Raw genomic sequence first — 57671 nt, 5'->3', positions numbered from 1 at the left:
GATTATGGGATAAAACCAACAAAACTGTTCTCTTTGTCACTCACTCCATTCCTGAAGCCGTCTTTCTGTCATCCAAGATTGTTGTGATGTCACCGCGTCCGGGACGCATTTACGATGTGATTGACTGTAACCTACCACGTGATCGCAGCTTGGATATTCGTGAAACGCCAGAGTTTCTGGAAATTGCGCACCGTGTGCGTGAAGGATTAAAAGAGGGCCATAGCTATGACGATTGAGGCAATGGCATCGCCTCGCGCCTTAGGGGCATCAAGCCTATGGTCACGCCTGATGTCGGGCAAGGTTGGACCTGTGCTGGTGATTGTTTTAGCAATCATTGCAATTTGGTATTTTTCGGCTGTATTACTAAATACTCAGTTTCAAGAAGATATATACAAACGTGGTAATATTGAATGGTCAACTGGGCAATTGATCTCAGATACTTTGTCGCAAGAAAGACCTGTGTTACCAGCCCCACACCAAGTTATAATCGAATTATACAATACGACGGTATTGAAAAAAATTACATCTAAAAGGTCTCTGGTTTATCATAGTTGGGTTACCCTTTCGACGACCTTGTTGGGTTTTGGTATTGGTACTGTCCTTGGTATTCTTCTTGCTGTTGGTATTGTTCATAATAACAGCTTGGAAAAAAGTTTGATGCCGTGGATTATTTCATCTCAGACAATTCCCATTCTTGCCATTGCACCGATGATCATCGTGGTTCTAAACGCAATTGGTATTCAGGGTATTTTACCCAAGGCTTTTATTGCAACTTATCTTAGCTTCTTCCCAATCACCGTGGGAATCGTTAAGGGATTGCGTTCACCAGAGGTTATTCATCTCGATTTGATGCGAACCTATAATGCTTCCAATTGGGATATGTTTTGGAAACTACGTTGGCCTTCTTCAGTACCATATCTTTTTACAGGAATGAAGGTGGCGATTGCTACCAGCTTGGTGGGTGCAATTGTTGGTGAACTGCCAACTGGAGCAGTTGAAGGACTTGGTGCACGTTTGCTGGCTGGGTCATACTACGGTCAAACTGTTCAAATTTGGTCTGCACTGATTGCCGCGGCTCTTTTGGCTGCTGCACTGGTTTCAATTGTTGGGCTGACCAATAAAATTGTTCTTAAGAGAATGGGGATGGCGCAATGATAAACTTTCGTCAAACCTTAGCAATTATGGCTGGTGGCTTGGCTTTCTTAGGTATTATCTTGCCTTTGGGAGATGTCGGGGGCACGCCTCAATCCATTTGGGATGATAACGGATTGATAGTGTTTGCTATTGTTGGAGTACTCACGACAATAACGATTGTTTTGAACAAAATTAAGGGATTATTGTCAGATGTGATCATGGTGGTTCTCCCTCATGTTGGAGCATGGTATCTTCTTTCCAGGTTGGATATTCCAGAACAACAATTATCGTCTGGTTATTGGTGCCTTGTCATATCGGCTTGGCTGATGGCTTGGCTTCTTGTGGATCAACTCTCTGCCAAAACCTCACGGTCTATAAGCGTAAAACGAGTATACAATATTGTTGTACCAGTTCTTTTTGGGGTGTGGCTTCTGATCCTATGGGAAACGGTTGTCCGTGGTTTGAATGTTCCGACTGTTCTTCTTCCGCCCCCAAGTATGATTGGCGTACGGTTTATGGCTTCAACGTCGATTTTGTGGGCCGATTTTCAACAAACTTTTCTTAAGGCAGTATTGATTGGCTATGTACTTGGGTGTGGCAGTGCTTTTATTACAGCGATTTTGATTGATCGAAGCCCTTTCCTTCAACGCGGTTTGTTACCGATTGGTAACCTTGTCAGTGCGCTACCGATCATTGGTGTTGCTCCAATTATGGTGATGTGGTTTGGTTTCGACTGGCAATCCAAGGCTGCCGTTGTAATTATTATGACCTTTTTCCCCATGCTGGTGAACACTGTTGCTGGTTTATCCATCACGTCTTCCATTGAAAAGGATATGATGAAGACCTACGCTGCAAGTTATTGGCAAAGCTTGTTTAAGCTCCGTTTACCCTCTGCATTGCCTTTTATATTCAATGCCTTGAAAATTAATTCTACCCTTGCCATGATTGGTGCAATCGTTGCCGAGTTCTTTGGTACGCCGATTGTTGGTATGGGCTTTCGTATTTCAACCGAAGTGGGCCGTATGAACGTTGATATGGTCTGGGCTGAGATTGCAGTAGCTGCACTGGCGGGAACTGCTTTTTATGGAATCATGGTCGTCATAGAGCGGGCATGTACATTTTGGCATCCTTCATTCCGAAGTGAAAATTAATCGTTTAACGGTTGAGGTCATCGAGGAAAAGGAAACCATAAACAGGGAGATAATAATGAAAAAAATGTTATTAGGTGCTGTGGCTTTTGCTTTTGGGGCCGGAGCTTTTGGCGCTTCAGTACTTGCTGCTGATACTGTTAATCTACAGCTCAAATGGGTAACTCAAGCACAATTTGCGGGGTATTATGTCGCTCAGGATAAAGGTTTTTACGAAGATGCTGATCTTGATGTAAACATCAAACCGGGTGGCCCTGATATTGCGCCGCCACAGGTTATTGTCGGCGGTGGTGCTGATGTTGTGGTTGACTGGATGCCTTCTGCATTGGCTTCTCGCGAAAAAGGCGTGCCGTTGGTTAACATCGCGCAACCTTTCAAGACATCAGGCATGATGCTGACCTGCCTTAAAGAAACTGGTATTAAGTCATCTGATGATTTCAAGGGTAAAACACTTGGAGTTTGGTTCTTTGGTAACGAATACCCATTCCTAAGCTGGATGTCGAAGTTACAAATACCGACGACGGGTGGGGATGATGGTGTTTCCGTTTTAAAGCAGGGTTTTAATGTCGATCCACTTCTTCAAAAGCAAGCTGATTGTGTGTCCACAATGACATACAATGAATATTGGCAGGTGATTGATGCTGGTATTCCAGAAAGTGAACTCGTTATTTTTAAGTATGAAGAGCAAGGCGTTGCTACGTTAGAAGATGGCCTTTATGTTCTTGAAGATAACCTGAAAGATCCAGCTTTTGTAGACAAAATGGCAAGGTTTGTTTCTGCAAGTATGAAAGGTTGGGACTATGCTCGTACACACCCTGAAGAAGCGGCGAACATTGTTTTAGATAATGATGCCAGCGGTGCCCAGACTGAAAAGCACCAGGTGCGTATGATGAATGAAATCAACAAATTGACAGCTGGATCAGATGGTAGACTTAACCCTGAAGATTATGAGCGGACTGTAAATACTCTGCTTAGCGGTGGTTCTGATCCGGTCATTACAAAGAAGCCTGAAGGCGCTTGGACTCACGTTGTTATGGATGCTATTAAATAGCTTTGAATAACATTAATATCGTTATGATGTTATGAATTGTATGCGGGCAGATTTTTATAAATCTGCCCGCATTTTTTATTAGAAAAATAATAAGAGTTCACGTTAATCAATTTCAAAAAAATCAACTTTATAGTGTGTATTGTGCTTTGGGACAGTTGAGAGAAAATTAGAAGATGACGTCGTATAATTGGATAAATGACTTTGATATTTCCTGTGCAGTACCACACTTAGAATATCCTGTACTTGGAACACCGATCAACATGGCTGTGACTTCTGCACTCACTCAAATGGAGAACAGTCAGTGGTGGCCCGCTGAAAAGATTATAGAAACCCAGTTTCGTCAGCTTTTTCAACTTATGACCCATGCCATAAACACGGTTCCTCACTATAAAGAATTGAGGTTACCTTCTTCACCTGTAGAGCTTAGGAATATGTGGCAAGATATTCCAATCCTAGAGCGTGGTGACATTGCGGGGCAAGGAGACGGGCTTCAATCAAACAAAATACCACCGTCTCATGGACGTATCAATGTACAGTTTACTTCTGGATCCACGGGACAACCTATTGGTATTAAAAATACTGAGCTAAGTCGAATTTTTTGGCGCGCCATTACTACCCGTGATCATATTTGGCACAAACGAAATCCAAAATGGAAGCTGGGCCATATCAGGGTCGCTAAAAAAGGTCAGGCGTCATATCCAGGAACAAGGGGAATGGGATGGGGCGCGCTAAAGGGACGCGATGCTTTGATTAAAACCGGTCCGGTAGCGGGATTGAATATTAATGCATCTATAGAAGAGCAAGCTAAATGGTTGATGGAAACCAACCCGGAATTCTTGATTACCTATCCCAGTATCATCCAACGCCTTGCCGAATATTGTCTAAAAAAGGGACTTCGGCCTGAAAAATTACAACAGGTTGAAACTATCTCTGAAATTTTAACTGATAAAGTAAGGTCTCTTTGCCGCAAAGCCTTTAGTGTTGATATTGTTGACCTTTATTCGACACGCGAACTGGGTTACTTGGGCCTGCAGTGTCCGGATAATGAGCATTATCATGTCCAAAGCGAAGGTGTTTTTCTTGAAGTTGTTGATGAAGATGGTGTCGGATGCCCCCCTGGCGTGGCTGGCAAGGTTTTAGTTACGCCATTACATAACTTTGCAATGCCGTTGATCCGTTATGCAGTTGGTGATTATGGCGTTCTTGGTGAGCCTTGCTCGTGTGGTAGAGGGCTTCCTGTTTTGAAAAGTATTTTGGGTCGAAAGCGGAACCGTCTTCGCCATCCTGATGGCTCACATCAATGGATTGCGATCTCAGCCAAAGATTACGGCAAGTTATTAGAAATTGCACCTGTTAGAGAATATCAAATTGTTCAGATCTCTTTGGAGAAATTGGAATTTAATGTAGCCGTCGAGATTGAGCTAACGGAAGATCAAATTATAAAACTGCACGCCTGGGCTCGATCTGCTTTAAATTTCCCAAAAGAAGTTGTGGTGAAGTCCTATCCTGAGCTGGAGAGAAGCTCTAACGGTAAGCTAGAGCTTTTTAAAAATCTTATTGAATAAGATGAGTTAGAATAAAAACTGTTCTATAATTTTGATGCTGGGTCTGGACTGAAAAGTTAAAGACGCTTACTGTTTCTCCCTTAATACAAGAAAATATTTTACCTTCTATGGGAGTTCCAAATGAATAAACATATTTCCGGATTAGCAACACTTGTGGCAGGTGTTTGCCTCTTTACGGCTTCGGCACAGGCTGATTATTCGTTAAGCGTTCTTCATATCAACGATTTACACTCACGTATTCTTCCGGTGAATAAATATGATTCGACCTGCGGGGACGAAGATCTTGCGGAAGGAAAATGCTTTGGTGGATTTGCCCGGGTTTCTCAAGCTCTAAATGATCGTCGTAATACTCTGGAAAAAGAAGGTAAAAACGTACTGGTTCTGGATGCTGGAGATCAGTTTCAGGGTTCGCTTTTTTATACAAAATACAAAGGTCAGGCTACGGTTGAGTTGATGAACAAAACCGGTTTTGATGCCATGGCTATCGGAAATCATGAATTTGACGATGGTCCAGAAAACCTACTCGCTTTCCTCAAAAAGGCAAAGTTTCCGGTTATTGGTGCAAACACGGTTGCGTCTCCTAAATCCGTATTACGGGGGCAGTACGCTTCTTCTGTGGTGTTGGACAAAGGTGGTGAAAAGATTGGTATCATTGGTGCGCTAGCTGAGGACACAGGTGAGACTTCAAGCCCGGGCCAATATATTTCTTTCTTTGATACTGCTATTGCTGTGCAGCCGATCGTTGATCAAATGCAGGCGCAGGGCGTTAACAAGATTATTTTGCTAAGTCACTTGGGTGTTCCTCGTGACAAGCAAATCGCAAAACAATTGACGGGTGTTGATGTTATCGTTGGCGGCCATAGCCACACTTTGCTTTCCAATTCCAATGAGCGCGCCCAAGGGCCTTATCCTGTTGTTGAAACTGCCCCTGATGGCGCCAAAGTTCCGATTGTACAGGCTTATGCTTATTCAAAGTACATGGGGGAATTGAATCTTACTTTTGATGACGCGGGTGTTGTTACGGGGTGGAACGGGGACACGGTCCTACTTGATAATTCCTTCCCGGAAGATTTGGCAATGAAAACTCGGATTGCAGCGCTTTATGTTCCCTTGAAAGAGATTCAAAAGCGCATGGTTGGTGTGGCTGCTACAGCTATTGTAGGCAGTAGGGATGTTTGCCGGTCCGGAGAATGTGAAATGGGAAATTTGGTGGCGGATGCCATGCTGGCACGTGTAAATGCCAATGGTGGTGACGCTGTTATTGCACTTCAAAACGGTGGGGGTGTTCGTGCTTCAATTGATGCAGGACCAGTGACTATGGGAGAAGTTCTTTCAGTTCTTCCTTTTCAAAATTCTATTGCGACATTCAAATTAAAAGGCGTGGATTTTATTGCAGCTCTTGAAAGTGGACTTTCCAAGGTCGAAGAAGGTGCTGGCCGTTTCCCACAAGTATCTGGAGCACGTTATGTTTGGAACCCCGCAGCTGAAGCTGGTACGCGGGTGGTTTCTGTTGATGTTGGAAACGAAAAAGATGGTTACGTACCATTAGACCCAGATAAAATTTATAGCATGGTCACTAATAATTATCTTAGAGGCGGGGGGGATGGTTATAATATCTTAGCGACAAAGGCCATTGATGCTTACGATTACGGTCCAAATCTAGAAGATGCCTTGGCGGAATACATTGGTAAAAATGACCCGATCAAAGGCTCGATAACTGGGCGTATTACCGCACAAAAATAATCAGTACTGTTCGAACGGATAAAACGTAACAAAGGCTTTGCAATCGCAGAGCCTTTGTTACGTTTGATGGAGGCCGAGGTTTATTTTTTTGAATGATAGAGGTGTTCTTCAATTTGAATAAGGGCCGGTTTTTGGGATGCTACAGCTCGTTCTAAAGCATTGATTAAATCGTCTGCGGAACTCAAGTGTTCGGCCTGTAGCCCATAAGCTTGTGCAATGGCTGCGAAGTCTGGCGTGCTCAGATCAACACCTTCTGGAGTTATTTGATTATCTACCATAAAGCTTTTGATTTCGCGATAACCGTTATTATTCCATACGAGAATGATGATCGGGGTTTGTGCGTCCATGGCTGCACCAAGCTCGCCAAGTGTAAACTGGATGCCGCCATCTCCGACAAGGCAGATAACAGGGCGTTTCGGGGACGCCAATTTGGCTCCGATTGCAGCGGACAGGGCATAGCCTAGTGTGCCAAATCCGGTTGCCGAATTAATCCAGCCTTTAGATTGATCAGGTGAAAAATAAAGATTGCCAGTATAAATTACCTGAGTGGAATCACCAACGATAATGGCACCGGGTAAAGCTTTATTAAGTTGTTGTAAAAATTCAATCTGGCGGTTCATTTCCGGTGTGAGTTCAGATCGTGTTCTATCTTTCACGATAGCAGCTTTTTGAGCCCCTTTAGATGCAATATTTTGAGGTGATATCTTTGGCATGGAAAGCAAGAGAGCGCTGAGGGATAATTCTGCATCTCCAACAAGGGCAAGGTCAGCCGGGGCATTACGATGGATTTGTGTCGGGTCGATATCCAATCGTATCAAGGAGCCGGGGACAGCGAAATTACCGTCATAATACATATCAAAGTCCGTGGGGCCGAGCTCTGTTCCCACAGCAAGGACAACATCGGATTGTGCAATGAGTTCGCGTACTGTTGAAAGGGATGGACTGGCAGGAACTGCAAGAGGATGCTCTTCGGGGAGCAGACCGCGTGCATTAACCGTCATAACAACCGGACTATCGAGTGCTTCTGCCAATTCGCGTACAATCGCATGATCGCCTTTATAGCCACCACCAACAATAAGTAGGGGAGCTGATGCGTTTGAGCACAGCTCGGCAGCTTGTGCGATTGCTTGCGATGATGCCTGAGGTTTATCTAGAGGGAAAACATTATGAGAAAGTGGGAGGTGATCTGCACAGGCCGACATCAGATCAATCGGAATTTCAATATGAACGGGGCGTGGACGGCTGCTATTAAAGAGCGCAAAAGCACGGGCCATTGCTTGGGGTAAATCTGTGGGATCTGTTACAGAGTAACTAAAGGCAGAAATTTGCTCGGCAAAGGCGGTTTGGTTGGGTAGTTCATGAAGGTGGCCGTTGCCATGTCCCTGATCCTTGAGGCGGTTGACGCCAGATATCACGAGCATGGGGATGGAATCAGCATAAGCCTGGGCCATAGCGGTGGCGATGTTCGTCAATCCCGGCCCGGTAATGACGAGACATACTCCGGGCTTCCCACTAACACGGGCATAACCGTCCGCCATAAATCCGGCACCTTGTTCATGGCGCGGGGTATGGTGGATGATCTTTGATTGTGCCAGACCGCGATAAAGCTCTACGGTATGAACACCGGGTATGCCAAATACACGATCAACGTCATAACTCTCAAGGAGTTTGATAAGGTATTCACCAAGGGTCATTTTGTTATCTTCTTACACGTTGAATTTTAAGCGATTGCTCGATTGTCTATTCTTGAATTCACAAATTGGCACAGACGTTTACAGCCTTCGGTGAGCTGATCTTCGCCAAGGGTAAAAGAAAGCCTGATATGGCCATTTGCACTTTCCCCAAAAGGCATTGCATCGAGAACACAGACACCCGTTTGGGTATAGAGCTGTTCTGCGAAGTCTCGGCTGGTCATGCCAGTTGCTCTGATGTCAACGAGCAGGAACATACCTGCTTCTGGATTGTGTACGATTAGAGAAGGGGCATATTCCAAACATTTGAGCGTTAAATCTCTGCGGCGTTGATATATGGCTTTCATTTTTTTTGGCTCATTCGCCATATCTGTGAGTGCAACCATGGCCGCTTGCTGTGAAAATCCGGGTAGGCCATAGAGCATACACAAGGCTAGCTTTTCCATGGCCTGAACCAGATGTTCCGGTCCAATTGCCCAGCCAATGCGCCAACCTGTCATGGCGTGGGATTTAGACAAGCTGCTGATGGTGACGGTTCTTTCTGCCATGCCGGGGAGTGCGGCTATAGATAAGTGCTCACCGCTAAAGATCAGGTCCGCATAGACTTCGTCAGAAATAACCCAGAGATTGTGTTTGATGGCAATTTGAGAAATTCTAACCAACTCATCTCTACTTAAAACCACACCAGTCGGATTGTTGGGAGTGGTGATAAAAATGGCTTTGGTTTTCGGCGTAATGGCGGCTTCTATCGCTGATATATCTGGTCGAAATCTGTCCTCTGCGCGTTGTGCGACCCGAACGATTGTGGCCCCGGTTACCTGAATAGAAGCTTCGTAGGTAATGTACATGGGCTCAAGCGCAATAACTTCGTCTCCAGCAGTTGCAATACAGAGAGAAGAGGTGAAAAGGCCGCACTGTGCCCCGGCAAGAACGATCACGTTTTCAGGTGTTACAAGTTGCCCGGTTTGGGAAATATGACGCTTGGCAATGATTTCTCTGAGCGGCAGGCGTCCTCTGATTTCTGCGTAATGGGTATCACCAGAAGTCAGGGCATCACGGGCAGCTTGTGAAATTTTCTCTGGGGTCGCAAAATCTGGATCTCCAACGCTCATAATAATGACGTCGTGGCCTGAGGCATGATCGCTGAGGGCCTTCGCGTGAAGATCCCATGCCGATGCGCCTGTGCCAGTAACTCGTTCGGTGAGGGGAGAGAGCTTCATGTTTTTTGCCTGCAGCCAAAAGTACGATGACTGTCACCATTGGTATCATGGTGATCAGTTTTCCTATGATATAATTAACACAACTGAACGTTTGTTCAACTAGAAAAAATTTTGACCATTTTATCGTTACTTTTTCTATTATTTATCTTGTTACTCTTCTGGTTATTTACTTGGTTAATAACCAGGTTACTTTCTGGACTTTTCATTATGTACGATTAATGATTAGACTGTGCCTGACAATATTTCACTACGGATGATATGACTGATACACAGAAAATTTCCCCAAAATTCCGCAGGCATTCGCCCGATGAACGCAAAAGGGAATTGGTGGATGCGACCATAAAATGCCTAGAGAAAAAGGGCAGTGAGGGGCTTTCTGTACGGAGTATCAGTGCCGAAGCAGGCATTTCCATTGGGCTTATCAACCATCATTATCCAAGCAAAGATGATCTGATCGCGGATGCTTATGAAAAACTGGCCACAGATATTCTTCAGCACGTATTAGATCTGGTTCAGGAAAACGGCGGCAATCCCCGCGAGAGGATGAGCGCGTTTTTTAATGCCTATTTTTCTTCACACGTTCTTGATGAAAAAATCCTCCGGATCTGGATCGTGTTTTGGCACATGTCCGATAAGTCTGAAAAAGTGCGTCATTCCCATGACAAAACAAGCGAAGGGTTCCGTCAGCAGGTTGAAATAATGCTCCGTGATCTTGGGGCTCTTCCGGAAGTGCCGAATTTTAACTATCGTCTCGCCGCCATTGGCCTATCGGGTATGCTTGATGGCTTATGGCTGGAGTGGTGTTTGAACCCGACTTCGTTTGAGCCGAAAGAAGGTCTGCAAATTTGCGAAGCCTGGGTGGATTGCCTTATGTCTGGTTCTTTTAAACTATAGTTACATAAGTTAACACGTTGTCTGTAAATGATACTGTTGAATGTTGCAGAGGAGTGTTACAGAAAATTTGAATTTTCTAGTTGAACATGCGTTCAACTATGGTATCGTTCAAAACGCTGAGAAATACGACCTTAAAATACATCAGCAAAAAAGCAGATGAGCTTTAGGACCCAAGAAGCGGGATAACCCGTTCCGTCCTTATTCCTACAGGGAGGAAGTTATGAAACTACTTAAATATACATTGCTCGCAGGTGCCATGGTGATGGGCGCGACATCCGCGTTTGCAGGCGAAGCACTTGATCGTGTTATGAGCAAAGGCAAGCTTGTTGTCTCTACTGATGCTGAGTATCCACCGCAATCTTCCATTAATGCAGACAATGAACTGATTGGCTTTGATGTTGATGTTGGTCGCGCCATTGCTAAACAAATGGGTGTCGAAGCTGAATTTGTGACCCCGGGTTGGGATGTCATTACTTCAGGGCATTGGGCTGGCAGATGGGATATGTCTGTGGGGTCCATGACACCGACCAAGGAACGTGCAAAAGTCTTGGATTTTCCTGTTGTTTATTACTTCACACCTGCTGCTCTTGTTGTGCATGAAAAAAATACTTCAATTCATCAAACAAGTGATGCTTCTGGTAAGAAAGTCGGCGTTGGTGTTTCCACAACCTATGAAAGCTATCTAAACAAAAAGCTGGTCATTGATGCAGACGGCGTGCCTGAATTCTCATTTGTTATTAATGATGCGGATATTCGCACGTATGATTCAGATGTGCTTGCTCTTGATGATCTCCGTCTAGGGGATGGTGTCCGTCTCGATGCTGCCTTTACGGCTTTGCCAACCATACTCGAAGCTCAAAAAAATGGCTATCCGATCAAAGTTGTTGGTCCAGAGGCGCTGTTTATGGAACCTTTGGCAATTGCGACGGCAAAGGGCGATGCAGAACTCAATGCCAAGATTAAAGACGCTGTAACTGCCTTGCGCGCTGATGGCACTCTTTCGAAGATCTCGGAAAAGTGGTACGGCGGCGATCTTACGCAGTAACAACTGGATATCTGAACTGTGAACCAGATGTTTATGGAAATTTGGGAGCGGCCGTCAGCACGACGGTCGCTTTTCTTCATCCTGATCTACCTCTCTCTTTTGAGTATAGATTTTTCCAGTTTTTATGATGAGAGCACAAATTTTATCTTCGGAGTAACGGCCCAGATAGAGTTAACACGTAGTTTAATAGCTGCGGGGATTGTTCTTAATTTCGTCTTAATATCTCGACTTCCGAAACGTATACAGCTCTACGTTACTTGGGCAGAGCTTCTTATTCTGTTCTTGTATTTTTTCTATAGCTTCGACCTCTCGTATAAGTACATCTGGGAAAGACTTCCTCATCTGCTTGGGTTTGGCTTGAAAAATGGTTTTCTTATGGGAACCGCCCTTACTTTGTTTATGTGTGTTATTTCAATAGCAGCATCAACAATACTTGCTTTGGTGGCAGCATTGGCACGGTTATCAAATAATGGTATCGCACTGGGTATTGCCACGTTTTATATCTCGTTTTTTCGGGGCACACCTTTAATTCTACAGATATTGTTGATTTATATCGGTTTGCCGCAAATTGGGATTATTCTTAACCCAATACCAGCAGCGATTATCGCGCTGTCTCTTTGTTATGGCGCTTACATGGCAGAGATATTTCGAGCAGGCATTCAAGCAATCCCCGCCGGACAGGGCGAAGCGGCGAGGGCTCTTGGCCTAAAGGATGGCCAGATCATGCGCTTGGTCATCTTGCCACAGGCGATCAGGCTTATTATCCCGCCGACGGGTAACCAGTTTATCGCGATGCTCAAGGATAGTGCTTTGGTAGCGACACTTGGGGCTTGGGAATTGATGTACATGGCGCGTCTACACGGTCGTGCTGAGTTTAAAAACATGGAAATGATGATTACGGCAGCTTTGATCTATTGGATGCTGTCAATGAGTATGGAATATTTCCAAGCCAAGATCGAACGCAAGTTTGGTAAAGGCATTGACGTCAACAGCGTGTGAAAGCTGTTGACGTCAATGTTACTAAGTTTTGTTCCGCTTGATCATCCGGGTCAGGAAAATAGGCACGACAAACACGATAACCAGCAGGCGTAAAGCGTGATGGGTCGTGACAAAAGCTGGATCGATCCCCATGGATAGGGCTGCCAGGGTCATCTCGGCAAATCCTCCTGGGGAGAGAGCCAGAATGAGAGCTTCAAAGCTGGCATCTGTGACGAGTGACAGAAGCGCCGATACAATCAAGGTAACGCTGAGCATCAAGAGTGCCATGATAACTGCAAGCACCATGATCTTACCGACCTGTTTCAGGGAATACCCGGCAAACCGTGCGCCTAATGCAGATCCCAAAGTCAGCTGTAACAAGATCGTCACCAACTCTGGCGGTTTGCCTTCAACAAGCCCGGCGGTGTGAACGATCGCACTGATTAACAGAGGTCCCGTCAGATGATAGGCTGGAAATTTTGCAACCTTTCCCAAAAGCAATCCGCCCCCGGCAATGGCCACTAAAATCAGGATGTCCCAGTGAGACCAGAACAGAATTATTTCTGGGCGTTCGACAGGCTCCAATCCTGACCAATAGGTGAGAAAGAGCGGAATGGCGAGCAGGATGGAAGCCACACGACAGGCGTGGGTCAAGGTCAAAGCCCTGACGTCTGCGCCGGCTTCTTCCCCCAGGAGGGACATTTCCGATAACCCGCCAGGAAATCCAGAAAAAATGGCCGTGATCCTGTCCATCTTAAGGAACTTACGGCAATAAAACTGCGCGACAAAAGTGATCAATGCCAAATATACGACGGCCGCAATCAGGGTTGGGATCCACTCACCAGCTCTGGCAACGACTTCTGGAGAAAAGGTTCCACCAAGCATGACGCCAAGTATGACCATGATAACAAGGCGGATTGGTTTCGATGCCCCAACGGGGGCACCGGAAAGGGACGCGATAACACTGCCGCTCAAGCACCCGAGCATCCAAGGAAGAGGGAGACCAAGTGTCCAAAACACGAGGCCTCCCAAAAAACCACACAGCAGGGTTAATGCAAATTGTGGTGCCATTCCGGTGAAAGACACTTTCTATCCTTCACCATCGTTTACTTTAAGGGCCTTGTTCCTGCGTATGTCCAGAACACCTTTGATCATCGGTGCCAAGAGGATTACAGCAGTTATCGCAAGAATAGATGCGGTAAGCGGACGTTCCCACATAAAGGAGATTTCACCGTCATAAATATCAAGCGAACGACGCAGGTTGTCTTCCATCAAACCACCAAGGATAAAGCCGAGAAGCATGGGGGCGAGCGGGAAATCGATTAAACGAAGGAAGATTGCGATGATGGCGACCAGAACCATGATCTGAATATCCATGGTATTTGCTGAAACCAGATAAACACCGATGAGAGAGAAGAACAAAATCAGAGGTGTCAAAATCTGTTTTGGCAGTGAGAGCAAACGCGCGATGTAAGGGATTAAGGGCAAGTTCAAAACCAGCAAAATAATATTGCCGATATACATGGAAATAATCACCGACCAGAACACGGCTGGATTTTCCACAAACAATCTAGGTCCCGGTTGGACACCGTAAGAAATCAAAGCACCAAGCATGACAGCCGTTGTGCCTGACCCCGGTATGCCCAAGGTCAGAAGTGGTACAAAAGATCCCGAACTTGCGGCGTTGTTTGCAGTTTCTGGCGCGGCCAGACCTCGAAGGCTGCCTTTACCAAACTTGAGTTTTTCTTTCGCGCTGGCAAAGTTACGTTCCATTCCATAAGCGAGGAAAGAAGCAATAGTTGCACCTGCGCCGGGAAGTACCCCGATGAAAAAGCCAAGAACGGAACTACGGGCCACAACAGGTGCCAGATCTTTAACTTCTTCTCTCGATATTTTCATAGAGCCAAGATTGCCCTTGGTGGCTTCTTCGGCTTCTTTTGACTTTGCTTCTGGCTTGAGAACGACCATCAAAGCCTCGGACAGGGCGAAGGTTGCCATGGCAAGGAGAAGGAAGCTCAAGCCGTCGATGAGATCGATTGCGCCAAAGGTAAAGCGCTGTATGCCGGACTGATCCTGACCAATTGTCGAAAGCATAAGACCGAGCATGGTCATGAGTATCGCGATTAGAAACTTTCCCTTACCCGCAAAGGCGGAAACGGCGGTAAGGCCGAGTATCATAAGGGCAAAATAATCTGCTGATTGAAAACTCAACGCGACAGAAGCAAGGGCAGGGGCTGCGATAAGCAAGAAAATTGCTGCGATGGTCCCGCCACTAAATGAGCTGTAGGCTGCAATGGCAAGCGCTTTACCAGCGTGACCTTGTTTGGCAAGAGGATAACCGTCAAATGCAGTGGCAACAGTGCCCGCAACGCCGGGGGCGTTGATCAGAATGGATGAGGTTGATCCGCCAAAAATAGCGCCGTAATAAACACCAGCCATCAAGATCATCCCGGTCGCAGGATCAAACCCATAGGTAATGGGGATCATAAGGGCAATGGCCGATATCGGGCCAAGCCCGGGCAGCATGCCGATAAAGGTTCCTGCAAAACAACCTACAAAAACCATGACAAGATTGATAGGTGAGACAGCCGTTGAGAGGCCCTGAAGAATACCGTCCAACATTAGTTGAGCCCCAAAAAGTTGATCGCTGGTTTGACGACGATGAAATAAAGTTCACCTTCTCTGAGCGTAATTTCGAGAAGTTGTGTGAGAATAAACCAGAATACGAGGGTTACCGGGATAGATGTAAGTAAGATAACTTTCCAACGCCGTTCTCCCAGCACATAAACACAGGCGGTCAAAAAGAGAATGGTCGCCAGATTAAAGCCGAGCCAATCAAAGCTCGCGCCGTAGGCAACCATAAGGGCCAAGAGAATAATGGTCCGACCCCAGTTCAGTCCTTTAAAGACCGAGAGAAAATCATCCGTTTCCCCGGTTTGGGGGAGAACGAGAAGAAGGAACGAGAGGACGCCCGTAATCCAGGCTAAGGCAGTTGGGAGGGTACTTGCCGTCATTGGCGCAAATTTATCACTCGGTAATGACGGTATATCTCCTGTCATATATCCATAAGTTATGGCAACGACAAGAAAGCATAATGCTCCTGCCTTTTCCTTACTGAGGGTCATCGATCTCGTTCCTTCGTCTTATTTTTATTGGCGGGTAAGGCTTACAGGAAGCCGAGTTCTCTCATGAGATCGCCAATGATACCTTCTTGTTCTTCAAGGAAGGTGTAGAAAATATCAGAAGGCTGGTAAACTTCGACCCAACCGTTACGTGCACGAACAGTTTCCCAATCAGCTGTTTCGTACATTTTTTCTAACGTAGCGTTATACTGAGCAACTTTTTCTTTTGATGTGCCGGGGGCCGCGAAATATCCGCGCCAATTCACAAAAGTAGCGTCAATGCCCTGTTCTGTGAGTGTTGGGATGTTTGGCGCATCACTGGTGCGGTTGGCGCCTGTCATTGCGAGAATGCGAACCTGACCACTACGTTCTGATTCAATTGCTTCAGAAAGGCCTGTTGAAAGAATGGATGTTTCACCAGAAAGTAAACCAGCCATGGCTTTACCACCAGCATCGTAGGGAATGTATTTTACATCGTTTGGATTACCGCCAGCAGCTTTAAAGGCTTGGGCAGCAACCAAATGGTCCATACTTCCGCGGGCAGAACCGCCAGCAATCTTTACTGATTTTGGATCGGCTTTGAAATCTGCAACGACCTCAGAGAATGTTTTGTATTTTGAATCAGCAGGAACCACAAAAGCTGCATAATCACCGATAACACCAGCAACGGGTACCAGATCACGGAAAGACTGAGGGAATACTTTGGTCAGAGAACGAATAACGATGGGCGTGGAATTCACCATCAGGGTATCGCCCTGACGGTCAGCTGTTTCAATCAAGTGCGCAATGGCTTTACCGCCACCACCACCGGACATGTTTTCAAAAGAAGCTGAACCAACAAGGCCTGCTTTGGTCAGGGCTTCACCTGTACCGCGCGCTGTGCCATCCCAGCCACCACCAGCACCGCCGGGGATAAGGAAGTGTATTTTATCAATGTCAGCAGCCGAAACTGATGAGAGAGGCATTGCCATCCCCACGCTGACAGCAGCAGCGGCCATTGATAGTACGAAACGACGAGATAATTTTGTTGTTTTGCCAAACATGAATTGGCCTCCGAGTCTGATTGTTAAATCGATGAACAACAAGACCGCCATTATTTAACAGCGTGGAGAGGATACTCAGAATAGATGCGTTAACAGACCAGGAAGATATCTGGGCTGTTAAAATATGTACTGTCTCCCCAGCCGCTATTATTATTTTTTGATGCGGTCTGTAATTCAATACAAGCAGACTAAGCGATAAAGCTGTCAGGACCCTGTCGTTAAGAATAATAAATATTTATCTGATGAAATTTACTTTAACGCTTTCATTGTTGCGATTAAAAATGGAAGTAATATCAGCATGATGAGAGAAGATATACCGTAAGTGATCGTATATAAGTTAGTATTAATTGAAGAGTAAATCCAGATCAGTATTAAATTAAAAACACAAATACTGAACATTGTAATGCGGGCTCTGAATTTATTATCTCGTAGCCAATTTTGATACCGTTCGAATTTTTCCAGATAACAAGCATAGAAATAGTGCAATGTTTTTCCATCAACTGATGTTTTATCGTAAAAGGTTAAGTTGTATTGAGTTTTTGTTCAGGGCTCGGCTTATTCACCCCGAAGGGCCTTGTTCCATTTGTTGATGGTTTTTCGGCGCTTAACCTGATCGAGATATACAAGCAATCTTGGTCCGACTTTGATCGGTTGCATGCTGCTTCGAGCTTGAGCAGCAAGAATTTCTTTTGGGCCTTGAGGTTCTACGGCAGGATGAACGGCGTTCATCTTTGCACTATGGGTTAAGACGTTCTGTCCGCGCTCGGAAAGCAGATATTCCAAAAACAGTTTACCAGACTCAGTTGATTTTGCAGCCTTAGGAATAAGGGCAAGGCGAGAGAGGACCGTAGTGTAATCCTCAGGGTAGAGAATACCGAGATCAGCTGAGGTCTGTAGGCTTGCTTGAGCATAAGAACCAAGCACGTTATAGCCGATTACAAATTTGCCGCTGCTTACGTTATTTATTATCGCGTTTGAGCTGGAATAGAGTTTCACGCCGTTGGCACCAAAGGTTCTTACGAGATCCCATATCCCTTTGTAGCGTTCGGAATCAACAGCCATGAATAAAAATCCAACGCCACTTCGTTCTATGTCATAGGTGGCTATACGACCAAATAAATCTGAATGTCGCTCCGCAAGAAAATCTGCCAACTCTCGGCGGTTTTTCGGTAAGGGGTGATCTTTGAAATAGCTTTTGTTGTAAATTGTAACCGCTGGCTCGGATGTGAATCCGAAGACTTCATTACGCCATAAAGACCAGCTGGGCATATCTTGAGCACTTGATATCTCAACGGTTTGGGCAAATCCGTCGTTGGCAAGTTTCATATGAAGATCCATTGCTGAACTTATGGCAATGTCTGCGGTTACGCCTTGTTCTAAACTCTCTTTTTGGATGCGTTCATATAACTCGAGTGATTGTAACTCATGATAGGTGATGGCAATTTCAGGAAAGATATCTTGAAAATCTTCAATAATGCCTTGAAAGATATCAACATCCGTTACGCTGTAAATGTTGATATTTATCTCTTCAGATTGATCGCTGCCTGGCGTGGGAACAGGTGCCGGAAAATCGAATGCTTTGGCGTAAAGATTACTTGAACAGAGAATGCTCAGAGACAGAGCAAGAAAACTGAGATTCAGGACCTGAGTTAATTTGGACAAAAGATGGTTTAAAGTAAAAATGGAATTAGTGCCCCTGTACGGATTTTATTTTTATTCGACCGGCCATTTACTGGCTTTTGATAAATTTTGGTTGTTCGTAGAGTAGGTGTGAAAACTGTCGCCAACCTGTCATATGTGTTTTTTTCACCTATTCTTGTAACCCAGCCTTTTCAAAAAGCACAGAACAACGTTAGTCTTTCGGCTATGAGAATATTAGTAGTGGAAGATAACGCCGCTTTGGCTGATGGCATTTCAAGTGCGTTAACGCGTATGAAAATGGCTGTGGACGTGGTTGGTGACGGGATTGATGCGGATAGTATTTTACGCACCCAAGAATTTGATCTGGTGGTTATGGATCTAAATCTCCCGGGATATGATGGCCTTGAGGTTCTTAAACGATATCGTCAAAATACTGGAAAAGCACAGGTTTTGATCCTTACTGCCCGTGACCAACTCAGCGATAGGGTTAAGGGGTTGGATCTTGGAGCAGACGATTATTTAACGAAACCATTTGATTTGGTTGAACTAGAGGCGCGTGTTCGTGCCTTACTGCGCCGTCAAAGTGGTATGAAATCCCCTGAAATAAAAGTAGGGGAGCTGGTTTTTAACAGTGTTGCAAGACGGATCTCTTTGAATGGAAAGGCGTTGGATATTCCAAGGCGAGAGTTTTGTCTGTTAGAACTTCTTATCAGTAAGGCTGGTCATGTCATCAGTAAGGAACAAATATCTGATGGTCTCGCAAATTTGGATGAAGACATAAGTCCAAATGCAGTAGAGCTATATATCAGCCGGCTCAGGAAAAGATTGTCACCAGCGAAGATCAATATCAAGACGGTTCGTGGGCTTGGCTATCTGATGGAGAAATAATGAGCTGGCAACGAAAATCCCTCCGCCGTCGTTTGTTGCTCTGGCTCATGGGCTCTTTGGCGATTATATCTGCCCTGATGTTGTTCGAAGTAAGATCCAGTGCGACCAAAGCCGCAAATGAGGCTTATGACAGGGTTCTACTTGGATCTGCATTGGCGATTGCTGAGCGTGTTGTCGTCGTTGGTGATGCCCTCGAAGTCGATGTTCCATATGTTGCATTGGAAATGCTTACTTCTGCGGCTCAAGATCGGGTTTTTTATCAAGTAACGGGGCCGGGAAACCAGTTTATCACCGGCTATAATGATCTCCCAACAGTAAGTTTAGATGAGATACCGCAAAATGGATCCCCGCTTTTTTTTGATGCTGATTATCGTGGCGATGCCATTCGAACAGGGGTGATATCCAGGCACTTATCTGGGGCCCGTTTGTCCGCGCGTTTTACGGTAATGGTGGCTGAAACTGTTGAGGGACGAAATAGACTTATCCGGGAAATGGTTACCGCATCTATTATGCGCCAACTGGTTTTAATTCTGGTGGCAGGTATCGTTATGTGGATTGGTATTGGGTGGGGCTTAAAGCCCCTTGTCCGACTGGAAGCTGCTCTTAATCGAAGAACCCCTTCTGATTTACGCCCGATTGAGCACGAAGTGCCGCGTGAAGTACGCCATCTGATAGAGGCAATCAATGATCTTATGCACCGATTAGAGGCATCGTTTGAAGCCATGCAACGCTTCACATCTAATGCGGCTCATCAATTGCGCACTCCCTTGGCTGCTATTCAAACGCAGGCTGAGTTGGCGATAGATGAAACCAACCCGGAAAAAACACGGAAAAGATTGGAGCACCTTAGTCGAAGTACAAAGCAGACATCGCGGCTTATTAATCAATTACTTAGTCTTGCAAGGGCCAATCAAGCAGGCACTGCGCAAGACAATGAAGATTTTCAAACTGTGGAAATTGACCTCAAGGGAGCATGCGAGCAGGTTACAAGAGAATTTGTTCCCTTGGCTGTAAGTAAGAATATAGACCTTGGTTTTGAGAGCACAACGGGTTGTTTTAAGGTTAATGGTAATAGAGAGCTTATTGAAGAGGCTCTTAAAAATTTGATTGATAACGCCCTGAACTATTGTCCAAAGGATACAACAGTTACAGTACGTTTAAAAAATGAAAACAATCAGGTATTACTTGAAGTTGAAGACAATGGACCCGGTGTTGCATTAAGTGAAAGATCAAAGGTATTTGAAAGGTTTTATCGTTCGGAAACCAGAGACGATGAGGGCTGTGGTTTAGGTTTGTCAATCGTGCGTGAAATAATGGAACAGCACAGTGGAGGCGTAACATACCGAAATGTATCTTCTGGAAAAGGTTCGTGTTTTGTGATGATTTTCCAAAGTGTATTGAACAATTAATGTCATTAAAGAACGATAAGCTTAAAATAAAAAGTGGCGAGAATATATCCCGCCACTTTGATCTTAGGTTTATGTGATTAATCCTGCTATCCGATTACAGAGCCATCATCGCGGGTTACGGCTACAATTGCAGACCGCGGAGCCGTTCCTTCACCACCGGGGAAAGTGCTATCACCTTTTTCACCTGGATGTTGGATACCAACAAAAACCGTTCTACGGTCTTCGCTCCAGGTTATACCTGTTACTTCACACTCTTTAGGCCCGACCAAAAATCGTTGAATTTCACCTGTTTCAGTATCGCCAATCAGCATTTGATTGTTACCCATACCGGCAAATTCATCTTTGTTGGAATAATTACCGTCTGTTTGGATCCAGAGCTTTCCATTGTTATCAAAGGAAATTCCATCCGGTGAGTTGAACATATTGTGCTGATCAATGTTTTTCGATCCAGCATAGGCATCTTGATGAACAGTTGGATTGCCAGCCATAGCAAAAAGATCCCATGAGAATTTATCAGACGTATGGTTTTGATTTTTAGGTCTCCACCGTACAATCTGTCCATACAGGTTGGCCGCACGCGGGTTGGGACCTGTCAAAGGCGTTTCATCGCCCCCGGCATTCGGCTTTTTACCACGATTTTTGTTGTTGGTTAGGGCACAGTATATTTCAGCCTTTTGGGGATGAGAAGCAACCCACTCTGGACGATCCATCGTTGTTGCGCCCACAGCCGAAGCAGCCTGTCGGGAGTAAATACAGATCTCTGCTTGAGATTTCATCCCCGTTGTTTCTGGGGATAGCTCTAACCACTGGCCTGTTTGATCATCATTAAACTTGGCGACGTAAAGTTTACCGTTGTTCAAAAGATCTGTGGTTGCGCCACCTTCAACGTATTTTTCGTCCGAGACAAATCGGTAAATAAATTCGCCACGTTCGTCATCACCCATATAAACCACAACATGGCCATCTTTATTGACGACAACTTCGGCATTTTCGTGTTTGAAACGACCAAGCGCTGTACGTTTTTTCGGGGTTGATTGGGGATCCATGGGATCGATTTCAACGATATAACCCGCGCGATTGGGCTCATTCGGGTTTTTGCTGATGTCAAAACGTTGATCTTCTGTGGCCCAGCCATAGCCCCAGTCTTCATTTTTGATGCCGTAACGTTTAAGCGCATCGCTTGGGATATAATTTTCATCACTGCTCGAGAAATAACCGTTGAAGTTTTCTTCACATGCGAGATACGTGCCCCAAGGGGTGCGTCCGTTACCACAGTTATTCCAGGTACCAAGAGATTGTGTGCCTGTCGGATCGGCTTCTGTTTTTAACAGGGCGTGACCGCGAGCCGGGCCGGTAATTTCCATGGGGGTGTCGGCTGTTATACGACGGTTGAACTGTGAATCTTTAACAATCGACCATGCTTTGTCATTTTGTTCAATTTCAACAACAGTTACACCGTGAGCCGCTTTACCTTTGCGGATATCATCAGCCGTTTCAGGGAGTTTGCTCTCGCGATTATCATAGATAATGTCACGATTGGTGTATTCATTATTGGAAACAAGAATATTACGGCCTTTGACTGTAAACAGAGACATACCATCGTTGTTATCGCCAATTGATAGCTCTTGGCTCTCACCTGTGCCCCGGGTTTTATGATCAAATTCAATCGACTTGGACCATAGTGGATCACCCCACTGGGTAACAACTTGCCATGAGTAACCTTTAGGAACGGTGATCGTATCCAGGCTATTGGTTTTAACCGGTTCAAAATCAAAAACATTAGATGCCTGAGCTTTCATCGGTGTTAAAGCTGTTGTTCCAAGAACCAGGGCCGATGCACCAATGGCGAGACCGCCACCGAGGAAGCCACGGCGGGACATAGCTTTTTCAATAATTTTTTCAAAGTCTGTTACTTCAGGACCAGGATTTATGATTTCATCAAAATCGTCGAAGGATAGGTCTGATGCAATTTCTCGATTGTTATGGTTGGTCATAGTGCACTCCTGAGCGCTCCTCCTTTCATTGAGGAGGAAACTGTTATTGAATACCTAACGACTACAGGCAGTGTTTTGCAGAATAATGACACTTCTTGGAAGCTTTAAAATAAGAATACTAAAATACAAACCTACGCGATCCAATAAATTGCACTCTCTCTTTGGAGAAATAACGATGTGTCAAAACACAAAGAGAGTACAAAAGGAAAGTTGGCTAAGGGCGGCATACAGGATCTTTTTATAAGAAAAATGCTGGCCCTTATTGTAAGAGACCAGCATTTTTATTCAGGTAGAGTATACAGGGATCGGTTTAAACCAATTCAGGCATTCCTTTTGAAAAGGGAAGCTTGGTAATGGTTTTACCTGTTGCGGCTAAAATAGCATTGGCAACGGCCGGGCCGATGGGGGGCACGCCAGGTTCCCCAACACCTGTTGGTGCGGCTTCACTTGGTACGATGTGGACTGAAATGTCAGGCATTTCATCAATCCGAAGGGGTTCGTAATCGTGGAAATTAGATTGCTCCACGATACCTTCGTCGAGTGTTACTTCATTACGTAATATTGCCCCGAGACCAAAGCCGATACCGCCCTCCATTTGGGCTTCGACAATGCTTGGATTGACGACAATGCCACATTCGACTGCACACCAGACCTTTTCAACCTTTAAAGTGCCGTCATCAAGGCTGATTTCGACAACTTGAGCCACGACGGAATTAAAACTTTCGTGGACAGCAACACCCCGGTAACGACCTTTTTTAACTGGGCCACCCCAATTCGATTTCTCCGCAGCCAGATTGAGTGCGGCGAGATGACGAGGATGATCTACGAGCATAGAGCGGCGGAACTCTACCGGGTCACGGTTTCCTTTTTTTGCAAGTTGATCAATAAAGGTTTCTGTTGAATAGGCTGTATGTGTTGATCCAACTGATCGCCACCAAAGAACCGGAACTTTCACATCTGTTGTTGTAAGTTCAACCGAAATATTAGGCACTTTGTATGGAAGGTTAGAGGCACCTTCGACCGAAGTTGCGTCAATGCCGTCTTTTATCAAAAATCCTTCAAACGCCGTACCTGTGACAATGGATTGTCCTACGATCTTGTGTTGCCATCCGACAATATTCCCTTTGTCATCCAAGCCAGCTTTTAGCGTATGATGATAGGCTGGGCGATAACGGCCGCCCTGAATATCATCCTCACGCGTCCAGATCAATCGGACAGGCACCTTGCCTTTTATGGCTTTTACGATCATAGCAGCCTCTGAAACCATATCGGAATCAGGGGTGCCACGCCGTCCAAAGCTACCACCAGCCAATAGCGTATTAATTGTTACCTGTTCTGGTTTTAATTCTAAAATGGCGGCTACGGTATGTTGATCACCCGTTTGGATTTGAGATCCAGCCCAAACTTCAGCACCTTTTTCTGTTAACTCAATCAGGCAATCAAGAGGTTCCATTGGTGCATGTGCCAAATAAGGAAAATCGTAACTTGCCTCTATTGTTTGTGTTGCGCCTTCAATTGCTTTAGAAGAATCGCCGTCATTACGGGAGGAAAGTCCTTGTTTTTGAGCGAGTTCTTTATATTCAGCCATGATCTGATCGGTGCCACGCATCTCTGCGTTGCTATCATCCCATTCAACAGAGAGCGCTTCGCGTGCTTTGATCGCAGCCCAAGTATTTTTCGCCATAATGGCGACACCGCGCGGGGTTGCCAAAGCACCAACATAACCTTTGACCTTTTCTGCTTCTGTCGTGTCATAGGATTTAATTACACCGCCAAACCGTGGAGGTCGTTTAACCACAGCGGTTACCATGCCGGGGCGTTTTATATCCTGAGTGTAGATCGCAGTACCGTCGGTTTTACCTGCGATATCTTTTCTGACAACTTTGTTGCCGATCAACTTGAACTGATCAATAGATTTTAGTGTGATTTTTTCAGGAACAGGTTGGAGGGCAGCCTGCTCTGCAAAATCACCAAATGAGGCTGACTTTTTGGTGTTTTTATGTGTGATAATCCCGCTATTGACCGTGACTTCAGAGATTGGTACTTGCCAAGTCGTTGCCGCAGCCTGCACGAGTAACGCTCGAGCTTTAGCACCAGCTTCACGTAATTGCATCCACGAGTTTGCGATAGCTGTTGAGCCGCCAGTTCCCTGAAAGGGACCCCAATGAAGGTTATTGTATCGGCTGGCATCCGCAGGGGCAGCTTCGATCCGGATATTATCCCAATCGGCGTCGAGCTCTTCCGCTAATATCGTTGCAAGTCCAGTATGACTGCCTTGGCCGAATTCGATGTGTTTAGCGATCACAGTTACAAGGTTATCAGTTCCAATACGAACAAAAGCATTGGGCGTAAACGTTTTATCAGAGTTTGCTGCGGCAAGGCCTTTGCCAGTCATGTGAAAGCCAACTAGAAGACCTGTGGTAACGCCTGCAGTTCCTTTGAGGAAAGAACGACGCGCGGAATTCATTTCTGTTTTTGTACTCATAACTTATGCCTCCATCAAATCAGAAGCATGATGGATAGCCTTGCGTATACGTACATAAGTTGCACAACGACAAACGTTTCCGCTCATGGCCTCATCTATATCTTCATCACTCGGTTTTGGGTTTTGGGCGAGGAGCGAGGTCGCAGACATAATCTGGCCAGATTGGCAGTATCCACACTGTGGAACCTCTATTTCTTGCCAAGCTGCCTGTATGGCTTTGGCTGCTTTACCTTCTAGCCCTTCAATCGTGGTGATATTTTGATCGGTAGCATCACCGAGCGTGGTTTGACAAGAACGTACAGGTTCGCCATCGATATGAACGGTACAGGCACCGCATAAACCTGCGCCACATCCAAATTTTGTGCCAGTAAGGCCGATCTCATCACGGATGACCCAAAGCAGAGGCGTATCCGGATCAGCATCAACCGACCTTTTTTCGTCGTTTAGATTGAAAGTGATCATATTCGTATTCCTGACAATTTCTAATTTCATGGCTTCTCTCTTATGGGAAGCTGCACTTATTAAACTAGGGAATGCAGGGGTGTTATAATAGATCAGTTCTTGGGATAGTTTATCAAAATCTTGGGGCCAAGGGTTTTTATACCCGAACTTCTCGATATTTTGCGGGCGTTATGCCGGTAATACGACGGAATGCCTGAGTAAAATTACTCTGACTGTTGTAACCAACTTGATAGGCGATTTCTGCTGTCGATAGGCCAGAAGTCATAAGGAGTGACTTTGCTCGTTCAATGCGGCGATCTGCTAAGTAACGATGGGGAGGTAAAGAGGTTAAGTCCTTAAATGTTTTAGCAAAGTGGTAGCGGCTCATATGAGAAATTCCAGCAAGATCATCCAGTGTTATTGGCTGATCAAGATTATCCTCTATGTATTCAATCGCTCGTTTTATACGGGGATCATTTGTTTGAGTAGCCGTTTCTTCCAGTTGGCCATGCGCGCGATATAAATGCGCGGCCAAGGCAAGTGTCATAGTATCACGATAAAGCGCGGAATAAACATCATCCTCCTGACTTGCTTGATATAAATTGAGGGCCATCTGTAATATACTGGGGTCTTCCAAACAGGTGATCGGGAGATGAGGGACGGCCTGACCTTCCGGGAGTACATCGCGTAGAGTTGAAAGGGGTAAGCGAAGCCTTAAACTGCGTGATTGGGTCTCGTAGCTACAGTTGATGCTTGTTCCTGCGGGAAGCATCCAGCCCGTCCCTGTATTATAATCAACAAGGTTGCCTGATGTATGCCGTTTGGTGACTGGGGCAAGCATGAAATTCAATGTCAGCTCATGGGTAGAGAAGACGCAATCGCCCTGTCTTGTTTCGTTTACTTCAATTGTCCCTGTGCGCCAGGAATTGGATAAAGATTCAAGAGATCCCAGTTTATCAACGGTTTCGGTGTCTAACATCAATCTACTCCCCAAAGCTAGTTGCTTAGATAGGGAGAAAAGAACGAAACTACAACGTTCATCGATAAATAAGTGTTTGTGAGCATTATTGTGGGCAACAGGTATATAGACTGAATAAGCAGAGAGAGCTTTCCACCATATTTTTACAATTAGCTGATCATCTTAATTCTTACATTAACGTTATTTGATTTTATAAAAATCGCGTTCTTGGAAGTTAATTGTAAGGTTAATGTCTCTAATTTACCCCCAAGAACTCTGATTTTCTTGATTACATAATGTAGAAACCGTACCCGGCTAATATAATCACAACAGCGCCGACATAGAGCCATAATTTCGACTTTTCAGAAGTATTTTGTTTTTGAGTTTGAGCGCCTGTGTTGGCATTTTTATTTTGATCTCCCAGGCTTTCATCTTCAGAGTTGGTAACGAGTTCTCCAAATTTCTCAAAAAATTCGGCGGACAGTTTTCGCGCTGTTGAATCAATCAAGCGAGTGCCAAGTTGAGCAATCTTCCCACCAATATTAACGGTCACGGTGTATTGAAGCAGGGTACCATCAATCTCTTCTATAAGTTTGATATCGGCCCCACCCTTTGCAAAGCCAGCGGGGCCTCCTTTACCTTCTCCTGTGATGGTATAGCTTTCAGGAGGGTTAAGATTAGAGAGCTCAACAGTACCCTTTAGCTTAACTTTCACAGGCCCAATCTTCAGGGAAATTGTAGCGGCCATATCGGTTTGTGATGTTTTTTCTAATGTTTCACAACCTGGAATACATTGTTGTAAAATTTCTGGGTCATTGAGTGCCGCATAAACTGTTTCGCGGGACGCATTGATTTTTTGTTCGTCTTTTAGTTCCAAAGAAAAAACTCCTGTCGTTTGGAATAATCAGCAACAGGCCGGCAATACGATAAACTGCTTGAGCCAGTAACTGTAGTCGTTGGGGGTGTCTATGTCCGTCGTATGAGATGCGCAGGTGACGTCCAGTCGGTGTACATCCTGAGGCCTGTTTTCTATCAGGCGCCGACATCCGGCCTGAAGAGAACCATTTATAATTTCATCTGTAAGCCTTTTTGGGATTAAGATTGGATTTCCACGTTTTCCTGAGAAATAGGGAACAACAATTTTTTCACAATTATTGTGTGTAAAGCCTTCCAAGATCCTTTGATAATCTCCTGATGTCAGATCAGGCATATCTGCTAAGGCAATCATGATACCTTGTGTGCTGGGTTTTATTTTCTGAACGCCGCATTGTACCGATGACATTTGGCCAGAAGAGTAATGCTGATTGAATATAAAATTGAGGTTAAGGCCATCGAGTGTCTGTTTAACCAAATTAGCATCGTGACCCGTTATCACGGTTACTGGACCTATGTTTGACTTAATCAACTGGCTTGCGACAAAACGTACAAGGGGTTGCCCTCGAAATGGCATAAGGAGCTTGTTACGCTCACCCATACGCTTTGATAACCCGGCGGCAAGTAGGATGATTTCTATGTTAGGAATTGGACTTGGCATTGTCATCTTATGCCGTCATGTTTTTGGTATTTAAGTTTTGATTGCAAGATACTAACCCAAGCCTTTGATAAGAAACTATTTCTGAAATTACAGACAAAGCAATTTCTTCGGGTTCAATTGCGCCTATATGGAGCCCCGCAGGAGCATGAAGGTCTTGTAATAATGTATGATAGTTTTGATCTTCAGAACAAAGTCGCTGTGTTAAGGCGGTGATTTTTTTTCGACTACAGACCATACCTTTGTATCCAGCATTGGTTGTCACGATTGCTCTAAGAGCTTCTGAATCCCGTTTTCCTTGTGTTGCAACAATGACAGCATCAATCGTCGATAACTTTAGGGGCGCGAGGTTAAAGTCATCCAAATATAAAGATGCATCTGGCATTTTGATTTGGTCTTCTTTGGCTGTGGCAACAATCACCCGATACCCTAAGCCCTTTGCAAGGGGTAAAATTGCTTGCGCAATCGGGGAGGCGCCACAAATCAGTAGAGTTTTTGGTGCTCGCATGGGTTCTAAAAATACTTCAATAGTGCCTCCGCTAGGACAACTGGATCTGTGCAGCTGTATGCCATCTATATCAACTGTTGATACGACATCTTCTTTTGGTTTTATCCGGATCATTTTGGGTTGCCCGTCTTGTAAACATTCAAGGGCACCACGTCGAACCGCACCTGTCACACAACCTCCTCCGACAAAACCAAAGAGATCGCCATCAGGAATGATAACGGCCTTTGCTCCCGGTCGGGCTGATGTTGAATCTGCTGTACGCAAAATTGTTGCTATGCAAAAGGAAGTCCCTTCTGCCCGAAGCTTTTCAATGAGATCCAAAGTTGAATTTGATGTGGTCATCTCTATCGCCTTTATAATTTGGCAAGTTCGGGTTCGATTTCAGCCATTGCGTTAAGGGTATTTGCAGCTGAAAAATGATCTATGTAAGGAAGAGCAGCTGTCATTGCCGCTGTTATAGGTTCGTAATTTCGCCATCCCAAAAGAGGGTTTAACCATATGAGGCGCTTTGCTCTTTTCTTGATTTGTTGCAATTCTTTGGCGAGAGCTTCTGCTGGACCAACTTCATAACCATCACTTAGGATCATGACGACGGTACGTCCGTTGAGCGCTTTCTTCGCGTAAGTCTCATTGAAGATCCCAAGGCACTCCCCAAGCTTGGTACCGCCTCCAAATCCTTCGGCCATCAGTGAGAGCTTTGTCATGGCCCGCATGGAGTTATTATCGCGCACAGCGTCGGTGACACGTATCAGTTTGGTATGAAAGAGAAAGGCATCGCTATCAACCCATTGGCAAACCAGACCTTTTACGAATTGTAGGAAAAATCGGCTGTAATGCTTCATTGATCCGGATACATCAAGGAAGACAACAATCCGTACCGGGCGATCAGGAATAGAACGTTTACGGAGTTCAATCATATCTCCGCCATGTTTAATGTTTGCGTGGATGGTGCGCCTAAAATCGAGCCAACGACCATTTTTCTCAATACGTCGACGGCGAGATAAGCGGTATCTAATCGCAAGTGCCAGTTTATAGGCGAGGGCTTCTGCCTCAGCTATTTCCATTGGGTTAACAAATTGACGAAAGTCTATTTTAGCTCGGCCTGTTTTCTCTGAAGCGATTAAGCGTCCAGATGCTTGTCCTTCGATATTTTGCTGTTCCAGAGTTTCCACTTGCGGAGCTTGGCTTGTCGTGTTGTCAGATTTTTCTCCAAGGTGGTCGCGCCATGCCTTAGGAAGAGGAGGATTTGATTTGATAGAACTGTTACTTGGTAATGGACTGTTGCGTGTTTTTCCGCGTTTATGCCAGTAAGCCTCGAATAATACGTCAAATTGCTTCCAATCGTCGTAGGAACTTGCCAGTAAAGCTTTTAGCCGTCGCTGGTCTTCTTGTTCATTGCCGATCGTTTTTGAGATAACGGATAAAGCGTACTCTGTTTCTTTGGGACCAAGGTTAAATCCATTCATTCTCAAGTGCTCAACAAACCCTTGCATAGGTAGTATCAATGGATTTTTTTGAGTAATGAGAGAAGTATCAGTCACGATTTATGCCGCTTTCCCGGCAAGGCGACTTGTGACAATAGGTGTAATCGATTTCAGATCTGTCTCAGTTTTTAACAAGCAGATTAAAGATTGTTGAATTCTTTCCAAATCACCGTCAAAGCTCCGGATATTTAAACCAGTCAATGCAGCAGCCCAATCAAGCGTCTCTGCCATACCAGGAATTTTCTCCAGCTCTTCCTTTCGGAGTGCTTGTACAAATCGAGAAATTTGATCTGCAAGTAAAGGTTCTATGTTGGGAAGGCGGGCAAGAATGATCTCTAACTCTTGCTCTTGGTTTGGAAAATCCGCGTAGGAATAAAGACAACGCCTACGTAGAGCATCCGAAAGTTCGCGTGTTCCGTTGGATGTCAAAATCACCTGCGGTATTGATGTTGCTTCTATGGTGCCAAGTTCTGGGATCGTCACCTGAAAATCTGAAAGAAGCTCTAAGAGGTAGGCTTCAAATTCGCTATCAGCACGATCGATTTCATCGATCAGAAGGACGGGCGATTTTTTTTGACGTATAGCTTGAAGGAGAGGGCGTTCCAGAAGAAATTTTTCAGAAAAAATATGCTCTTCTACTTTTGTTGTATCCTGCTTTTGTGATTCTGAAACCTTGATCGACAATAGTTGTTTTTGATAATTCCACTCGTATATCGCACTCGCGGCATCTAACCCTTCGTAACACTGAAGGCGAATGAGCTGAGTTTCCAATACCGTGGCAAGAGATTTTGCGATCTCGGTTTTACCAACGCCGGCTTCGCCTTCAAGTAAGAGGGGGCGCTTAAGGTCTATCGCAAGCTGTAAAGCGGTGGCTAGGTTTTCATCTGCAATATAATTGACGTCTGCCAGCTTGGTTTTAAGTGATATTGTTTTGGGCATAACCATACTCTTTTAAGAGGGTAATCAGGTACTGAAGGTTCTCATAAATATAACGGTCTTCAGTACCTGATATCAGTGAGTTAACCTGTTAACCCGAGACGTTGAGCCGTTTGCCATACCCGCCAATGATCGTGTGGCATTTGGGTGTGCACCAAGCCTTTGTGTGCAAAGGCATCGTTTACAGCATTGGATAAGGCAGGAACCCCACCAACGTTCGGGCTCTCACCAACGCCTTTGGCACCTATCGGGTGATGGGGACTTGGTGTTACAGTAAAGTCTGTCTCATAAGTTGGTGTCTCTACTGCTGTTGGCAGGTAGAAATCCATAAGACTGGCACCTTTGACGTTACCAATTTCATCGTAAGAGATATCCTGTCCCATCGCGATGGCAACGGCTTCTGTCAAACCACCATGAACCTGTCCCTCAATAATCATTGGGTTAATTCGGGTTCCACAGTCATCAAGTGCATAAAATTTTCTGATGTCTGTAACTCCAGTATCAACATCTACATCGACGACACAGAAATAAGCTCCAAATGGGTAAGTCATATTCGGCGGATCGTAATAGGATACGGCTTCAAGCCCAGGCTCTAACCCGGGAATGGCCTGATTGTATGACGCAAAGGCGATTTCTTTCATGGTTTTATGCGCTTCAGGATTACCCTTGATCTGAAAACGATCGACATCCCACTCTAGATCCCCTTCGTGAACCTCTAAAAGGTAGGCCGCAATCATCTGTGCCTTTGCCCGAATTTTACGTCCAGCCATTGCCGTTGCTGCGCCTGCAACCGGGGTTGAGCGTGACCCATAAGTCCCCAAACCATAAGGTGCGGTATCTGTATCACCTTCTTCAAGGGTAATATCTTCTGCTGGAATACCGATTTCAGAAGCTACAATTTGAGCAAAGGTTGTGGCGTGGCCTTGACCTTGGCTAATTGTTCCTAAACGGGCGATTGCTGAACCAGTTGGGTGAATACGGATTTCACAAGAATCAAACATTCCTAGACCAAGGATGTCGCAATTTTTTACAGGGCCAGCACCAACGATTTCAGTAAAGAAAGCCACACCGATCCCCATCAGATTACGGGTTTCTCCGCGATCAAAGGCCGTCCGGTTTTCAGCTTGCTCGGCCCGGAGTGCTGGATAATTCACTGCCTTTGTGGCTTGGTCCATTGCTGTATGATAATCACCGGAATCATATTCCCAACCCAGAGCAGACTGATATGGGAACTGTTCTTTTTTGATGAAGTTCTTTATCCGGAGTTCTACCGGGTCCATATCCAGCTTTCTGGCCAAAACATCAATCATGCGTTCGATGAGATAGGCAGCTTCTGTAACGCGGAAAGAGCACCGATAGGCAACCCCACCAGGTGCTTTGTTTGTGTAAACTCCATCTACACCAACGTAAGCAATCGGGATATCATAAGACCCGGTTACAATGTGGAAAAAACCTGCTGGAAATTTAGTCGGATCAGCACAGGCATCGAATGCCCCGTGATCGGCAAGAACGTGAGTCCAAAGGCCTGTGATTTTACCGTCAGCTGTTGCGGCAATCTTACCCGTCATGTGGTAATCACGTGCGAAAGCGGTTGATGTCAGGTTCTCAATCCTGTCTTCCACCCATTTGACTGGCTTACCCGTGACGATAGATGCCACAGTTGAACAGATGTACCCGGGATAAACCCCAACCTTGTTACCAAAGCCACCCCCAATATCGGGCGAGATCACTCGGATATTGTGCTCTGCAATGTTGGTAATCAACGACGCAACCGTTCGAACGGCGTGTGGCGCCTGAAAAGTTCCCCAAAGTGTGAGCTTACCATTGATTTTGTCCATGGAAGCGACACAACCACAAGTCTCTAGCGGGCAAGGGTGAACGCGTTGGTAAGTGATTTTTTCTTCAACCAGGACTTCTGCATTATTCAAAACCTGTTCGGTGCCTTCTTTGTCACCTTCTTCCCATAGAAAAATGTGGTTGTGGTGTTTGCGAGGGCCGTGTGCCCCTTCCATTTTATCTTTGATGTCTTCGCGTAATAACGGCGCATCGTCATCCAGAGCTTTGAAGGCATCGTTAATGACCGGGAGCTCTTCGTACTCAACTTCGACGAGTTCAACCGCATCAGCTGCGGCATAACGATCGTGGGCCACTACAAAAGCGACTTCTTGATTTTGGAAGAGAACCTTTTCATCGGCGAGGACGGCTTGAACGTCACCGGCAAGTGTAGGCATGTAGTGCAGATTAAGTGGCTTTAAATCTTCTGCAGTGAGAATGGCCACAACACCTGGCACGGCAAGAGCAGCTTCTTTATCAATAGATATAATACGAGCATGGCCATATGGACTGCGGACAAAATCACCAAAGAGCATACCGGGTAATTTAATGTCATCGACATAATTACCTGTTCCTTGGGTGAATCGGGCGTCTTCTACGCGTTTACGGGATGATCCAAGGCCTTGAAGTTTTTCAATGCGTTCTTCTCTGGATATCGGGGATTGCACATTCATTTTATTCTGCAGCCTCCTGTAAAGATAGTTCCTGGCTTGCAGCCATAATTGACTTCACGATATTTTGGTATCCGGTACATCGACAGAGGTTGCCAGAGATCCCATACCGGATTTCGGTTTCGGTTGGTGTTGGGTTTTCTTTTAAAAGTCGATAGGCGCGGGTGATCATGCCCGGTGTACAGAAACCACATTGCAGGCCGTGGTTTTGACGGAAAGCTTCTTGAATAGCATGCAACGTCCCATCGGGATGTGCGATACCTTCGATGGTTGTTATGTCGCTACCATTGGCTTGACCGACGAACATTGTACAGGATTTGACCGATTTTCCGTCGATATCCACGGTACAAGCTCCGCAATGGCTTGTGTCACATCCTATATGAGGTCCGGTGATATTTTGGTCTTCTCTTAGAAAATGGATTAGCAGAGTTCGGGGATCTGCTTTAGCTTCGATTTCTTGACCGTTTATAGTCATCTTAATATCGATGTTTGACATTTATTTCTCCAACACTCCTTGGGGCGTTATCCAAGGATGCCTTATCAAAAAACATATGAGGTTCTATTGCGCGCGGCTATGGGCTTTGGCTATGGCGCGTTCAACCATGATGCCCGCTACGTGTTTGCGGAACTCAATAGGACCTCGACCATCTTCTGCTGGGTTCGTGATTGCCTTGGCAGCAGTAGCAGCAGCTTTGATCGTGTCGGGATCAAGCGTAGTCCCCACGAGGATTGAAGACGCTTCTTCTGCCCATAGTGGGGTTTCTGATAGGTTGGTTAAGCCTATAGAGGCCGTTGCACACGTGTTACCAGACATAGTTAAGACAACTGCAGCAGCAGCCGTAGCGTAATCACCAATTTTTCTTTTTTGTTTTTCGTAAGCCGACCCGTGGCCAGAGGTTGGTGCATCTAAATGGATTGAGCTTAAGATTTCACCGTCTTCACGGGCAGTATAATAAGCACCTTGATAAAAGTCTCGGGCAGCAACAGAACGCTCGCCGTTTGGACCAACCATAACAAAGGAAGCATTCAATGCCTGCATGATGGCGGGCATATCATTAGCAGGATCACCGTTTGCGACATTACCACCAATTGTGCCTACGTACCTTACCTGAGGGTCGGCAATCTGTAGCGCAGCCTCTCTTAATAAAGGGCAGATTTCGTGAAGCTCTTCTGAGCTAATTAATTCCGCCTGTGTCACCATCGCACCCAAGACGATTTGACTGTTTTGTATGGAGATCGACTTAAGTGATTGCACATCTTGTAAATCGACCAAATGCTCCGGCAATGCCATTCGAAGCTTCATCATGGGAATAAGGCTGTGTCCGCCAGCAACAATCATCGCATCATCACCAAGTGACGCCATCAGGCCGATAGCATCATCAATCGACGCTGGTCGATGATAATCAAAAGAACCGGGTATCATACTTCTCTCCTGTTTGTTCGGAACGTTATTTGTCTTGTCCGAATTTCTTTCGAAAAGACTAAGTCCGAATGTCAGGAGCAAGTGAGTACCAATCCGCGATTGTCGCCGTTGGTGCACGAAATACGTTTATTCTGCACGAAATGCACAACGTAATTACAGAACGTAATTATACTGAGGATGCGCACATAAAATATTATTGTGAATATTATCGGGAATAAGTTTGGAAAGTCTGAAAATTAATTCAACTGAAGCAATTTGCGTAATTCTGTGACACGGGCACGACTGACAGGGATCTCCGTTCCATCCTTGTTATTAATCCCATTCTCCTCTTTGTTCCCAATAATACAAAAGGCTTTGTCGCCATCCTTACGAAAGCCGGTAATTTGGTTCTTGTTGACGATAAAGCTGCGGTGAGTGCGAACAAAGTTGTTAGGATTCAGACTTTTTTCCAGGCGAGATATCGACCAAGGGCAAAAGAGATCCTCTCCACCATCATTGATCTGGGTGTAATGGCCATCTGCTTTTACAATATGAATGTTTTCGGCAGAAAGAAGCCTTTGTATCTTGTTTTGTTCATAAGGAATTTTTATATCATGGCTGGTTTCGTGGATGTCATTTTGTTTTGTTTCATTTAACGAAGATACGGCTTGTGTATGTTGTCCTGGTTGTTTTTCCCACTGTTTGTTTAAATTTTCTAGAGTGGCGTTTTGATTAGTAGCTTTGGCCTTATCTTCATTATTACCTTTCGTATCTTCAGGGACAGCCATTAAAAGAAATAGCCCGGACAGTACAAAAGATGAGAGCACAACGACCAAAGCGAGGCGATCATTATCAAGAAAGGATGGGGCTGTGGGGGTCATCTCTGCGCCAAGACTAAAGACGGTAAAGTACATGGCGGAATAATGCATTGCCGATATTGCTAAGCCAAGTACGACAGAGCCAGCTGAGATACTTAATAGTGAACGGTTACCATAAGCGAGCTCTATTGCTGCAATAGAAGACGCAATGCCAATGGCAATAGCCATGACAATCCCTGTCGGGCTATAGGTTACGATGCAATTCGCTGACAAAGCGCTCATGCCAAGATAGTGCATGCCTACGATGCCGAGGCCCGTTAACGTTCCGGCAATTGCAATTCGAGTTTTTGTGCGTACCCCAAAATGCAAGGAAAGCAGGGCCACTCCGACGACAAGAACGGCAATCAAAGCTGACGCCAAGGTCCTTAAAGGATCATAACTGATCGTAATGGGGAGTTCGACGGCAAGCATGCCAGTGAAGTGCATAGACCAAATGCCTGTGCCCAAGGCAAGCGCCCCTTGAGTGACCCGGACTTTTCGTTTCGAGGCATCGAGATGACGAAGGTTCGAGGTCAAACGCAAGGCAGTAAAGGCCCCCATAATGGCGACCGCTAAAGAACCCAGAATAAGAAGTGGTGAATAGGCCACCTCTAACGGCATGTCTCTCTCCCCAGATTTCGACCTGTTTCGGCTTTTGTTTTGTTGATATTTTATGATGAAAGTCGATTTTTCTTTTTAACCTATAACGGAAGATCGTGAAATTCAAGCAAACGACTTTTGTGATTATACACGATGCCTTTAATCATCAGTTGTAATCTTATTCGCGAAAAATAGAATACAGTTTCAATCATCGCGATTTTTTTTGAATTTTTTTAATTAAAATATTAGTTTTCTTGTTAAGAACAAATAAAGAACATTGATCATTTTAAAGGTTTCACGTAACTTAAGCGGATGATGAAATATGATATCCCTACATATCTCGGGCAGGTTGTAAGAGGTAACTTTTGCCCTGTACCGTTCTTTGCATTCAAAGTTCCAGCAGGTTTTCCTTCGCCCGCAGAAGATTATATCGAGGGGTATTTTGATTTAAATGAACGCTTAAGCATAAACTTTAATGCAACGTTTCTTTTAAAGGTTTCTGGAGATTCGATGATTGGCGCTGGAATTATGCCAGGGGGAATGTTGGTAGTAGACCGCTCTCTTGAAGTTAGGGATGGAAAGATTGTGATTGCTATTCTTGACGGGCAACTCACAGTTAAACGGCTCTATAAACGGTTAGGCAAAATTATGCTGATGTCTGAGAACCCGAATTATAAGCCTATTAAAATTTCTGATGAACAAGACTTGCAGATTTGGGGAGTGGTAACCAATGTTATCAACCCGCTCAACTAACTCGTTTACAACGGAACATTCTTACCGTGATGCTGAGGCAAAAGTCTTCGGTGCCAATTCTTACGTCCAAGATCAAAAGTGGGTGGCGCTGGTTGATGTAAATAATTTTTACGCCTCATGTGAACGGGTTTTTCGCCCTGATCTTGAAAAAACACCGATTGTTGTTCTTTCCAACAACGATGGCTGTGTCATTGCGCGATCTCAAGAGGCAAAAGACCTTGGGTATAAAATTGGTGACCTCTACCACATGATCAAACCTCGATTGAAACAAACAGGAACCGAGGTTTTTTCTTCTAATTACGCGCTCTATGGTGATTTCTCTAGGAGAGTAAATGAGATATATCTAGATTTTACACCGAACATAGAACTTTATTCCATTGATGAGAGCTTTCTAAGTTTTTCAAACCCGGTAAATAAAGAAGATCTGATATGCCTTGGAAGACGCATTAAGGAAAAAATACAGTTGCACACAGGGTTACCTGTTTGTGTTGGTATTGCGCCAACGAAAACGCTTTCAAAAATAGCTAATCGAATAGCCAAGAAAAATAAAAATCATAACGGTGTTTTTCTTCTGGTGCCTGAAAATGATGATCAATTGCGAGCGGTTGAGATCTCAAATGTATGGGGTGTTTCTCGAAAGTTGACACCAAAATTTCAAGAGTTGGGTATTTATAACGCGTTAGATTTGGCACGAGCAGACCCTAAACGTATTCGTTCTCGTTTCAGTGTGGTGTTGGAACGCATGATTTATGAGCTTAATGGTGTGGCTTGTTTGGAACTTGAAGAGGTCGCGCCCCCCAAAAAAGGTATCATCGTTTCACGCGGTTTTGGTCAGTATCTGGATGATATCGAGCTGATAAAACAAGCTGTCGCATCGTACGCGACGAGAGCTGGTGAGAAATTGCGCTCTCAAAACCTTGCTGTGACGAGATTGACGACTTCTTTGCGGACGAGCCCTCACGGCAAAGATCAGACTTATTATCGGAACTCTTTTAGCATTACTTTTCCTGAAGCAACCTTTGATACCAGCATGATTATTCGGGCTGCGGAATATTGCTTGAAGAAGGTTTATCGCCCGGGATTGAAATATCAAAAGGCCGGTGTTTTCCTTGATGGATTGGTGGATGCAAGCACAACGCAGCAGGATTTTTTCTTCAAACCAGATATAAAGAAATCGGAGGCTTTGATGGGGGTGTTGGACAAGCTTAACCGTGTGCACGGGCGAGACACGGTCCGCTTTGCCGCATCAGGTATGAATAAAGACTGGAAAATGCGTCAAAAGATGATCTCTCCACGCTATACGACCCGATGGGACGATATCAAAGTGGTAAGCTAATTCAGCAGAGCAGAACATCTTTATTTTTTGACATTATTCCTGAAAATATCGAACAAAATGCCCTTTGCCGATATGCCGGAATTCAGAAATGACAGGGACGTAATCCAACGCTTGTATAGGGCTTGGCACTTCGCCCGTTGGCAAATTACGATCTTTACGCACGATGGTTGGGTCGGCAATGGGAACAGCATCAAGCAAACGCTTGGTATAGGGATGTTGGGGATTGTTAAAGACCACATCTCTGGGGCCACATTCAACAATTTGGCCCAGCAACATCACCGCAACCCGGTGGCAGACTTGTTCAACAACAGCCATATCATGGGAAATAAAGAGATAGGAAATATCAAGCTCATCTTGAATTTCCTGAAGCAGGTCAAGAACTTGAGCTTGAACGGAAACGTCGAGGGCAGAAACGGACTCATCTGCAATAATCACCTTAGGTTCCAGACTAAGCGCACGGGCAATGCAGATACGTTGCCTTTGTCCACCTGAAAATTCATGAGGATGACGATCCATAACACTCTGTCCCATGATATCAGGGCTGAGACCAACCTGAATAAACAGTTTTTCCACACGGTCACGGAGTTCGCTGCCGCTCGCCAGTTTGTGAATGAGAAGAGGTTCTCCAACGAGATCCCCCACGGTCATACGTGGATCAAGAGCTGCGTGTGGATCTTGAAAAACCATCTGCATCTTCCGTCGGACCGGTAGCATCTCTCTGCTTGAGAGACCAGCAAGTTCCTGACCATCTATTTTTATGGACCCACTCCAGGGAATAAGGTTGGTCAGAGATTTACCAATTGTCGATTTTCCACATCCGCTTTCACCAACAAGGGCGAGAGTCTCACCTGGGAAAAGGTCAAATGATAGATTTTCAACGGCATGAACACGACTGATGGGGCGTTGCAGCAGGCCGCCTTTAATATCAAATCGGACCGTCAGATCACGAACCTCAATCAAAGGTTTTATTATTTCAGAGCTTTTCCCCACATGTTTGGCTATAGGAGGAATATCTTTGAAACTGCCGAGTTTGGGGACGGCGGCAAGAAGGTTTTTAGTATAGGTTTCTTTCGGAGTTACGAATAGGTCTTTGACGGGTTGGCTTTCAATGATTTTACCTTGGTGCATGACAATGACATTATCGGCCATCTCTGCGACCACGCCCATATCATGGGTGATGAGAATAATTGATGTATTGAAATCCCGCTTTAAGTCGTTCATCAAGCTCAGGGTCTGGGCTTGTATAGTGACATCTAGGGCGGTAGTTGGCTCGTCAGCAATCAATACTTTTGGGTTACAAGACAGTGCCATGGCAATCATTACCCGCTGTCTCATACCGCCAGAAAGTTCATGCGGATATTGTTTCATCCGCTTTTTACTTTCATTAATTCTAACTGCATCAAGCGAAGAAAGGGCAATTGCCTCAGCCGCGCGGCCATAAATATTTTGGTGTGTGCTTATTGCTTCAATTAATTGATTTCCAATGGACATAACGGGGTTTAATGACGTCATGGGTTCTTGAAAAATCATGGCAATATCACTACCACGGATGTTTTGCATCTGACGGTCTGACAGCCCAATGATATTTTGTCCTTCGAGTAGGATTTTCCCCTGTGTTACCCGCGCAGAAGGGGGAAGCAAACCCATAATGGACAATGCCGTCACTGATTTCCCCGACCCTGATTCTCCGGCAATACAGAGAGTTTCTTCCGAATTGAGGGTGAAAGACAGATTATCAATGATCGTTTTGGCACCTATTGGGGTCGCAACCTGGGTAATCAGATTGCGGACCTCCAAAATAGGTGTAGCGCTTTTGATGCTCGACATAAATTACTCTAAAACCAGACGGGGGAAGTAGAAGGAAACAATCCAATTGGGTTGATCAACAATTTCACTGATGCGAAGATCGCCACAAACTGAACAAAGCATGTAGGCATCAACAGCTTTCATGTTGTAGCGACTGCTCAACAGGTCGACCATACGGCTGACAGCTCCGCGTGCACCTTCCATAAGGTCACCACCAATGCCGGTCGTAACTTCGTATCCTTTGCCATCAAGGTGACGTGTCACTGGTCCTGGAGTTGTGAAACGTGGTGTTTCCAGCTTTTCATTTTTAATCAAATCAAGGGTGACGACGGTGTTCATGGGGCTTTCAATGGCTGTTCCACAAACTTCTCCATCTCCTTGAGCTGCGTGGGTATCACCGATTGAGAATAATCCACCTGTGACTTCAACAGGCAAATAGAGTTCAGTCCCAGCGGCAAGATCGCGAATGTCAATATTGCCTCCAACACGCCTGGGGGGAACGACAGAATGGAGACCGGGCTCTGCCATGGCTAAACCAATGGTGCCTGCGAAAGGTTTCAGAGGTACTCTGCCGCCGGGTCCAAAAGCTGATGTTCCCAGAGCATTTTTATCATAGCTCCAAATATGGAGTGCTGGCTCTTCGAACCGGTCTGCCAACAACCCAAACCCAGGAATATTCGCAGTCCAGCCGAAACCGGAAGGTTTAAACTCTTCAATAGAGACCTTAATCACATCCCCGGGTTCTGCACCATCGATAACGATAGGGCCACTGACGGGGTTTACCTTACCAAAGTCCAGGGTTTTAACGTCATCTACCGTGGAGTTTGGGGTTAATTGTCCTGCGGAAGAGTCCAGACATTCAAATTCTAGGGTTGATCCCGGTGCTACCGTCGCAACGGGTGGGAATGAATTATCCCACCCGAAGTGATGTTGTGCAGCGTGGATTGTATAATCACAAGCTTTACACATGCTTACATGCCGTCCTTCACAAATACAGTGTCGTAGTGAACCGGAATGTGTACCGGATCAACAAAGATGCCATCAGGTCCATCCAACCGTTCTGAACGGATGGTGAAACGTTGCTCATTGAAGATTGGAACCCACGGTGCCTCATCTTGAATGCCCGTAAAGATTTTCCGCCATAGAGCTTCACGTTTGGCAGCATCCGCAGGATCTGTCATGGAATCAGCTTCTATTGCTAGTTTGTCGAGCGTTTCATTACAGTACCAAGACCAGTTCCAACCGCCTTGAACAGCGCCTCCACAACCTAAAATTGGCCCGTAGAAGTTAGAGGGATCAGGGAAATCAGCAATCCAGGCCATCCCACCTGACCAGATCATAGGGGCCTGATCTTCTTCGCCACCTGCGGCAATCACGTTGCTTTGGGCAAGGGACTTGATTTCAGCTTTAATACCGATGGTGGCAAGGTCTTGTTGAATTGCCTGGGCAATTCTTGGCTGAGGATCAGTGTTAGCGACATAAAGCTCGGAGGTGAAGCCTTCGGCATAACCCGCTTCTGCTAACAAGCTCTTTGCTTTTTCCTGATCAAAGGCAAAGCCTTTATATGCTGGATCATATCCTGGCATCAGAGGAGGCAAGGGTTGGTTTGCAGGGACCGCACGTCCATTGATCATGCGAATGATGCGATCTTTATTAACCGCCATGTTGACGGCTTGACGGACTTTTACATTGTCAAAAGGCTTCATCTTCACATTGAGAGATATATATCCGGTGTGAAGTTGGCTACCCTCGACGATACTGTCGATATATTTAGGATCTTTGCTAACTTCGAGAAATTTTGCAGGGGGGATACCGTCACCAGCAATATCCACTTCTCCGTTTTGTAAGCGAAGCAAGGCAACCAATGGTTCCTGACCGACTTCAAAGATGATTTCATCCAGATGAGGCAGCCCTTTATGATAATAATCAACATTTTTCTTGAAGACTAGGCGTTGTCCTAAGGTCCATTCACCTAAAGAATAAGCGCCGGTACCGACGGGATGTTTACCAAAATCTTCACCCCATTTCTCAACAGCTTCTTTCGGGACCACAGAGGCAAAATTAATGGCTAAAACGTGAAGGAAAGTAGCATCCGGACGCGATAGCTCGATTTTAACCGTATTATCATCAATCACACTAACGCCCGAGAGGTGGCCAGAACCACCTGAGGCTTCGTCAAATCCTTTTACAGATGCAAAAAATCCGGCACCAGGGCTCTGGGTCTTAGGGTTTGTTACTCGGTCCAGAGAGTATTTCACATCGGCTGCAGTCATTTCGCGCCCGTTGTGGAACTTAACCCCGTCTCTCAGGATAAAGGTATAGGTCATACCATCATCCGAAATTGTGTAACTTTCTGCAAGATCGGTTGTCAGCACTGTTGTACCGGGTTTGTAATCCAGTAGAGAGTCAAACAGACTTTTGATCATTGACCAGTTTTGCCAGTCATAACCAATGGCTGGGTCTAGCGTTGATACGTCATCTTTATAGGTAACAACCATTGAGCCGCCGTCATTTGGGCCAGCATTTGCAACGCCAAACGATGCAATTAAAGCCGCAGCAGCAACGGTTCCTTTCAACCAATTTTTTTTCACTTTAGATCTCCCTGTTCATAGGAATGGGTTAATAATAGGTATACGAATGATTGGTTTGCCGATTATTGGTAAACCTTGTTCATTTCAATTTTATTCTTGGGTCAACAAACAGTGCGATAATGTCCGCAAGGAAATTACCGATAACAATTGAACAGGCTGCCACCAGTGTTACCCCCATGATTATGGGAATATCGACCCGTTGGATTGCCTGCCAGGCAAGTTGACCGATACCGGGCCAACCAAAAACAGATTCAACAACAACAATACCGCTCATGAAAATACCAATATCGATACCAATCATCGCTATAATGGGTAAAAGAGCATTGGGAACAGCGTGGCGTAAGATGACACGAAACTTGCTCACACCTTTAGCTCGTGCTGTGCGAATGAAATCTTGTTCCAATACATTGAGCATTGAAGAACGCATCATGCGGGCGTACCAACCTGAGCCTAAAAGTCCTAAGGTTAAAGCTGGGAGGACCAGATGGCTCGCGGTGCCGTAACCACCGATAGGAAACCAACCAAGTTGGACAGCAAAGACATAGAGCAACAAAATACCAACAACAAATTGTGGTGCAGATACTCCGACAAAAGAAACCACCATCAAAGCATTGTCGGTTGTACTATTACGCTTTACTGCAGAGATTACGCCCATAATCAGGCCGAGGAGAACCTCGACAGATATGGCGGCGACCATAAGCAGCAGGCTTGCAGGTAACCGTGACCAGATGAGTTCGGCGACTTCGGTTTTTTGAATGTATGAACGACCAAAATCTCCCTGAACCAAGGATGTAAGGTAGCGCCAATATTGTTCATAAACAGGAAGGTCAAGGCCGAGTTGTTGGCGAATATTATTCACCGTTTCCGGTGTCGCGCTGCGTCCTGCTATTTGCCGAACCGGGTCCGCCGGGAACAGATATAACAACATGTAGGTTACAATGGTTATACCAAGCAGGATAATCATTGCTTCGAAAAAACGTCTGGCGATATGCGAGAGCATCAGTGTTTCCCCTTCATGGTCGGGTCAAGAATTTCCCGAAGGGCATCGCCTACTAGGTTAAAGCCAAGGGCAAGGCTGACAATGCCAAGGCCCGGAAGGAAAACAAGCCAGGGTGCGGTAGCAAAATAGGTTTGATTTTCAAAAATGATGTTGCCCCAACTCGGGGTCGGCGGTTGTACCCCTACACCCAAGAAGCTGAGGGTTGCTTCCAGCAAAACGGTTGTTGAGATCCCGAGCGTGCCAAAGACAATTGTGGAATAGATAAGGTGGGGAGCGATGTGTTTGAACAGAATACGAAAATTGGAGGCACCAAGAGACCGCTCGGCGACAATGAAATCTCTTTCTGCTAGCGAGACCGTTTCCGAGTAAATAACCCGGGCAACCTGAACCCAATTGACCATTGCAATTACCATTGCCACGATCCAGAGGCTTGGGGTGAAGATTGCCGCGAGAACGATGGCCAGCAGTAAGGCGGGAAAGGCCATCATCAAGTCTGTAAAACGCATGAGAAAGGCACCGATGACACCGCGATAAAACCCTGCAACAATGCCAACGAGGGTACCAATAAAAAGCGCGGTTCCGTTAGCGATTACGCCGATGATAAGGGAGGTTTGTGCTCCATATACGAGGCGGGAAAAAAGATCTCTACCTAACAAATCAGTGCCAAGCCAAAATTGGCTGTTGGGGGGCAGAGGCGCTCCTTCTAATGTGAGGCCTTCAAATAGTTGAAGCTCGGGCGGATAAGGGGTGATCCAGGGGGCCAATATGGCTGCGAGAATAATCACTGAAATGATGAACAGACCTAGTGCGCTTAATTTCCTGCTCAAAAGCGCTTTCATAACGTACATTATGCCATGCCCTTATCTACAGAGAAGTTTTTTATGAGAGTGTTTACTTTGTTTCGATCGAGGTTGGTGGCAAAGTCCTCGATGCTTTTTCGGTCGTTCATGGCGGCAGAACGCAAAATTGCAAAGGCAGCTTCGTCTTCTAAATGACCGCACTCCATAATCATAAGCAGAGCCCGAAAAACCACTGGTCGTTTGGAAATACGGGTTTCCAATGTTTTTATTTGTGCGTGATTGTGTTGGAGATTGGCAAAATTTGCATAGGCAATTACCAAAGTTGAGAACACGCCACTAGATTGAATCGGCTTAATCAGATGTGCAGAGGTGGCTTGTGAAAGCATCCATTCAAGACGCCCGGGTGCTTCGCTGGAAATTAGGGCGATGAGAGGGATTGGCGGAGTGCCCTTTTGCCAGGGAAACAAACCATCATAACCATTGTCACCATCAAAGAAGACCATATCCGCGGGAGTATTTTCTAAGTTAAAATCAGGCCAAGCCACTGTGCTTTCTATCCCCAACCGGTCGAGGTGCCTTTCTAATCGACGAATGTTGTCGTCTCGCCGATGTAGAATGACGGCCTTATCTCCTCTGAAATTTGGGGTGCGGAAGACGCTCATTTGATCACCTTTAGGTGTGAGGTCGTGGTTGCAGGATTTGTTTTATTAACCAAGTTTGCGAACTGTGATGTATCAAAATTCACCAAATAGGGATCAGCAGTGATGGCATCAGATCGTGAAGGCAGGATATCAAAGCCTCCGTGGGGTTTTATTTTGCCAATATAATAAGGTAGAGCCGCATGATGGGTCTTTTGACTGATAACAGTTTGCCCTAAGGGTGTTTGGAATTTTTGGCCAAATAATCCTTTTTTTACAGCTTCTATATCCTCAGAACCTGCAGTTTTTATAGATTCTGCGAGATAATTAACCGTGGCATAACCATTAACAAAGAAGGCAGATATAGGTAGTTTCTTTGATCGTTTTTTATAAACCTTTTCCAAGAACTTCGAATTGTCAGGTGTATCCAAGTTTTCGAAATAGGGTGAAATGCTGAGGTGACCTTCGGCGGCATCGTAGCCTATTTTGTCCAGCTCGCATTCTGTCACATTACAGCTGATAATCGGACAATTTTCAGGACGGAAAAAATCATCAGTTTTGCCTGCAGCATAAAACGCGCGGTAAAGTGCGTAACTGGAGGCATCGATTAGATTGTTAAGAATAAAGCTGGGGCGGGTTTCGCGTATGGTTTCAATCATGCGCTCGACATCTGTTGAATGGAAGGGGAGATAATTTTCTCCGGTGACTTCCCCTCCGCAAGACGTAATGAGCTCGCGGGCAATCCGGTTTACTTCCCATCCCCAAACATAGTTGGTTCCGGTCAGATATACTCTTTTTCCAAATTCAGGAATAACCCGTTCAAACATGGGAACAATGTGCTGGTTGGGGCAGGCGCCAGTGTAAATAATATTTTCACAACATTCAAATCCTTCATAGGGAGCTGTGTACCAAAGTAAGCCGTCATGTTTCTCTATTATCGGCGTGACTTCTTTTCGGCTGATAGAGGTGACGGTGCCTATGATTTGCTGGCAGCCATTTTCTCGAAGTAAGGTTTCGGTGAGGCGTTGGTATTCATCGATGTTTCCGCCGGGGTTGGCAATTTGGGGGGTGAGGTGGAAGTTATAGTTTTCACTGGCGTTGATTTCTTCCAACGCCATGAGAGCTCCATCCAGACAATCCTGACCTATCAGATTGTATGCTCCTGTCGTTGAATAAAGCAGCCCTAATGGTATTTCGCGACGCATTTTAAGTTTCCCCAAACCATACCCTAAAAGCAAAAAAGCCTCGTCTAGCAACACTGAAAAATCAATGCTGCTAGACGAGGCTTCGTTGCCGTTTCGACTGATGTCGAAGTTATTTTCCTTAACTTCTGTATCCCTTTATTGATCAACCATTGATCTTTGGTCAAAACAGGGATTGAAGCATTTAATTAGTTGATTGAAGTATTCGTTATATTTTTATGATATTCAAACACTTTTTTTGTAATAATATTTCGCCCAATTAAAAACTTTGTTCTATCAAAGAGTTAAGGAGTAACAATTTTACGAAATTACGAGAAAGATATCTCTGAAAATTGAAAAATTTAGAGAGAGCGTGTTATATTTTTACCCATGAATTAATCGATATAGGGTCATGTATATGAAACAGATCAGAGTATTAATTACAGGCCGCGTACAAGGGGTGTGGTATCGGGGCTGGACTGTGACCAAGGCGACTGAACTTGGAATTAAAGGTTGGGTTCGAAACTTGAGTTCCGGACAAGTTGAAGCGGTATTTGTCGGGGAAAAATCTACTGTAGAAGCCATGGTGGTTTCTTGCTGGCAAGGCCCGGATTTGGCAAAGGTGAAAGCCGTTGAAACTTTTGAGGATACATCTGAGCTAGAGGGCCGAGAGATTTTTGTTCAAATACGTTAATTTTGTCCGATAGACACTTCAGGTTTAAAAACCTCATAAAAAGCATCTTTCAGGGCGACATCAAGATCTTCCATCGACACACACAGACCAAGATCGACGAGAGACGTAACTCCGTGTTCGTTAATGCCACACGGGATGATGCCATCAAAGTGGGAGAGATCAGGGTCAAGGTTGATGGCAATACCGTGAAATGACACCCACTTTCGAACACGAACACCAATGGCCGCTATTTTATCTTCTCGGCCATTACCCCGATCAATCCAGATACCAACACGGCCTTCTCTGCGTTCCCCCCTTACGTTAAATTTTGCGAGGGTACGTATAATCCATTCTTCGAGATTAAAGACGTACTTCCTGACATCCTTATTATAAAGGCTTAAATCCAGCATGGTATAGGCTACCCGTTGTCCTGGGCCGTGGTAAGTATACTGTCCTCCGCGTCCTGCATCATAGACTGGAAAGCGATCAGGATCGACGAGATCTTTAGTATGTGCAGAAGTTCCTGCTGTATAAAGAGGGGGATGTTCGAGCAGCCAAACAGTTTGATGGGATTTATTAGAAAAAATCTCATTCGCACGATCTTCCATAAAGGAGAGTGCATCAGGGTAGGCAATTTGATTTTCTGAGATTCTCCACTCGATTCCAAGGTCATCAGTCGAGGTAATTGTCTCGTCTTTTGAGGATAGCTGCCCCTCTTGGGTAGAAATTCGAGTATTTTTCACTTTTTGCCCATCCTGTCTATGGCACAGTGCCGATTGCTATGTTTTAATCGCGTCAGGGTGTCGCCCTTAAGCGCCACTCTGTCAAGACCGTCATTGGCAGGAACGAGCCGTTCCCCCAGCTATATATAAGGCATCGACTGCCCCCAAGGAGCAATAAACTTTATGACGCAAGACCTACGCGACGCAGCCCTCTTTTATCACCGTTATCCTAAGCCAGGAAAACTAGAAATTTCAGCGACGAAACCTCTTGGTAACCAACGCGATTTGGCATTGGCCTATTCGCCCGGAGTTGCCGCGGCTTGCGAAGTAATCGTTGAAGACCCCGCTGAAGCTGCAACTGTAACCGCAAGGGCTAACCTTGTTGGGGTTATTACAAATGGCACGGCTGTCCTCGGATTAGGTGCAATTGGCCCGCTGGCGTCAAAGCCTGTGATGGAAGGTAAGGCCGTCCTTTTTAAAAAATTTGCTGGAATCGACGTCTTCGATATTGAGATTGATGAAACAGATCCAGACCGTCTGATTAACGTCATTTCGGCGCTTGAACCGACATTTGGCGGTATCAACCTCGAAGATATCAAAGCACCTGAGTGTTTTATCGTAGAGGATGCTCTTCGTGAAAAAATGAACATCCCGGTGTTCCATGATGATCAACATGGTACGGCTATTATTGTTGCTGCCGCAATTTATAACGCTTTACGCCTTGTGAAAAAGAAGAAAAAAGACGTCAAAGTTGTCGCCTCTGGTGCGGGAGCTGCGGCACTTGCTTGCCTTAATCTTTTGGTTTCTCTTGGCATCGATCGTAAAAATATCTGGGTTACAGATATCGAAGGCGTTGTTTACGAAGGCCGTGAGAAACTGATGGACCGTTGGAAGTCCGTCTTTGCTCAAAAAACTGATGCCAGAACTCTTTCCGATGTTATTGGCGATGCAGATATTTTTCTTGGTCTTTCTGCGCCGGGCGTTCTCAAGCCCGACTATGTAAAGCGGATGGCCAAAAAACCAATTATTATGGCTTTGGCAAATCCAACACCTGAAATCATGCCGGAAGAAGTAAAAGCCATTCGCGATGATGCTATTATGGCCACCGGGCGGTCAGATTACCCTAATCAAGTGAACAATGTTCTTTGTTTTCCTTATATTTTTCGTGGTGCGTTAGATGTTGGCGCCACTGCAATTAACGAAGAAATGAAAGTCGCTTGTGTGAAGGCTATTGCTGATTTGGCAATGGCAGAACAAGATGAAATCGTGATCAAAGCTATGGGGGGGGAAGCGAAGAACTTTGGTCCTGAGTACATTATCCCAAGTCCTTTTGACCCTCGGCTGATTTCAGTTATTGCACCTGCTGTGGCAAAGACAGCAATGGAAACAGGTGTTGCAACGCGACCAATCGAAGACTTCGACGCCTATTGTGAAAAGTTAAAACGCTTTGTTTATCGCTCTGGCTTGGTGATGAAACCGCTATTTGAGCGGGCGAAAAAAGATCCTAAACGGGTAATCTATGCAGAAGGCGAGGATGAACGCATTCTGCGTGCTGTTCAAATTGTTCTGGATGAAAAAACAGCTATTCCAATCGTCGTGGGGCGCCCTGATGTCGTGCAAAATCGTATGGATAAAGTTGGCATTAAGCTAAAGGTGGGTAAGGATTTTGAGGTTATTAATCCTCAGGATGATTCCCGTTATAATGACTATTGGACCACGTATCACAAACTTATGGAACGTAAAGGCATATCTCCAGATACGGCAAAGGTGATTGTTCGGACCCGTAACACTGTTATCGCGGCCCTTGCCGTTTATCGAGGTGATGCTGACGCCATGATTTGTGGCCTAACAGGTGGATATCATCGTCATTTGAAACATGTTCGGGGTGTTCTTGGGCTTCAGAATGGGGTCACTGATTTCTCTTCTCTCAGCCTTATGATTATGCCGAGCGGAACGTATTTTATGGCTGATACCTATGTAACGGAGGAGCCAACAACACAGCAACTGGCTGAAACAACAGTTTTAGCGGCCAAACATGTGAGTAGATTTGGCCTCAAGCCACGTGTTGCTTTGCTATCTCATTCCAACTTCGGTAGTTCGGACAGCCAGTCTGCCTGTAAAGTACGAAAAGCTTTGGATGTAATCCATGAGTTGGCACCGGAACTGGAAGTTGATGGTGAAATGCACGCGGACGCGGCTTTAGACCCTGTATTAAGAGAACGGGTTTTCCCGAATTCAAATTTGACAGGCCCTGCCAATCTTTTGATTTTCCCAAATCTGGATTCTGCCAATATTGCTTTAAATCTGATGAAGACTGTTGACGATGGTCTCGTTGTTGGGCCTATTTTGGTTGGTGCTGCGCAACCGGCCCATATTTTAACACCTTCCGTTACAGGAAGAGGGGTTGTAAATATGACCGCGATTGCTGTAGTTGATGCCCAAAACAGAGAAAGACGAGCTAAAAAATAACCGCCTTCATTAATATGCCCTAGGAGAGTTCCCTTAGGGCTACCCCTGGGAGGAAGGTTACAGTAAGACGACGACTACTGTAACCTTCCTCGTTTATAATCGCCAGAAACTGTGGCCGGAACAATAAGCGGTAGGAGACGGAATGTCGGAAGATTTTAAAAGCGGAAATGATCTGCAAAATCTCTCGGATGAAGAAAATTTTGGAGTTTCAACCGATCTTATCCATGCCGTAGAAGATGCTCTCGAAGGCAGCCGGGATTCCGAAGTTGAGGATCTTGTCGAAGGGCTTCACGAAGCCGATACCGCGGATCTTCTTGAAACTTTGGGACGAGAAGAGCGCTATCGCCTGATGGAGGTGATGGGGGCTGGTTTTGATCCTGAAATTTTACCTTATCTGGAAGAAACTGTTCGTGATGAAATTGTCGAATGGTTGGGACCAGACGGCATTGCTAAACTTGTACCTTCTCTAGACAGCGACGATGCGGTTGAGTTGATGCAGGATCTTAATGAAGATCTGCGTATCCATATTCTCGCGGCGCTGCCATTGGCTTATCGACGGGTTATTGAAGAAAGCTTGAGTTACCCGGAAGATTCCGCTGGTCGCTTGATGCAACGCGAAGTTGTCGCGGTACCTTCAGTGTGGACGATTGGTGAAACCATTGACTATATGCGGGTTAGTGAAAACTTGCCTGACGATTTTTATGACATATTTGTGGTTGACCCCCGACATCATCCGGTTGGATTTGTTCCCGCCAGTCGGGTGATGCGCTCGAGACGTCATGTCCGATTGGACGAGGTGATGGATGCGGATATGCGCATTATTCCTCTCGAACTTGATCAAGAAGATGTCGCGCACATGTTCCGTCAATACGGTTTGGTATCTGCGCCAGTCGTGGAAAAAAGCGGCCGTCTGGTGGGCGTGATTACTGTCGATGACGTGGTTGATGTTATCGATGAAGAAGCTGGTGATGATCTTATGAAAATGGGTGGGGTCAGTGAGCCCGATCTGTATGATGATGTTGCCAATACCACGATTGCTCGATTTACCTGGCTTGGGGTTAATTTGTTAACGGCTGTATTGGCATCTGTTGTCATTAGCTTGTTTGATGCGACAATTGAAAAGGTCGTTGCCTTGGCCGTTCTTATGCCGATTGTGGCCTCTATGGGAGGGAATGCGGGCACGCAAACGCTGACAGTTGCCGTGCGGTCTTTGGCGATGAAAGATCTATCAGAAGCCAATGCAGCGCGGTTTATCGGTAAAGAATTCATTATTGGGGTTATTAATGGCGTACTCTTTGCGCTTCTGACTGGTGGTGTCGCCTGGTTGTGGTTTGGGGATTGGGCCTTAGCTCTGGTGATCGGTGCTGCAATGATTATTAACATGGTAATCGCCGGGCTTTGCGGTACGCTAATCCCTCTGGGGTTGGAGCGTTACGAGATTGATCCTGCAGTCGCATCAAGCGTTTTTCTGACCACTGTAACTGATGTTATAGGGTTTTTTGCCTTTTTAGGATTGGCGGCAATGTTCTTGTTGTAACCTCTTTTGGGATCACTTTAAAGATACAATATTCTGTTATTTTATTGTTTGTTATATGTAAAATTCTGAAATTAAAACAAATACTTGCATCTTAAATTTTAATACCATTCTTGGGGGTGAGTTTCCTTTCCTGAGTTCGAATATAATAAAATATAGGGCAATTACGCAGTTTGATTAAGCCTGTCCTTATTGACTGGTAAGACGAAAGGCGTAAGGTGCGGGGATGGATAACGTTCGTCCAAAGGGTTAACAAAGATGGAGTGGCCAAGTGCCGAATGTCTTAATCACGGGTGCCAATAAAGGCATCGGTTTGGCTTTTGCCCAGTCTTTTGCCGTTGATGGTTGGAAAGTACACGCTTGCTGTAGGCAACCAGATAAGGCCAAAGAACTAAAAGCCATTGAAGGGGACGTGGTTCTCTATAAGCTCGACGTATCTGATGGGCTACGCGTTGCAGGGCTTGCGCGTGAAATGATTGATGATCCAATCGATATTCTAATTAATAATGCGGGATATTTTGGACCTCGGTTAGAGTTTGGCGAGATTGATTATGACGACTGGACTTATACCTTTCAGATTAATACGATGGGTCCACTTCGAATGGTCGAGAATTTTGTTGAGCATCTTGCATCCAGTGATAGAAAGCTGGTGGTTAACGTATCGAGTAAAATGGGGTCGTTAAACGCGAATGAGACGGGAGGACAATACGTCTACCGTTCTTCCAAGGCAGCCTTGAACGCGGTTACCAAAAGCCTTTCTATCGACTTAAAAGACAAAGGGATTACGGTCATTTCTGTTCATCCTGGCCATGTTCAAACCGATATGGGCGGGGAAGAAGCTCCCGTTACGATTGGTAAATCCGTCTCTGGATTGAGAAAATTGATCGCTAAAGTAACTGAAGAAGATACCGGGCAATTTTTCGATTTCGATGGCTCTACCATCCCCTGGTAACTTTAGTCTTTAATTTTAACTCTTTAATTTTGTTCATGAAAATTTAAACGGGATAATTTTTATTATCTAAAAAACAATTTCAAAGTTGTAATTTTGTCCATAAACTAATTTCTGACAGGAAAATAAACCAAGCAGAAAGAGTTGCCAGATGATATCAGGTTTAAGCGAAGAACATATCCTTATTCGTGACACTGCACGGGCTTTTGCCCGTGAAAGACTGGCCCCTTTTGCTGCTGAGTGGGATAAAAAGTCCGAATTCCCCAAAGAGGCCATTGCCGGTCTTGGGGGGCTCGGGTTTATGGGGATGTTGGTTTCTCCCGACCATGGCGGTGCGGGGACGGATCATGTGTCTTACGTCCTAGCGCTTATTGAGATTGCAGCTGGCGACGGCTCTTGTTCAACTGTGATGTCTGTTCAAAACTCTCTCGTGTGCTCTCCTTTACAAAGTTACGGAAGTGAAGAGCAAAAGAAGACCTATTTGGAACCGTTGGCTCAAGGGAAAATTCTGGGATGCTTTGGTTTGACAGAACCAGGAGCAGGATCAGATGCGGCGGCCCTGACGACAAAGGCAACCAGAGAAGGGGATGAATATATCTTAAATGGGAGCAAGCAATTTATATCGACAGGAAAGAATGCCGATGTTGCTCTTATCTTTGCTGTAACAGATCCCAATGCTGGGAAAAAAGGTATCTCAGCCTTTTTGGTCCCAAAAGATTGCCCGGGTTTTATCTGTGCTAATATCGAAGAAAAACTGGGACAACATGCCTCAGATACGGCCCACCTTGTTTTTGAAGATTGTCGCATTCCGATAACAAATCGAGTGGGTGAAGAAGGGGAAGGTTATAAAATTGCGCTTTCCAACTTAGAGGGGGGCAGACTTGGTATTGCCTCACAATCAATAGGTATGGCGCGGTCAGCCTATCGGGCGGCAAAGCAATACGCCAAAGAACGAAAGACCTTCGGGAAGGAAATCGCACAACATCAGGCAGTGGCTTTCCGATTGGCGGATATGGCCACGTCGTTGCAAGCGGCTGAACTTATGGTTATTGAAGCGGCCAGAGTACGCGATGCCGGATTACCTTGCCTAAAAGAAGCGTCAATGGCCAAGTTGTTTGCCTCGGAAATGGCGGAAAGAGTTTGTTCTGACGCCATTCAAATTCATGGTGGGTACGGATATCTTCGCGATTATGAGGTTGAACGTATTTACCGTGATGTCCGGGTCTGCCAAATATATGAGGGTACGTCGGATATTCAACGCCTGGTCATCAGCCGACAAATACTGCAGGAAGATGATGAATGAAAAATGCTATCGATTTTTATTTTGATTTTTCAAGCCCGTATGCGTATTTCGCCTCAATGGAGATTGATGAGCTTGCAAAAAAGCATGGACTTTCTGTCCATTGGCATCCCATTCTTCTTGGGGCAATCTTTAAAAAAACTGGGGCAAAACCGCTATTACAGACCCCGTTAAAAGGGGATTACGCTCATCATGATTTGGAACGAATTGCGCGAAAGAAGCGATTGCCTTTTACGCTTCCCGTTAATTTTCCTTTCGCAGCGCTGGCGGCTTGCCGTGCTTTTTATTGGATCAGGCGCGAAGATGATAATCTTGCTATAAGCTTTGCCAAGAATATTTTTAAAGCAGGTTATCAAATGAGGTTGGATATCTCTGATCCAAAGACCGTGATTGACCTTTCATCGGCCCTTGGGTTGGATAGTGGTCGAATTGAACCAGCTCTGAGCAGTGAAACGATTAAGGAAGAGCTTCGCAATGAAGTTTCCCTTGCTGAGCAACGAGGGGTTTTTGGGAGTCCGTTTTTTATCTTCGAAGACGAGCCCTTCTGGGGACACGATCGAATGGCGACATTGGATGAATGGTTATCGCATAAGGGATGGTGATCAATTGGAGAATCTTTATTTTTCTTTTATGAATAAATCTTTGCTGGTTCGAAAATTTACATTATCTAACAATTAAATTCAGAAAAACTCAGCTAACTCGGGAATATGTTACAAAGGTTACCGAAAAATAAGGTATAATTCCTTCATGACATCTTTCGATAAATGCACAGGCGTATCTTGCCTTGGTTTGTTCTGATATGCGCCCTACGCTTTGAATACGACAGAGTAAAATACTTGTTTCTATAATAAGTGAACTCTCTAGAATTAAAGAGGCTTTTGATGCGAACCCCTTTTTTTGTTGAAGAAACCGGTGCTGATGGTGTTGCTTATATAACACTGACGAATCTTGAAACACATAACAGTCTAAATGGTGAACTAATTGGTGAACTTATCGATGCCTTGATTGGCATAGAGAATGACAAGCGCGTCCGTGTTCTGATTATTGCAGCCAAAGGTCCAACCTTTTGCGGAGGTGCCGACTTAAAATGGCTCAAGTCCATGTCCGTTAATTCCTCAGAAAAAAATCTTGTTCAGGCAAGATACTTAAAAAGACTTATGTCTGTTTTAGACAACTTACGGGTCCCGACAATTGCTCGGGTACAGGGGAATGTTTACGGCGGTGGTATTGGGCTTTTATGTTGTTGCGATATTGTTGTCGCTATGGCGGGAACATTTTATAGTATGTCGGAAGTTCGGATGGGATTGATTCCTGCGATTACATCGCCTTATCTATTGAGGACAATAGGTGTTCGACAAGCACGACGTTACGTTTTAACTGGCGAGAAGCTGACAGCTAGTCAAGCTCTTGAAATTGGGCTGATCCATCAAGTTGTTCGAGGCGACATGATTGATATTACGATTGAGGGGGTTATCAAGAACGTACTGAAAGCCGGACCTCGTGCCCTTAGACTTGCCAAACAGCTTGTATCAGACGTCGCCGGTCGGAAGATTGATGATACCCTTCTTGATGAAACTATTCACTTGACTGCAAAGGCCTGTGCAAGTGATGAAGGTTTGGAAGGGATCAGAGCCTTTTTAGAAAAACGAGATCCTGAATGGCCCAAAAAATCAATTTAAGAAATCGCTGAAAATAGCTTGGCGAAGGTACATGCTTGAGAAAAAGTTCGTGTATAACGGGCTTATTGCAAGGGGGAGGAGGCACGTATGTCTGAAGAGCGTCACGGAATTTGGAGGGCTGTTGGGTTTACTGTCTTTTTTCTTTTACTTGTAGCTCTGGCTATGGGGTCGGTTAACCTGCTTCAGCTCGCAGTTTTTCTCCTTGTGATCGTCTCTAGTCTTACTTATTTATTAAGCGTTTTTCCTGGAAGCCGTTTTTTCTCTATTGCTGTTGCAAACTTCCTTGCCTTATACACCAGCCTCTTTCATTTCTTTTTGACGACCAATTTTTCTTCAATAGATGCGGAACTTGGAGTCATCGGTTTCACTATGCCTGTCCTTGGTTTCTTTGGCGGAACCTGGCTGCAACGCAAGAGTATTAAATCGATTGTCTTGTCACATAAAAATAGTGATATCGGTATACGGGCTGGGGCGGCCCGATGGCTTCTCCCGGTAAGTCTGATCGGTATCGCGACCTTCTTTGTACCTGCTGGCTCGATCCCGTTACTTTGGGAAGAGGCAATTTTCTTTCTTGCAATGGGGGGAATTACTTTGGTGGTGATGGTTGTCAGTAAACAAGTCGCAACATTTTTATTGGATGTGGGGTTGCTATTTGAATCATTTTTCCTACGCATTGAATCTTTAATTATGCCCGCGTTTGCTTTTCTTACCTTCTATTCTATGAACGTTATGATCTTTGGCTTTATCTATCGAATTATTGATCATTATAGTTCCGCGGTGCATTTTTCGATTAGCGGAGTGGTCAAGCCGATTTCCTTTTCTGAAAGTCTGTATTTTTCTATTATCACTCTCAGTACTGTGGGCTTTGGAGATATTGTGCCTTTGTCTCATGTTATAAAGGCGGTTGTATCATTACAGATTATTGTCAGTGTTATGCTGTTACTTTTCGGGTTTTCAGAAATTATGTCATTTTCAAAAAGCAGACCTAAAGCAAATAATTCAGAGGCCAGAAAGAAGAGCTGAATTAATACGTTTTCTCAAAATCTTGTTTCCTTTAGGTTTAGCTTTTATAAAAAAGGTTAGTACCAACAGTTATATATAAGATCCCAACTTACCATTATGGTATTCGTACGGTGAGCCTTTGACGAAGAGAGTGTGTTGATAACCCATGGTTCTGCATTTAATTAAATTATCCGTCGGGACAGAGAGTCCGGAAACTCTTGAAGTGTGGCAGGAGCAGCGGTTGGCTGACTATGGTGAAGTTTTTCACCAAACGCGAATGTTTCCCAAAAGGCGTGAAGAGATTATCTCTGGTGGGTCCATATACTGGGTTATCAAAGGTCAGGTGTCTGCCCGGCAGCTTGTAACAGATATTGTTCGTGTTGAAGATCATGAGGGTCGCTCAATGGCGCGGTTCATTCTCGATCCCAAACTTATTCTCGTTCGAAACCGTAAACATCGGCCTTTCCAGGGATGGCGTTATTTACGACCAGAGGATTCGCCAAAAGATTTGGCAGATTACGAATCGTTAGCAGGGAGGGGATCGGAAAATATGCCAGAGAATATGAAGGATGAACTCGAGAAACTGGGGCTTTTATGAGTAAGTTTGTAAAAAAAACAAATTAATTGGTTTTAGCTATAGACAAGGTCCATCAATGTCCTTATAACCCGGCTTCACCAGCGAGGAACACGGTGACACACCGAACGAAACGCTGATATGGTTTTAAAAAAGTTCAAACAGTTCTTGCACTTATTTGAAACCATCTTATAATAGCCGACCTTAGCTAAACGGTCTTGACCGAGGTTAAGTGAAAGAAATTATTTGAAAATTTATATTGACGTAAACAGCTTGTCGGCTGTATATCGTCTTGCTCTCGAAGCCTAATGGTTTCGGAGTTTTGTTGTTTGACATTGTAGATCAGATGGAAAGGATGCGTGAACGGCGGTTTGTTGGTTTTAGCAACGAGC

The 57671-nt window shown here is 45.1% G+C and carries 52 protein-coding genes (1 of these 52 running past the window's edge); 23 read left to right on the top strand and 29 right to left on the bottom strand.

What is annotated here, in order from left to right:
* From ACFSKO_RS07215 to ACFSKO_RS07190, 6 genes are all read left to right on the top strand, one after another.
* Positions 1 to 236 carry the end of an ABC transporter ATP-binding protein gene (locus ACFSKO_RS07215; RefSeq protein WP_380252241.1) on the top strand. 583 nt of this gene lie to the left of the window's left edge, so the window shows 236 of its 819 coding nt (coding positions 584-819); its start codon lies beyond the left edge, outside the window; its stop codon occupies positions 234 to 236.
* Positions 226 to 1155, top strand: coding sequence for an ABC transporter permease (locus ACFSKO_RS07210; protein WP_417457369.1), 930 nt, complete (start codon positions 226 to 228; stop codon positions 1153 to 1155). Before ACFSKO_RS07215 ends, ACFSKO_RS07210 begins: the two co-directional genes overlap by 11 nt.
* Positions 1152 to 2285 (top strand): ABC transporter permease, encoded by a 1134-nt coding sequence (locus ACFSKO_RS07205; RefSeq protein ID WP_380249954.1) that lies wholly within the window; start codon positions 1152 to 1154, stop codon positions 2283 to 2285. Before ACFSKO_RS07210 ends, ACFSKO_RS07205 begins: the two co-directional genes overlap by 4 nt.
* A gap of 55 nt (positions 2286 to 2340) precedes the next feature.
* Positions 2341 to 3333 carry an ABC transporter substrate-binding protein gene (locus ACFSKO_RS07200; protein WP_380249952.1) on the top strand — a complete coding sequence of 331 codons (993 nt, stop codon included), beginning with the start codon at positions 2341 to 2343 and terminating at the stop codon, positions 3331 to 3333.
* Between the two features lie 173 nt (positions 3334 to 3506).
* Entirely contained in the window at positions 3507 to 4898 is a 1392-nt protein-coding gene (locus ACFSKO_RS07195) for a phenylacetate--CoA ligase family protein (protein WP_380249950.1), read from the top strand.
* Positions 4899 to 5018: 120 nt separating this feature from the next.
* Complete coding sequence (locus ACFSKO_RS07190; RefSeq protein ID WP_380249949.1) at positions 5019 to 6641, top strand: bifunctional metallophosphatase/5'-nucleotidase; 1623 nt, start codon at positions 5019 to 5021, stop codon at positions 6639 to 6641.
* Between the two features lie 80 nt (positions 6642 to 6721).
* On the opposite strand, the gene ACFSKO_RS07185 is transcribed toward ACFSKO_RS07190, so the two are convergent.
* A complete protein-coding gene (locus ACFSKO_RS07185) occupies positions 6722 to 8335 on the bottom strand; it encodes a 5-guanidino-2-oxopentanoate decarboxylase (protein ID WP_380249947.1) in 1614 nt (537 codons plus the stop codon).
* A 26-nt stretch (positions 8336 to 8361) separates the two neighbouring features.
* Positions 8362 to 9552: a pyridoxal phosphate-dependent aminotransferase gene (locus ACFSKO_RS07180; protein WP_380249945.1), complete on the bottom strand. Its 1191-nt coding sequence runs from the start codon at positions 9550 to 9552 to the stop codon at positions 8362 to 8364.
* Positions 9553 to 9810: 258 nt separating this feature from the next.
* Between ACFSKO_RS07180 and ACFSKO_RS07175 the strand changes: the two genes are divergently transcribed.
* The 3 genes from ACFSKO_RS07175 to ACFSKO_RS07165 all read left to right on the top strand — a co-directional run bounded on the left by ACFSKO_RS07175 (position 9811) and on the right by ACFSKO_RS07165 (position 12490).
* Positions 9811 to 10446, top strand: coding sequence for a TetR/AcrR family transcriptional regulator (locus ACFSKO_RS07175; RefSeq protein ID WP_380249943.1), 636 nt, complete (start codon positions 9811 to 9813; stop codon positions 10444 to 10446).
* Positions 10447 to 10666: 220 nt separating this feature from the next.
* Complete coding sequence (locus ACFSKO_RS07170) at positions 10667 to 11491, top strand: transporter substrate-binding domain-containing protein (RefSeq protein WP_380249941.1); 825 nt, start codon at positions 10667 to 10669, stop codon at positions 11489 to 11491.
* Positions 11492 to 11518: 27 nt separating this feature from the next.
* Positions 11519 to 12490, top strand: a complete 972-nt coding sequence (locus ACFSKO_RS07165; protein WP_380252237.1) for an amino acid ABC transporter permease — start codon at positions 11519 to 11521, stop codon at positions 12488 to 12490.
* A 21-nt stretch (positions 12491 to 12511) separates the two neighbouring features.
* Here ACFSKO_RS07165 and ACFSKO_RS07160 read toward each other — a convergent pair whose 3' ends face one another.
* From ACFSKO_RS07160 to ACFSKO_RS07140, 5 genes are all read right to left on the bottom strand, one after another.
* Entirely contained in the window at positions 12512 to 13555 is a 1044-nt protein-coding gene (locus tag ACFSKO_RS07160; protein ID WP_380249939.1) for an AbrB family transcriptional regulator, read from the bottom strand.
* 3 nt (positions 13556 to 13558) lie between these two features.
* Complete coding sequence (locus tag ACFSKO_RS07155; protein WP_380249937.1) at positions 13559 to 15091, bottom strand: tripartite tricarboxylate transporter permease; 1533 nt, start codon at positions 15089 to 15091, stop codon at positions 13559 to 13561.
* Complete coding sequence (locus ACFSKO_RS07150) at positions 15091 to 15594, bottom strand: tripartite tricarboxylate transporter TctB family protein (protein ID WP_380249935.1); 504 nt, start codon at positions 15592 to 15594, stop codon at positions 15091 to 15093. Before ACFSKO_RS07150 ends, ACFSKO_RS07155 begins: the two co-directional genes overlap by 1 nt.
* Positions 15595 to 15635: 41 nt before the next feature.
* Positions 15636 to 16634 (bottom strand): tripartite tricarboxylate transporter substrate binding protein, encoded by a 999-nt coding sequence (locus ACFSKO_RS07145; RefSeq protein ID WP_380249933.1) that lies wholly within the window; start codon positions 16632 to 16634, stop codon positions 15636 to 15638.
* Positions 16635 to 17189: 555 nt separating this feature from the next.
* Positions 17190 to 18296, bottom strand: coding sequence for an ABC transporter substrate-binding protein (locus tag ACFSKO_RS07140; RefSeq protein WP_380249931.1), 1107 nt, complete (start codon positions 18294 to 18296; stop codon positions 17190 to 17192).
* Positions 18297 to 18515: 219 nt separating this feature from the next.
* On the opposite strand from ACFSKO_RS07140, the gene ACFSKO_RS07135 reads away from it, so the two are divergent.
* Both ACFSKO_RS07135 and ACFSKO_RS07130 read left to right on the top strand, forming a co-directional pair.
* Positions 18516 to 19163: a response regulator gene (locus ACFSKO_RS07135; RefSeq protein ID WP_380249929.1), complete on the top strand. Its 648-nt coding sequence runs from the start codon at positions 18516 to 18518 to the stop codon at positions 19161 to 19163.
* On the top strand, positions 19163 to 20572 hold the full coding sequence (locus ACFSKO_RS07130; protein ID WP_380249927.1) for a sensor histidine kinase: 1410 nt from the start codon (positions 19163 to 19165) through the stop codon (positions 20570 to 20572). Before ACFSKO_RS07135 ends, ACFSKO_RS07130 begins: the two co-directional genes overlap by 1 nt.
* An 86-nt stretch (positions 20573 to 20658) precedes the next feature.
* Here the strand turns inward: ACFSKO_RS07130 and ACFSKO_RS07125 are convergent, their stop codons facing one another.
* The 12 genes from ACFSKO_RS07125 to ACFSKO_RS07070 all read right to left on the bottom strand — a co-directional run bounded on the left by ACFSKO_RS07125 (position 20659) and on the right by ACFSKO_RS07070 (position 34836).
* Positions 20659 to 22566, bottom strand: coding sequence for a PhoX family protein (locus ACFSKO_RS07125; RefSeq protein ID WP_380249925.1), 1908 nt, complete (start codon positions 22564 to 22566; stop codon positions 20659 to 20661).
* A 310-nt stretch (positions 22567 to 22876) separates the two neighbouring features.
* Complete coding sequence (locus ACFSKO_RS07120) at positions 22877 to 25051, bottom strand: xanthine dehydrogenase family protein molybdopterin-binding subunit (RefSeq protein ID WP_380249923.1); 2175 nt, start codon at positions 25049 to 25051, stop codon at positions 22877 to 22879.
* A gap of 3 nt (positions 25052 to 25054) precedes the next feature.
* A complete protein-coding gene (locus ACFSKO_RS07115) occupies positions 25055 to 25543 on the bottom strand; it encodes a (2Fe-2S)-binding protein (protein WP_465262312.1) in 489 nt (162 codons plus the stop codon).
* A gap of 106 nt (positions 25544 to 25649) precedes the next feature.
* The gene (locus tag ACFSKO_RS07110) at positions 25650 to 26471 is read right to left on the bottom strand and encodes a helix-turn-helix domain-containing protein (RefSeq protein ID WP_380249921.1); all 822 of its coding nucleotides are present in this window, start codon (positions 26469 to 26471) and stop codon (positions 25650 to 25652) included.
* 268 nt (positions 26472 to 26739) lie between these two features.
* A complete protein-coding gene (locus ACFSKO_RS07105) occupies positions 26740 to 27327 on the bottom strand; it encodes an SRPBCC family protein (RefSeq protein ID WP_380249919.1) in 588 nt (195 codons plus the stop codon).
* Positions 27328 to 27354: 27 nt separating this feature from the next.
* Positions 27355 to 27990: a nucleotidyltransferase family protein gene (locus ACFSKO_RS07100; protein ID WP_380249917.1), complete on the bottom strand. Its 636-nt coding sequence runs from the start codon at positions 27988 to 27990 to the stop codon at positions 27355 to 27357.
* 1 nt (position 27991) lies between these two features.
* Positions 27992 to 28831: an XdhC family protein gene (locus ACFSKO_RS07095; RefSeq protein WP_380249915.1), complete on the bottom strand. Its 840-nt coding sequence runs from the start codon at positions 28829 to 28831 to the stop codon at positions 27992 to 27994.
* An 11-nt stretch (positions 28832 to 28842) separates the two neighbouring features.
* Positions 28843 to 30030, bottom strand: a complete 1188-nt coding sequence (locus ACFSKO_RS07090) for a vWA domain-containing protein (RefSeq protein ID WP_380249913.1) — start codon at positions 30028 to 30030, stop codon at positions 28843 to 28845.
* Between the two features lie 3 nt (positions 30031 to 30033).
* Entirely contained in the window at positions 30034 to 30912 is an 879-nt protein-coding gene (locus ACFSKO_RS07085) for an AAA family ATPase (protein ID WP_380249911.1), read from the bottom strand.
* Positions 30913 to 30992: 80 nt separating this feature from the next.
* Complete coding sequence (locus ACFSKO_RS07080; RefSeq protein WP_380249909.1) at positions 30993 to 33416, bottom strand: aerobic carbon-monoxide dehydrogenase large subunit; 2424 nt, start codon at positions 33414 to 33416, stop codon at positions 30993 to 30995.
* Position 33417: 1 nt separating this feature from the next.
* Complete coding sequence (locus tag ACFSKO_RS07075) at positions 33418 to 33909, bottom strand: (2Fe-2S)-binding protein (RefSeq protein WP_380249907.1); 492 nt, start codon at positions 33907 to 33909, stop codon at positions 33418 to 33420.
* 63 nt (positions 33910 to 33972) lie between these two features.
* Entirely contained in the window at positions 33973 to 34836 is an 864-nt protein-coding gene (locus tag ACFSKO_RS07070; protein WP_380249905.1) for an FAD binding domain-containing protein, read from the bottom strand.
* A 68-nt stretch (positions 34837 to 34904) separates the two neighbouring features.
* On the opposite strand from ACFSKO_RS07070, the gene ACFSKO_RS07065 reads away from it, so the two are divergent.
* Entirely contained in the window at positions 34905 to 35054 is a 150-nt protein-coding gene (locus tag ACFSKO_RS07065; RefSeq protein WP_380249903.1) for a hypothetical protein, read from the top strand.
* An 18-nt stretch (positions 35055 to 35072) separates the two neighbouring features.
* Here the strand turns inward: ACFSKO_RS07065 and ACFSKO_RS07060 are convergent, their stop codons facing one another.
* On the bottom strand, positions 35073 to 36293 hold the full coding sequence (locus ACFSKO_RS07060; RefSeq protein WP_380249901.1) for an MHYT domain-containing protein: 1221 nt from the start codon (positions 36291 to 36293) through the stop codon (positions 35073 to 35075).
* 294 nt (positions 36294 to 36587) lie between these two features.
* Here ACFSKO_RS07060 and ACFSKO_RS07055 point away from each other — a divergent pair, with 294 nt between their 5' ends.
* Positions 36588 to 37025: a LexA family protein gene (locus ACFSKO_RS07055; RefSeq protein ID WP_380249899.1), complete on the top strand. Its 438-nt coding sequence runs from the start codon at positions 36588 to 36590 to the stop codon at positions 37023 to 37025.
* The gene (locus ACFSKO_RS07050; protein ID WP_380249897.1) at positions 37003 to 38361 is read left to right on the top strand and encodes a Y-family DNA polymerase; all 1359 of its coding nucleotides are present in this window, start codon (positions 37003 to 37005) and stop codon (positions 38359 to 38361) included. The genes ACFSKO_RS07055 and ACFSKO_RS07050 overlap by 23 nt, the downstream gene beginning before the upstream one ends.
* 33 nt (positions 38362 to 38394) lie before the next feature.
* Here ACFSKO_RS07050 and ACFSKO_RS07045 read toward each other — a convergent pair whose 3' ends face one another.
* The 7 genes from ACFSKO_RS07045 to ACFSKO_RS07015 form a co-directional block, all read right to left on the bottom strand.
* Positions 38395 to 40188 (bottom strand): ABC transporter ATP-binding protein, encoded by a 1794-nt coding sequence (locus ACFSKO_RS07045; RefSeq protein ID WP_380249895.1) that lies wholly within the window; start codon positions 40186 to 40188, stop codon positions 38395 to 38397.
* Positions 40189 to 40191: 3 nt separating this feature from the next.
* Positions 40192 to 41136: an acetamidase/formamidase family protein gene (locus ACFSKO_RS07040; RefSeq protein ID WP_380249893.1), complete on the bottom strand. Its 945-nt coding sequence runs from the start codon at positions 41134 to 41136 to the stop codon at positions 40192 to 40194.
* 2 nt (positions 41137 to 41138) lie between these two features.
* Positions 41139 to 42758, bottom strand: coding sequence for an ABC transporter substrate-binding protein (locus ACFSKO_RS07035; protein WP_380249891.1), 1620 nt, complete (start codon positions 42756 to 42758; stop codon positions 41139 to 41141).
* A gap of 79 nt (positions 42759 to 42837) precedes the next feature.
* Entirely contained in the window at positions 42838 to 43758 is a 921-nt protein-coding gene (locus ACFSKO_RS07030; RefSeq protein ID WP_380249889.1) for an ABC transporter permease, read from the bottom strand.
* Complete coding sequence (locus tag ACFSKO_RS07025; RefSeq protein ID WP_380249887.1) at positions 43758 to 44606, bottom strand: ABC transporter permease; 849 nt, start codon at positions 44604 to 44606, stop codon at positions 43758 to 43760. Before ACFSKO_RS07025 ends, ACFSKO_RS07030 begins: the two co-directional genes overlap by 1 nt.
* Positions 44606 to 45220, bottom strand: coding sequence for an ANTAR domain-containing response regulator (locus tag ACFSKO_RS07020; RefSeq protein ID WP_380249885.1), 615 nt, complete (start codon positions 45218 to 45220; stop codon positions 44606 to 44608). The genes ACFSKO_RS07025 and ACFSKO_RS07020 overlap by 1 nt, the downstream gene beginning before the upstream one ends.
* Positions 45217 to 46401, bottom strand: coding sequence for a transporter substrate-binding protein (locus ACFSKO_RS07015; protein ID WP_380249883.1), 1185 nt, complete (start codon positions 46399 to 46401; stop codon positions 45217 to 45219). Before ACFSKO_RS07015 ends, ACFSKO_RS07020 begins: the two co-directional genes overlap by 4 nt.
* Positions 46402 to 46795: 394 nt before the next feature.
* Between ACFSKO_RS07015 and ACFSKO_RS07010 the strand changes: the two genes are divergently transcribed.
* On the top strand, positions 46796 to 47071 hold the full coding sequence (locus tag ACFSKO_RS07010; RefSeq protein WP_380249881.1) for an acylphosphatase: 276 nt from the start codon (positions 46796 to 46798) through the stop codon (positions 47069 to 47071).
* On the opposite strand, the gene lipB is transcribed toward ACFSKO_RS07010, so the two are convergent.
* On the bottom strand, positions 47068 to 47736 hold the full coding sequence (gene lipB, locus ACFSKO_RS07005) for a lipoyl(octanoyl) transferase LipB (protein WP_380252233.1): 669 nt from the start codon (positions 47734 to 47736) through the stop codon (positions 47068 to 47070). The two genes, ACFSKO_RS07010 and lipB, sit on opposite strands and share 4 nt — an antisense overlap.
* 219 nt (positions 47737 to 47955) lie before the next feature.
* Between lipB and ACFSKO_RS07000 the strand changes: the two genes are divergently transcribed.
* The 8 genes from ACFSKO_RS07000 (at position 47956) to ACFSKO_RS06965 (ending at position 57303) form a co-directional block, all read left to right on the top strand.
* Entirely contained in the window at positions 47956 to 50241 is a 2286-nt protein-coding gene (locus ACFSKO_RS07000) for an NADP-dependent malic enzyme (RefSeq protein WP_380249879.1), read from the top strand.
* Positions 50242 to 50383: 142 nt separating this feature from the next.
* The gene (gene mgtE / locus ACFSKO_RS06995) at positions 50384 to 51778 is read left to right on the top strand and encodes a magnesium transporter (protein ID WP_380249877.1); all 1395 of its coding nucleotides are present in this window, start codon (positions 50384 to 50386) and stop codon (positions 51776 to 51778) included.
* 268 nt (positions 51779 to 52046) lie between these two features.
* Positions 52047 to 52727 (top strand): SDR family oxidoreductase, encoded by a 681-nt coding sequence (locus ACFSKO_RS06990; protein ID WP_380249875.1) that lies wholly within the window; start codon positions 52047 to 52049, stop codon positions 52725 to 52727.
* A gap of 148 nt (positions 52728 to 52875) precedes the next feature.
* Positions 52876 to 54027, top strand: coding sequence for an acyl-CoA dehydrogenase family protein (locus ACFSKO_RS06985; protein ID WP_380249873.1), 1152 nt, complete (start codon positions 52876 to 52878; stop codon positions 54025 to 54027).
* On the top strand, positions 54024 to 54626 hold the full coding sequence (locus ACFSKO_RS06980; RefSeq protein WP_380249871.1) for a 2-hydroxychromene-2-carboxylate isomerase: 603 nt from the start codon (positions 54024 to 54026) through the stop codon (positions 54624 to 54626). Before ACFSKO_RS06985 ends, ACFSKO_RS06980 begins: the two co-directional genes overlap by 4 nt.
* 279 nt (positions 54627 to 54905) lie before the next feature.
* Complete coding sequence (locus tag ACFSKO_RS06975; protein WP_380249869.1) at positions 54906 to 55703, top strand: enoyl-CoA hydratase-related protein; 798 nt, start codon at positions 54906 to 54908, stop codon at positions 55701 to 55703.
* Positions 55704 to 55790: 87 nt separating this feature from the next.
* Positions 55791 to 56726: a potassium channel family protein gene (locus ACFSKO_RS06970; protein WP_380249867.1), complete on the top strand. Its 936-nt coding sequence runs from the start codon at positions 55791 to 55793 to the stop codon at positions 56724 to 56726.
* Between the two features lie 145 nt (positions 56727 to 56871).
* Complete coding sequence (locus tag ACFSKO_RS06965; protein WP_380249865.1) at positions 56872 to 57303, top strand: DUF1489 family protein; 432 nt, start codon at positions 56872 to 56874, stop codon at positions 57301 to 57303.
* Positions 57304 to 57487: 184 nt separating this feature from the next.
* On the opposite strand, the gene ACFSKO_RS06960 is transcribed toward ACFSKO_RS06965, so the two are convergent.
* The coding region (locus ACFSKO_RS06960; RefSeq protein WP_380249863.1) for a hypothetical protein at positions 57488 to 57671 on the bottom strand (184 nt) is incomplete at its 5' end.

This window comes from Kiloniella antarctica (assembly GCF_042682825.1).
Classification (GTDB): domain Bacteria; phylum Pseudomonadota; class Alphaproteobacteria; order Kiloniellales; family Kiloniellaceae; genus Kiloniella; species Kiloniella antarctica.
Note: the sequence above shows the minus strand (reverse complement) of the source record. Positions and strands in the feature narration are given on the sequence as shown.

Excerpts from the sequence above, each read along its gene's own strand:
- ACFSKO_RS07130 (WP_380249927.1), top strand. The coding sequence starts at position 19,163 with ATGAGCTGGCAACGAAAATCCCTCCGCCGTCGTTTGTTGCTCTGGCTC.
- ACFSKO_RS07120 (WP_380249923.1), bottom strand. The coding sequence starts at position 25,051 with ATGAGTACAAAAACAGAAATGAATTCCGCGCGTCGTTCTTTCCTCAAA.
- ACFSKO_RS06980 (WP_380249871.1), top strand. The coding sequence starts at position 54,024 with ATGAAAAATGCTATCGATTTTTATTTTGATTTTTCAAGCCCGTATGCG.
- ACFSKO_RS06985 (WP_380249873.1), top strand. The coding sequence starts at position 52,876 with ATGATATCAGGTTTAAGCGAAGAACATATCCTTATTCGTGACACTGCA.
- ACFSKO_RS07040 (WP_380249893.1), bottom strand. The coding sequence starts at position 41,136 with ATGTGTAAAGCTTGTGATTATACAATCCACGCTGCACAACATCACTTC.
- ACFSKO_RS07045 (WP_380249895.1), bottom strand. The coding sequence starts at position 40,188 with ATGTCGAGCATCAAAAGCGCTACACCTATTTTGGAGGTCCGCAATCTG.
- ACFSKO_RS07095 (WP_380249915.1), bottom strand. The coding sequence starts at position 28,831 with ATGACCACATCAAATTCAACTTTGGATCTCATTGAAAAGCTTCGGGCA.
- ACFSKO_RS07000 (WP_380249879.1), top strand. The coding sequence starts at position 47,956 with ATGACGCAAGACCTACGCGACGCAGCCCTCTTTTATCACCGTTATCCT.
- ACFSKO_RS07170 (WP_380249941.1), top strand. The coding sequence starts at position 10,667 with ATGAAACTACTTAAATATACATTGCTCGCAGGTGCCATGGTGATGGGC.
- ACFSKO_RS07125 (WP_380249925.1), bottom strand. The coding sequence starts at position 22,566 with ATGACCAACCATAACAATCGAGAAATTGCATCAGACCTATCCTTCGAC.
- ACFSKO_RS07100 (WP_380249917.1), bottom strand. The coding sequence starts at position 27,990 with ATGACAATGCCAAGTCCAATTCCTAACATAGAAATCATCCTACTTGCC.
- ACFSKO_RS07195 (WP_380249950.1), top strand. The coding sequence starts at position 3,507 with ATGACGTCGTATAATTGGATAAATGACTTTGATATTTCCTGTGCAGTA.
- ACFSKO_RS07115 (WP_465262312.1), bottom strand. The coding sequence starts at position 25,543 with ATGAAATTAGAAATTGTCAGGAATACGAATATGATCACTTTCAATCTA.
- ACFSKO_RS07175 (WP_380249943.1), top strand. The coding sequence starts at position 9,811 with ATGACTGATACACAGAAAATTTCCCCAAAATTCCGCAGGCATTCGCCC.
- ACFSKO_RS07030 (WP_380249889.1), bottom strand. The coding sequence starts at position 43,758 with ATGCTCTCGCATATCGCCAGACGTTTTTTCGAAGCAATGATTATCCTG.
- ACFSKO_RS07025 (WP_380249887.1), bottom strand. The coding sequence starts at position 44,606 with ATGTACGTTATGAAAGCGCTTTTGAGCAGGAAATTAAGCGCACTAGGT.
- ACFSKO_RS07015 (WP_380249883.1), bottom strand. The coding sequence starts at position 46,401 with ATGCGTCGCGAAATACCATTAGGGCTGCTTTATTCAACGACAGGAGCA.
- ACFSKO_RS07070 (WP_380249905.1), bottom strand. The coding sequence starts at position 34,836 with ATGATACCCGGTTCTTTTGATTATCATCGACCAGCGTCGATTGATGAT.
- ACFSKO_RS07110 (WP_380249921.1), bottom strand. The coding sequence starts at position 26,471 with ATGTTAGACACCGAAACCGTTGATAAACTGGGATCTCTTGAATCTTTA.
- ACFSKO_RS07200 (WP_380249952.1), top strand. The coding sequence starts at position 2,341 with ATGAAAAAAATGTTATTAGGTGCTGTGGCTTTTGCTTTTGGGGCCGGA.
- ACFSKO_RS06965 (WP_380249865.1), top strand. The coding sequence starts at position 56,872 with ATGGTTCTGCATTTAATTAAATTATCCGTCGGGACAGAGAGTCCGGAA.
- ACFSKO_RS06970 (WP_380249867.1), top strand. The coding sequence starts at position 55,791 with ATGTCTGAAGAGCGTCACGGAATTTGGAGGGCTGTTGGGTTTACTGTC.
- ACFSKO_RS07145 (WP_380249933.1), bottom strand. The coding sequence starts at position 16,634 with ATGTTTGGCAAAACAACAAAATTATCTCGTCGTTTCGTACTATCAATG.
- ACFSKO_RS07080 (WP_380249909.1), bottom strand. The coding sequence starts at position 33,416 with ATGAATGTGCAATCCCCGATATCCAGAGAAGAACGCATTGAAAAACTT.
- ACFSKO_RS07150 (WP_380249935.1), bottom strand. The coding sequence starts at position 15,594 with ATGACCCTCAGTAAGGAAAAGGCAGGAGCATTATGCTTTCTTGTCGTT.
- ACFSKO_RS07075 (WP_380249907.1), bottom strand. The coding sequence starts at position 33,909 with ATGTCAAACATCGATATTAAGATGACTATAAACGGTCAAGAAATCGAA.
- ACFSKO_RS07060 (WP_380249901.1), bottom strand. The coding sequence starts at position 36,293 with ATGCCGTTAGAGGTGGCCTATTCACCACTTCTTATTCTGGGTTCTTTA.
- ACFSKO_RS07210 (WP_417457369.1), top strand. The coding sequence starts at position 226 with ATGACGATTGAGGCAATGGCATCGCCTCGCGCCTTAGGGGCATCAAGC.
- ACFSKO_RS07185 (WP_380249947.1), bottom strand. The coding sequence starts at position 8,335 with ATGACCCTTGGTGAATACCTTATCAAACTCCTTGAGAGTTATGACGTT.
- mgtE (WP_380249877.1), top strand. The coding sequence starts at position 50,384 with ATGTCGGAAGATTTTAAAAGCGGAAATGATCTGCAAAATCTCTCGGAT.
- ACFSKO_RS07190 (WP_380249949.1), top strand. The coding sequence starts at position 5,019 with ATGAATAAACATATTTCCGGATTAGCAACACTTGTGGCAGGTGTTTGC.
- ACFSKO_RS07085 (WP_380249911.1), bottom strand. The coding sequence starts at position 30,912 with ATGCCCAAAACAATATCACTTAAAACCAAGCTGGCAGACGTCAATTAT.
- ACFSKO_RS07165 (WP_380252237.1), top strand. The coding sequence starts at position 11,519 with ATGTTTATGGAAATTTGGGAGCGGCCGTCAGCACGACGGTCGCTTTTC.
- ACFSKO_RS07205 (WP_380249954.1), top strand. The coding sequence starts at position 1,152 with ATGATAAACTTTCGTCAAACCTTAGCAATTATGGCTGGTGGCTTGGCT.
- ACFSKO_RS07055 (WP_380249899.1), top strand. The coding sequence starts at position 36,588 with ATGAAATATGATATCCCTACATATCTCGGGCAGGTTGTAAGAGGTAAC.
- ACFSKO_RS07180 (WP_380249945.1), bottom strand. The coding sequence starts at position 9,552 with ATGAAGCTCTCTCCCCTCACCGAACGAGTTACTGGCACAGGCGCATCG.
- ACFSKO_RS07010 (WP_380249881.1), top strand. The coding sequence starts at position 46,796 with ATGAAACAGATCAGAGTATTAATTACAGGCCGCGTACAAGGGGTGTGG.
- ACFSKO_RS07065 (WP_380249903.1), top strand. The coding sequence starts at position 34,905 with ATGTCAGGAGCAAGTGAGTACCAATCCGCGATTGTCGCCGTTGGTGCA.
- ACFSKO_RS07020 (WP_380249885.1), bottom strand. The coding sequence starts at position 45,220 with ATGAGCGTCTTCCGCACCCCAAATTTCAGAGGAGATAAGGCCGTCATT.
- ACFSKO_RS07155 (WP_380249937.1), bottom strand. The coding sequence starts at position 15,091 with ATGTTGGACGGTATTCTTCAGGGCCTCTCAACGGCTGTCTCACCTATC.
- ACFSKO_RS06975 (WP_380249869.1), top strand. The coding sequence starts at position 54,906 with ATGCGAACCCCTTTTTTTGTTGAAGAAACCGGTGCTGATGGTGTTGCT.
- ACFSKO_RS07050 (WP_380249897.1), top strand. The coding sequence starts at position 37,003 with ATGTTATCAACCCGCTCAACTAACTCGTTTACAACGGAACATTCTTAC.